This window comes from Kytococcus aerolatus (assembly GCF_900187395.1).
Taxonomy (GTDB): domain Bacteria; phylum Actinomycetota; class Actinomycetes; order Actinomycetales; family Dermatophilaceae; genus Kytococcus; species Kytococcus aerolatus.
Genome location: NZ_FYEZ01000002.1, coordinates 281,086 through 336,472 on the forward strand (window position 1 = coordinate 281,086; position 55,387 = coordinate 336,472).

The window sequence follows — 55,387 nt, forward strand, 5'->3', positions numbered from 1 at the left end:
GGCGGAGACCTGCAGGGCGTATCCCGCGTCGAAGCCGTCCAGGAAGGTGACCCGCACCTTCTCCAGCCTGGGCAAGGCGGAGACCCGGCGCTCCACCACGGCGCTGATCTCCGCGCGCTCGGCGTCGGAGTGCTGGCTGCATCCCGTGAGCAGCATGGCCACGGCCGCCGGGCCGGACAGGAGCAGGAGACGGCGGGAGGTCGGTGTCACGCCGGCCTCAGACGGCGCTGGTCAGCGGCAGCTTCAGCTGGTTCTTCCCCAGGCTGGCCACGTGGCCCTTGGCGCGCACGTTGTACCGGGCGTGCTCGATGACACCCTCCTCGTCGATGACGAAGGTGCTGCGGATGACGCCCTGCACGACCTTGCCGTAGTTCTTCTTCTCCCCGTACGCCCCGTAGGCCTTCAGGGTCTCCAGCTCCGGGTCGCTGAGCAGCGGGTAGCCCAGCTCGTGCTTCTCGGCGAACTTCGCGTTCTTCTCCACGGTGTCCTTGCTCAGACCCAGCACGGTGTACCCGGCCTCGGCCAGCGCGGCGGCGTTGTCACGGAAGTCACAGGCCTCCGTGGTGCAGCCTGGGGTGGAGGCGGCGGGGTACACGAAGAGCACCACCTTGCGTCCGCGCAGGTCGGACAGGGAGAGCTCCCCGCCCTCGCTGCTCGGGAGGGTGAACTCGGGGGCCTGGTCGCCGGTCTCGAGGCGGATGCTCATCGCTGCTCCTGTTCGTCGCGTCTGCGTTAGAGTTTCAGGGACTTCCCGAGGAAAGGCAATCACGTGGCCCAGAAGCAGAAGGACACCCGCTCCGTCGAGCAGATCACCCGCGACCTCGATTCGGCGCGCGTGCGTCTGGCCGGGGACGTGGACGAGCTCGTCTACCGCGCTCACCCGAAGGAGCTCACCAAGCGCGCCAAGGAGGACGCGCAGGTGAAGTTCACCGAGACCATGTACGACCACGAGGGAGAGCTCAAGGGCGACCTCATCGCCAAGGGTCTGGGTGGCGCTGGCGCCGCCCTCTTCACCCTCGGCCTGCTGCGCCGCCTGTTCTACAAGGGCTGATCTCCCCGGCCCCCGATGGGGGCACGCTCCGTCCGGACGGCCCAGCACCTCGGAATCGACCGTCCACGCGGAGCACCGACGCCGGAGGCCCACCCCCTCGATGGGGGTGGGCCTCCGGCGTCTGCTGTGCGCGGCGCGCCCGGTGCGGCCCGCGGACCGGCTCCCGCTCAGACCACGCGCAGGATGGTGAGGTCGTCGTGCGCCTTGCGACCTGCCGCGGTCATCTCGGCCGCGGTCTCCGTCTCGTGGGTCCGGATGGAGTGCGCCAGGGCCAAGGTGTCCTCCGCGGCCCGGCGGGCCCACTCGGCGGCGTCGTACTGGTGCCAGGTCTCCAGCGGCCGGGTGGCCCCGTCGCTGGCCAGCCAGGCCCGTCGCACGTCGGCCAGCGGGAAGGACCCGGTGCGGGCCTCCTCGGCCGCCCGCACGTCACCGCGCGCCGACCACCACCCGCCCGGCGCGTTCATGCTGGCGCCGGGGGCGTTCACACCGTCGAGCCGGTCGTCGATGACCTGCAGCACCTGGCCGTCGACGAACTCCACGATCAGGCTGGAGTCGCACAGGGCGAGGAATTCCAGCTCGTCACCGACCACGCGGGCCATCGTGAGCGTGGACCACGGGCCGGTGTCCGCGTCGCACTGCGGGTGGGCGGCCCGCACCGCCTCGATGCCGTGGGCCACCGCCTCGCGCAGACCCACCGGCTCCCCGACCACCGGCCCGAGCGCGTCGGCGGGGGAGAGGTGGTCGACCACGGCGTCGACGAGGCGCTGGCTGAACCAGTCCACCTCGTGCTCGCAGCCGGGGCGCGCCGCCGGCCCCACGCCGGCCCCGTCGGCCAGGGCGAGCACGCCGCCCCGCTGGGCGACGGCGTCCTGGCACGGGATCTGCGTGTGCGCCGCCCACCGGATCAGCTCACCGGGCTCCAGCGGGGCACCGGAGGAGGCACCCACCTCGGGGGAGGGGGCGCCGAGCATGCGCGGGTCGATGGCCACGGGTGGTCAGCCCCGGGCGGCGACGGCGTCGCGGGCGTCGGCGAAGGCCTGCACGCAGGTGCGGACGTCCTCCTCGGAGTGGGCGGCCGAGAGCTGGACGCGGATGCGCGCCTCGCCCTTGGGCACCACCGGGTAGGAGAAGGGCGTGACGTACACGCCGCGCTCGAGGAGCTCCTCGGCGATGAGGCCGGCCTGGCGGGCGCCGTCCTCGCCGGGGAACATCACCGGGATGATCGGGTGACTGCCCTCGAGCAGCTCGAAGCCGGCCTCGGTCATGAGCTCCCGGAAGAGCTGCGCGTTGGTCTGGAGCTGGCGGCGCAGGTCGTCGGACTGCTGCACGAGCTCCAGGGCCTTCAGCGAGCCGGCGGCGGTGCTGGGGGCCACGGCGTTGCTGAACAGGTACGGGCGGGAGCGCTGCTTGAGCATGGCCACGATCTCCTTCGGGCCGGCGACGAAGCCACCGGAGGCGCCGCCGAGGGCCTTGCCGAAGGTGCCGGTCACGACGTCCACGCGGTCGATGACGTCGAACTTCTCCGGGGTGCCGCGGCCCTTCTCACCGGTGAAGCCGGTGGCGTGCGAGTCGTCGACCACGACCAGGGCGCCGAACTCCTCGGCCAAGTCGCAGATCTCCGGCAGCGGGGCGTAGTAGCCGTCCATGGAGAACACGCCGTCGGTGACGACGACGGTGCGGCGGGCACCGGCCTCCTGGGCGGCCTGCAGCTGGGCGCGCAGGTCGTCCATGTCGCGGTTGGCGTAGCGGAAGCGCATCGCCTTGGAGAGGCGCACGCCGTCGATGATGCTGGCGTGGTTGAGGGCGTCGGAGACGATCGCGTCCTCCTTGCCGCAGAGGACCTCGAAGAAGCCGCCGTTGGCGTCGAAGCAGGAGGCGTAGAGGATCGCGTCCTCGCAGCCGACGTACTCGGCGATGCGCTGCTCCAGCTCGGTGTGAAGGGTCTGGGTGCCGCAGATGAAGCGGACCGAGGCCATGCCGAAGCCCCACTGGTCGAGGGCCTCCTTGCCGGCGGCGACCACCTCCGGGTGGTCGGCCAGGCCGAGGTAGTTGTTGGCGCAGAAGTTCAGCGCCTCGGCCTTCTTGGTGGTCACGTGGGCCGACTGCGGGGAGGTGAGCTCGCGCTCGGCCTTCCACAGTCCGGCGTCCTTGATCTCGGTGAGCTCGGAGTTCAGGTCGTCCTGGAACGCATACATGTCGGCCAGTGTGTCAGGTGTGGTGGGTGGTGAGTTGCCTGCATCGATGCGGCACAGATGGCTCGCCGAGGTGCTCGCGAACAGCCATCTGCGCCGCATCGGTGCGGGCCCGCCGGCGAGGCTGTGGTCACCCGGCGGTGACCTGCTCCAGCCACGGGTGGTCGGGGTGGGCCAGGGCCAACGCGTCGCGGAGCCACCTGCGCTGGGCGCCGCTCAGCCGGGGGAGGCAGGCGGCCAGGTCGGCGCGGTCCTTGGGCCGGTCGCCCGGGGCCTTGAGCAGCAGCTGTAGGTGGGGCTGCAGGTAGCGCACGCCATCGCGCTCCCACAGCGCGTCCGTCACCGGCACCCGAATCCGGTCGTCCCGCTTGTACACCCACTCCTCGGGTGTGCCGGGGGAGAGGAGCAGGTCGTACTCCCACGGGCTCTGGGCGTCCCTGCGCAGCCAGAGCTGTCCGCACCCTGCGGGCAGCACCTCGGGTCCGCTGTCGGGTGACGCCTCGGGCAGGAGCGGGTGCAGCGCACCGCCGACGGCGCACCACGCGTGGTAGCCCTGCGCGCTCAGGTGCCGGCGGAGCGCGGGGAGCTCCGCAGCCAGTGCGCTGGGGTCGATGTCGCCGTGCGCTCGCTCGACCCCGCTGAACGCCTGGATCGCCCAGCCGCCGGCCACCCACCAGGATCCGCCGTAGCCCTCGAACAGAGCGGCGATGTCCCGGGGTGCCCGACGAGTCCAGTCGCCGTACCAGGCGAGGAGCTCAGCTTCGTCCATGGGCAGAAAGTGCCTCGGCAAGACGATCCAGATGGTGCTCGACGATGTCTTCCACGAGATGGGGGTCGACGCGGAAGTACTCGTGGGTCACGACGTTCCGGAGGCCGGCGATGGAAGCCCAGGGAACCTCTGGGGCGGCGTCCTTGGATTCCTGCGGGAGTGCCCTGACGGCCTCGCCGATGACGGCTAGATTCCGGAGGATCGCATCACGTGCCATCGCCCCGAGGTCCTTGTCGCGGAGGTGTGGGGCGTAGGCGCGGCAGCGCTCGACGGCAGCGAGGATGTCGGCGAACCGCTCGTCCGGGCTCCTGCTCACAGCGGTCGGGCGTCGCGGAGCGCGGTGAGGGACACGTTCTCCCGCAGGAGGTCGGGAGTCACGACGTCCACCCGGTGACCCAGAGCCTCCGTCAGCTCCTCGCTCAGCCCAGCGACCCTGAACAGGGGGTTCCCGTGGCCCGGCAGGAGATCAACCATCAGATCGATGTCGCTGGCGGCCGTGGCATCCCCGCGCGAGACCGACCCGATGAGTCGCGGGTGCGTCGCGCCATAGCGGTGGAGGAGCTGGTCGATCACGAGACGGTGAGCGCGCAGGAGGTCCCGCAGGGCCTCGCTCTCAACCGTGACGACCGACATGTGGTCAGCGTACTCAGCCGAGCCACTCCCGGTGGCCGACCAGCGCCACGTGGGCCGCGCCGAGCTGCTCGGCCACCCGTGCGGTCGCGGTGCCGCCGACCCCGTCGCGGGAGTCGATCGACCCGGCCACGGAGAGCACCTCGCGCACCGCGGGGGTGAGCCGCTCGTCGATGCCGGCCAGGTCTGCGTCGGTCATCTCGTCCAGCTCGATGCCGCGCTCCTCGCAGAGCCGCACGCAGGCCCCGGCGATCTCGTGGGCCTCACGGAAGGGCACCTGCTGACGCACCAGCCACTCGGCCACGTCGGTGGCCAGCGAGAAGCCCTGCCCGGCCAGCTCGGCCATCCGCCCGGTGTCGAACTCCAGCGTGGCCACCTGCCCGGCGAAGGCCGGCAGCAGCACCTCCAGGGTGTCCACCGCGTCGAAGACCGGCTCCTTGTCCTCCTGCAGGTCCCGGTTGTAGGCCAGCGGCAACCCCTTGAGCGTGGTGAGCAGCCCGGTGAGGTCGCCCACCAGCCGCCCGGCCTTGCCGCGGGCCAGCTCGGCGATGTCCGGGTTCTTCTTCTGCGGCATGATGCTCGACCCGGTCGACCACGAGTCGTGCAGCCGCGCGATGCCGAACTCCTTGGTGGCCCACAGGATGATCTCCTCCGAGAGCCGCGAGAGGTCGACCCCGATCATCGCGGTGACGAAGGCGAGCTCGGCCGCGAAGTCCCGGCTCGCCGTGCCGTCGATCGAGTTGGCGCAGGTGGCCGTGAAGCCCAGCTCGGCGGCGATCGCCCCGGCGTCCAGCCCCAGCGAGGCCCCGGCCAGCGCACCGCCGCCGTAGGGGGAGAAGTCGGTCCGGGCGTCCCAGTCCCGCAGGCGTTCCACGTCCCGCAGCAGCGGCCAGGCGTGGGCCAGCAGGGCGTGGGAGAGCAGCACCGGCTGGGCCGACTGCAGGTGGGTGCGGCCCGGCATCGGGGCCCCCAGGTGCCGCTCGGCCTGGTCCAGGAGGGCCTCGACGAGGTCCAGCACCTGCCCGGCGATGACGCGGGCGTGCTCCCGGAGGAACATCCGGAAGAGCGTGGCCACCTGGTCGTTCCGGGAGCGCCCGGCCCGCAGGCGGCCACCCACCTCCGGGCCGACCTCCTCCAGCAGCAGCCTCTCCAGGGCGCCGTGCACGTCCTCGTCGGTCGGGTCCGGGTGCAGCTCCCCGGCGGCGAAGCGGGCTCCCAGCACGTCCAGTCCGCGCTGCAGCTCGGTGTGCGTGGCCTCGTCGAGCAGCCCGGCGGCGTGCAGGGCCCGGGCGTGGGCCCGGGAGCCGGCGAGGTCGTAGGGGACCAGCCGCCAGTCGAAGTGGGTGCTGCAGGAGAGTGCCTGCAGCTCCGGGCTGGGCCCGCTGGCGAAGCGCCCGCCCCACAGGGAGCCGGTGTTGGTGGCCTGCTTCTGCGTCATGGTGTCCTCGCTCATCAGTCGGCCCCGAACTCCATCGCGGCGGCGTCCAGGGCGTCGTCGATCTCGTCGACATCGCCCACGGCGGTGTTCCGGGAGATCTGCTCCCCGCCACCGGGCTCCAGGGTGCCCAGCAGGTTGCCCTGCTGCACCGCCACGTGGCCCTGGTCGTCGGGCTGCAGGGCGTACCGCTCCAGCACGGAGCGGGAGTCGGCGATGTCCAGGTTCCGCATCGTGAGCTGGCCGATCCGGTCCATCGGGCCGAAGGCGGCGTTCTCCGTGCGCTCCATGGAGAGCTTGTCCGGGTGGTACGAGAAGTTCTCGCCGCGGGTGTCGAGGATCGTGTAGTCCTCCCCGCGCCGCAGCCGGAGCGTCACCTCACCGGTCACCAGGGAGGCCACCCAGCGCTGCTGCGCCTCCCGGATCATGAGCGCCTGCGGGTCCAGCCAGCGCCCCTCGTACAGCAGGCGGCCCAGGCGCCGGCCGTCGGCGTGGTAGCTGGCGATGGTGTCCTCGTTGTGCACTGCGTTGAGCAGGCGCTCGTAGGCGGCGAAGAGCAGGGCCATGCCGGGGGCCTCGTAGATGCCGCGGGACTTGGCCTCGATGATCCGGTTCTCGATCTGGTCGCTCATGCCCAGCCCGTGGCGGCCGCCGATCTGGTTGGCCTCCAGCACCAGCTCCACCGGGGTCAGGCTCTGCCCGTTGATCGCGACCGGGCGGCCGGCCTCGAAGCGCACCGTGACGTCCTCGGTCTCGATCTCCACCTCCGGGTCCCAGAAGCGCACGCCCATGATCGGCTCCACCGTCTCCAGCGGGACGTCCAGGTGCTCCAGGCTCTTGGCCTCGTGGGTGGCGCCCCAGATGTTGGCGTCGGTGGAGTAGGCCTTCTCCTGGGAGTCCCGGTAGGGCAGGTCCCGGGCGGTGAGCCACTCGCTCATCTCGGCGCGGCCGCCCAGCTCCTCGACGAACTCCGCGTCCAGCCAGGGCTTGTAGATGCGCAGGTTCGGGTTGGTCATGAGCCCGTACCGGTAGAAGCGTTCGATGTCGTTGCCCTTGAAGGTGGAGCCGTCGCCCCAGATGTCGACACCGTCCTCCTGCATGGCCCGGACCAGCAGGGTGCCGGTCACGGCGCGGCCGATGGGGGTGGTGTTGAAGTAGGTGCGACCACCGGAGCGGATGTGGAAGGCCCCGCAGGCCAGCGCGGCGAAGCCCTCCTCCACGAGGGCGGCCCGGCAGTCCACCGAGCGGGCGATCTCCGCCCCGTACTGCTCGGCGCGGGCGGGCACGCCGGCGATGTCGTCCTCGTCGTACTGGCCGAGGTCCGCGGTGTAGGTGCAGGGCACGGCGCCCTTCTCGCGCATCCAGGCGACGGCGACGGAGGTGTCGAGGCCGCCGGAGAAGGCGATGCCGACGCGCTCGCCGGCCGGGAGGGTGGTCAGGACCTTGCTCATGCGTTGTGCTCCTTGCTCGTCGTGGTGATGGGGGCGGTGTTCGAGGTCGAGGTGGGGGAGTGCGGGAGGGTGCTGTCGCGTCGCCGGACCGGGACGCCGGGGCCCTCGCCGAGGGCCAGGCAGCGCTCGGCCAGGGCGGCGCCGCCCTCCGGGTCGCGGCTGATGAGCAGCACCGTGTCGTCCCCGGCGATGGTGCCGAGCACGTCCTCCAGGCCGGCCCGGTCGAAGGCGCTCGCGAGGTACTGGGCGGCGCCCGGGGGAGTGCGGAGCACCACTTGGTTGCCGCTGTGGTCGGCGCTCACGAGGAGCTCTCCGCACAGACGACGCAGCTGCGCCAGGGCGGCCTCGGTCTCCCGGGCCAGGGTGGGGGTGCGGTCACCCCCCTCGCCGGGCACCGCGTAGACCAGCGAACCGGAGGCGTGGCGCACCTTGTAGGCGTCCAGCTCCACGAGGTCGCGGGAGAGGGTGGCCTGGGTGACCTTGACGCCGTGGGTGGCCAGCAGCTCGGCGAGCTCGGTCTGCGAGTGCACGAGGTGCTGCTCTAGCACCTCCACGATCCGTCGCTGCCGGGCCTGCTTGGTCGGGGGAGTGGTGCTCACGCGCTCCTCCGCTCCCAGAGCCAGGCCAGCAGGGCCTTCTGCGCGTGGCGGCGGTTCTCGGCCTCGTCCCAGACCACGCTCTGCGGGCCGTCGATCACCTCGGCGGCGATCTCCAGGCCCCGGTAGGCCGGCAGGCAGTGCAGGACGATGGCGTCCGCGGCGTGGGCGAGCAGCTCGGGGGTGAGGGACCACGGGCCGAAGGTCGCCAGGCGCTCGGCCCGCTCCTCCTCCCGGCCCATCGACACCCAGGTGTCGGTGATGACGACGTCGGCGCCCTGCACGGCGGCCACCGGGTCGTCCACGAGCTCGACGCTGCCGCCGGTCGTCCCGGCGATCTCCCGGCCCCGGGCCAGGATCTCGGGGTCGACACCGTGCCCGGCCGGGCCGGAGAGGCGCAGGTGGACCCCGGCGGTGGCGCCGGCGAGCACCCAGGAGTGGCCCATGTTGCACCCGGCGTCGCCGAGGAAGGTCACGGTCAGGCCGGCCAGGGTCCCCTTGTGCTCGGCGATGGTCTGCAGGTCGGCGAGGAGCTGGCAGGGGTGGAAGTCGTCGGAGAGGGCGTTGACGACCGGGATGCCGGCGTGCTCGGCCATCTCCTCCAGGTCGGCCTGCTCCGGGGTGCGCCAGACGAGGATCCCGGCCTGGCGGCCCACCACGCGGGCGACGTCGGCGATCGACTCCCGGGTCCCGGCGGCGGCCAGGCCGGCGTCGATGGCGAACTCGTGCCCGCCGAGCTCGGCCACGCCGGCGGCGAAGGAGAGCTGGGTGCGCAGGGTGGGTCGGTCGTAGATGGTGGCCACGGTCACCGGGCCGGCCAGCGGGTGGTGCTCGTACGGGGCGGCCTTGTAGCGGGCGGCCAGGGCGAGGATCTCGGCCTGCTCGGCCGGCGAGAGGTCGTCATCGCGCAGGAGGTGGCGGGTCATGACGGGTGACCATACGCATCAATGCATGATCATGCAAAACAAGTGGGGTGGATCACGCGTCGACGGCCCGGCCCCCGTCGTGCGGGGCCGGGCCGTCGGGTGCCGCTGGGGTGGGAACGGCGGGCCGTGCCGTCCCGGGTGCGGAGGGGGGTCAGTCGACGGAGATCTCGCCCATCGGGCCCCAGCCGTCGGAGGCCACCTGCTCGGAGACGATCTGCGGCGTGGCGGCCAGGTACTGCGGGAACTTCTGCTGCATGGCCTTGAAGTGCTCGCTGTTCACGTGCGCCTCGGCGGCGTCGTCCTCGAAGGCCTCGATGAGCACGTACTGGTTCGGGTCCTCCACGCTGCGCGACCACTCGAACCACTTGCATCCGGGCTCGGCGCGGGTGGCCTCGGTGAAGGCGCGGGAGATCTCCGGCCAGTCGTCGGCGTGCTCGGGCTTCACAGGGAACTTCACGTTGATGAGGATCATGCGTCCAGCCTCGCAGACCCGCACGAGCCGTCCCGTCGTCGCCCGGGTGCCGGTAGGATCCGAGACGTCTGCGCAGTGCCGCGCACGTCATCACCGTCCCGTCCTCCGGTCGGGCGGTGGGCTGTGTCGAGGTGTCCGCGCAGAAATGCCCCATGGGCCCCGAGGCCCGCCGCTCCTGACGCGAAGGACGACATCGACGTGACCACCGCAGACGACCACCGCACCACCTGGCTCGCCCGCGAGGAGGCCGCTGAGGCCCTCGCGCCGCTGGCCGGCCGCCTCGCCCGCACCCGTGGCGTCGACGCCCGGATCTCCGGCCGTTCCCTGGCCCGCCTGGGCACCAACGAGATCCTGGCCCTCCACGCCGAGGGCCGCGGCGGCGAGTCCCTCGAGGTCGCCGACACCCTGACGCTCCTCCAGGCCGCCGAGGGGATCGAGTCCGGCCCGGTGACCCTGGACGTCGCCGCCCTGGCCGAGGCCGCCTCCGGCTCCTCCGACGTGGAGGCCTTCCTCCGCGAGCAGCTGGCCGGGGTCTCCGCCGAGGCCGGGAAGACCCAGGACGTCGTGCTCTACGGCTTCGGCCGCATCGGCCGCCTGCTGGCCCGCATCCTCGTCGGCCGCGACAACGGCCCCGCGGGCCTGAAGCTGCGCGCGATCGTGGTCCGCCCGGGCAAGGCCGCCAACGACCTCGTGAAGCGCGCCGACATCTTCCGCGACGACTCCGTGCACGGCGCCTTCGACGGCACCGTCACCGTCGACGAGGCCAACGAGACCATCACCCTCAACGGCACGGTCGTGAAGGTCATCTACTCCGGCAGCCCGACCGAGGTGGACTACACCGCGCACGGCATCCAGGACGCCGTCGTCATCGACAACACCGGTGCCTGGCGCGACGCCGAGGGCCTCTCGCAGCACCTGCAGGCCAAGGGCGTCAAGCGCGTCGTCCTCACCGCCCCGGGCAAGGGCGACATGGTCAACGTCGTGCACGGCGTGAACGACGAGATGATCGGCGACGCCGAGATCGTGTCGGCCGCGTCCTGCACCACCAACGCCATCACCCCGGTGCTCAAGGCGCTGAACGACGAGTACGGCATCGTCGGTGGCCACGTCGAGACGGTGCACGCGTACACCAACGACCAGAACCTCATGGACAACTACCACAAGTCCGACCGCCGTGGTCGGGCTGCGGCCATGAACATGGTCCTCACCGAGACCGGTGCCGCCAAGGCCGTGTCCAAGGCCCTGCCGGAACTGCAGGGCAAGCTCACCGGCAACGCCATCCGCGTCCCCACCCCGGACGTGTCCATGGCCGTGCTGAACCTGACCCTGGGGCGCGAGGTGGAGCGCGAGGAGCTCAACCGCCTGCTCGAGGACGCCGCCACCACCGGCCCGCTGGCCATGGCCATCGGCTACCAGGACCACCCGGAGCTGGTGTCCACCGACCTCGTCGGGGACACCCACGCCGGCACGGTCGATGGCCGCGCCACCATCACCTCCGGCGACCGCGCCGTGGTCTATGTCTGGTACGACAACGAGTTCGGCTACTCCTGCCAGGTCGTCCGCATGGTCGAGCTGATGACCGGCGTCCAGGCCCCGGTCGTCCCGCAGGCCTGATCCCGCGGCCGGCGAGGGTCGTTCCCGCCGGCTCACCCCGAAGGGGGCCCGCACCACCCGGTGCGGGCCCCCTTTCGCGTGTCAGCGCCGGCCCCCGCCGCAGACCCACGGCCCCCGCCCCAGGCCCACCGTTCTCTCCCAAACCCACTGCTCCTACCGCGAACCCACGGTTCTGCCTCAGAACCACGGTGAGGGAACGGTGGTTCTGGACGAGCGCGGTGAACCTGACTGGCCAGGGTGTGCCCAGCCCGACCCGGGCCTGCTCAGCCGCGCGGCCCTGACCCCTCAGATCTCGTAGTCCACGACCACCGGGGCATGGTCCGAGAGTCGTTCGGCCCGGCTCGGCTCCTTGTCCACCCCGGCCGCGGTCACCGAGCGCGCGAGCCCCGGCGTGGCCAGGTGGTAGTCGATCCGCCAGCCGGTGTCGCGCTCGAAGGCCTGTCCCATCCACGACCACCAGGCATAGGGTCCGTCGGTGTCCGGGTACTGGGCGCGCACCACGTCCACCAGGGTCCGGGGGGAGAGGATCGAGCTCACCCACTCGCGCTCCGGCGGCAGGAAGCCCTCGGAGTTCTTGTTGCCGCGCCAGTTCTTGATGTCCCGCTCGGTGTGGGCGATGTTGAAGTCACCCACCACCACGAACTCGCGCCCGGCCGCCGCGGCCGCCTTGCGGGAGCGGGTCAGCTGCTTGGCGAACCCGGCGAGGAAGCGCATCTTCCGCTCGAACTTCGCACCGCCGTCGGGCTTCTCCCGCATCCGGCCGGCCATCTTCTCCTGCAGGTCCGCCGGGAGCCCGCCCTTGGGCAGGTAGAGCGAGGCCACGGTCACCGGCACGTCGGCCAGGTCCACCTCCACGTAGCGGCCCTCGTCGGCGAACTCCTTGAGCTCCCGGGGCAGCGTGGGGCCGGGGTCGGGCTCCACCAGCTCGGTGTGCGTCTCCCCGGGGGCCCGCCGCAGCACCGGCGCCCCGAAGGTCCGCACCGCCACCGGCGCCTCCCGGGTCAGCAGCGCCACACCGTTGCGCCCCGCGGCCGTGCCCGGGTCGTAGGCGAGGTGGTGGTCGCCGAAGACACCCTCGGGCAGGGCGGCGACGGGGCAGCGCACCTCCTGCAGCCCGATGACGTCCGCCTCCCGGGCAGCCAACCAGCCCTCGAAGCCCCGCTTCTGGCAGGCCCGGATCCCGTTGACGTTGAAGCTCGCGACCCGCAGCGCCATGTCGATCAGCTCCAGTCCAGGAGGACCTTGCCGCACTGGCCGGAGCGGGCCACCTCGAAGGCCTCCTGCCAGTCCTCGGCGGCGAAGCGGTGGGTGATCACGCTGCGCACAGCGGTCACCAGCTGCTCGTTGTCCTGCAGCAGTTGGGTCATCTTGTACCAGGTCTCGAACATCTCCCGGCCGTAGATGCCCTGCAGGGTGAGCATGTGGGTGATGACCTTGCCCCAGTCGATCTCGTAGCCCTGGCCGGGCAGACCCAGCATCGCGATGCGGCCACCGTGGTTCATGACGTCGATCGCGCCTCGCACGGCCGGGCCGGCGCCGGACATCTCGAGGCAGACGTCGAAACCCTCCTTCATGCCCAGCTCGGAGAAGACCTCGCGGATCTCCTGCTCGCTCACGTTCACCACCCGGTCGGCGCCGGCGGCCTTCGCCAGCTCCAGGCGCTCGTCGGAGAGGTCGGTGGCCACCACGTAGCGGGCGCCCACGGCCTGTGCGACGGCCACGGCCATCACGCCGATCGGGCCGGCGCCGGTGACCAGCACGTCCTCGGCGGCCAGCGGGAACTTCAGCGTGGTGTGCACGGCGTTGCCCAGCGGGTCGAAGAGCGCGCCGAGGTCGGCGTCCACCCAGTCCGGCTGCACCCAGGCGTTCTCGGCGGGGATCACGACGTAGTCGGCGAACGCGCCGTCCCGGTTCACACCGACCCCGATGGTGTTGCGGCACAGGTGGCGGGCGCCGGCCCGGCAGTTGCGGCAGACGCCGCACACCACGTGCCCCTCGCCCGAGACCTTCTGGCCGACGGTCAGGTCACCGCGGCTCTCGACGCCCTCCCCGAGCTCGACGACCTCGCCGTAGAACTCGTGGCCGATGATCTGCGGCAGGTTCATGGCGCCCTCGGCCCACTCGTCCCAGCCCTCCAGGTGGAGGTCGGTGCCGCACAGGCCGGCCCGCTCCACCCGGATCTTCACCTCGCCGGGGCCGGGGGTGGGCTCGGGGGCGTCGATCAGCTCCAGCCCGGGGCCGGGCTTGGTCTTGGCCAGTGCGCGCATGGGATTCCTTCGGGGTCGGCGTGGGCGGACGGCCCCATCCCACCACGGGGAGGAGGCCGTCCGGGGGAGCGGCGGGTGGTCCGGGGTCAGTCGCCGAGCGCCCAGGCACGGACGGCCTCGGCGTCGGCGTCGAGGGCCGGGGGGGCGGTGTGCTCGGTGCGGGTGGTCTCGGTCTGGGTGCCGCCCTCCACGTCGAAGAAGCGCAGCGGGGCGCCGGGCAGCTCGACCTCACCGAGCACGGGGTGGTCGACGGTCGCCACGAGGCCCTGCGAGCGGGTCTGGTCCCAGGCGTAGACCTCGTCGAGGGTGCGCACCTTGCCGGAGGGGATGCCGGCCGCCCCCAGACGCTCCAGCAGCTCGGCCGCGGGCACGTCCCCGAAGGCGGCCTCGACGGCGGCGATGACGGCCTCCCGGTTGCCGGAGCGCTCGGCGTTCGTGGCCATGCCCTCGGCGACCGGGTCGAGCCCGAACTCGGCGCAGAGCTTCTGCCAGAGGCGCTCGTTGCCGCAGGAGATCTGCACCGCCCCGTCGGCGCAGCGGAAGAGGCCGTAGGGGGTGATGGTCGGGTGGTGGTTCCCCTGGGCGGCGGGCACCTGGCCGGCCACCGTCCAGCGGGTGCCCTGGAAGGCGTGCACGCCCACGATGCTGGCCAGCAGCGAGGTGCGCACCACCTGGCCGCGGCCGGTCCGCTCCCGCTCGAAGAGGGCGGTCATGACGCCGTAGGCACCGTGGATGCCGGCCAGCAGGTCGCCGATCGGGGTGCCGACGCGCTGCGGGTCCTCCGGGCCGGAGCCGGTGAGGCTCATGAGGCCGGCCTCGCCCTGGGCGATCTGGTCGTAGCCGGGCCGGTCGCCCTCGGGGCCGTCGTGGCCGAAGCCGGAGATGCTCAGCACCACCAGACGGGGGTTGAGCTCCAGCAGGCGCTCCATCGAGAAGCCGAGGCGGTCCATCACCCCGGTGCGGAAGTTCTCCATGAGTACGTCGGCCTTGCGGACCATGCCCTCGAGGACCGCCTTGTCGTCCTCGTCCTTGAGGTTCAGGGCGATGGACTCCTTGTTGCGATTGCACGACAGGTAGTACGTGCTGATCGGGTCCTCGTCCTCGCCGACGAAGGGCGGGCCCCAGGAACGGGTGTCGTCGCCCGTGCCGGGCGCCTCCACCTTGATGACGCGAGCGCCCTGGTCGCCGAGCATCTGGGCCGCGTGGGGGCCGGCCAGGGCCCGGGTCAGGTCGATCACGGTGATGCCCTGCAGAGCGCCGCTCATGGGTTCCTCCTGGGAGTGGGACGGGTGGGAAGGGCCTATTGTGTCGCCTCTCACAGTACGTCCCGCCGTCCGGCCTGGTGCCGGGCGTCCTCTCACACACCCTCACTTTCTGGAGATCCCCCATGCTCGGACTCATCGGAGTGGTGCTGTCCCTGGCGCTGCTCATCTACCTCGCCTTCCGCGGCTGGAGCCTGGTGCTGCTGGCACCGCTCACCGCCCTGGTGGCCGCCACCTTCGCCGGGGTGCCCCTGTTGGGCACCTACACCGAGGTGTTCATGCCCGCCATGGGCGGCTTCGTCGTGAAGTACTTCCCGCTCTTCCTGCTCGGTGCGCTCTTCGGCAAGCTCATGAACGACTCCGGCTCGGCCTACTCCATCGCCCGCTGGATCGTCGACAAGGTGGGCGCGCGGCACGCGATCCTCGCCGTGGTGGCGGCCTGCGGCATCCTCGCCTACGGCGGGGTGACGGCCTTCGTCGTCGTCTTCGCCATCTGGCCGATCGCCCGCGAGCTCTTCACCGAGGCGGGCATCCCGAAGCGCTTCGCGCCGGCGGCCATCTCGATGGGTGCCTTCTCGTTCGCCACCGGTGCCCTGCCGGGCACCCCGCAGATCCAGAACGCCGTCCCGGCGCCGTACTTCAAGACCGACGCCTTCGCGGCCCCCGGTCTCGGCCTGCTGGCCGCCGCCATCATCTTCGCCGGGGGTGTGGCCTACCTGAACTGGTGCGTGCGCCAGTCCCAGGCTCGCGGTGAGGGCTATGACAACGGGCCGCTCATGCAGGGCGAGCAGGTGCGGGGCCTGGGCGAGGACGAGGAGGTCACCGTCCCCCGGGACACCCCCTTCTGGACGGCGATCCTGCCGATCATCGTGGTCATCTCGCTCAACCTGCTGCTCGTGCGGGTGGTCTTCCCGGCGATGGACTTCGGGTACCTGGCCGAGGAGCGCTTCGGCGGCACGTCGATCGACAAGGTGGGCGGCAACTGGGCGATCATCCTGTCGCTCATCGTGGCCTGCCTGCTGGTGATGGTCCTCAACTGGAAGCGCCTCGCTGAGCGCCAGAAGCTGCTCAACGCCGGGGCCACGAGCGCCTTCCTGCCGATCATGAACACCGCCTCCGAGGTGGGTTACGGCGCGGTGATCGCGGCCCTGCCGGCCTTTGCGGTCATCCGTGACGCGGTCTTCGGGGTGTCCTCCAACCCGGCGATCTCGATGGCGGTCTCCACGAACATCGTCGCCGGCATCACCGGCTCGGCCTCCGGGGGTCTGGCCATCGCGATGGAGGCCTTCGGTGCCGACTACATGCAGCGCGCCCTGGACGCCGGGATCGACCCGGAGTTCATGCACCGCGTGTCCACCCTGGCCGCCGGTGGTTTCGACGCCCTGCCCCACAACGGGGCGGTCATCACGGTGCTGGCTGTCACCGGGCTGACCCACCGGCAGGCGTACAAGCACATCGGCATGACCTGCGTGGTGATCCCGCTGTGCGCGTTGGTCGTGGTGCTGTCGGTCGGCAGCGCCGTCGGTTCCTTCTGAGCCACCAACTACCCTCGAAACCAGATCACACCCCACCAGGAGGCACGGATGACCCTGCAGGACCTGTCCACCATCGAGGCCACGGACTACAAGATGCTCATCGGCGGCCAGTGGGTCGACGCGGCGGACGGCCAGCGCCTGGACGTCATCACGCCCATCGACCGGAACGTCGTCATCGCGACCACCCCGCGGGCCGGTCAGGCCGATGCGGACCGTGCGGTGGAGGCCGCCCGCAAGGCCTTCCCGTCCTGGGCCGCCCTGCCCTTCGCAGACCGTGCGAACGCCCTGCGCCAGTGCGCGGACGCGCTGGAGGCTGCCAGCGAGGAGCTCGCCCAGCTCACCGCGCTGGACACCGGCAACGCGATCCGCACCCAGGCGCGCCCGGAGGCCGGCACCCTGGTGGCGCTCTTCCGCTACTTCGCCGGTGTCGCCGGTGAGGTGAAGGGTGTGACCCTGCCCGGCGGGGACGGCTCGCTGCAGTACACGCGCCGGGAGCCGCTGGGTGTGGTGGCCGGCATCCTGCCGTGGAACTCGCCGCTGCTCATCGCCGGCTTCAAGACCCCGGCCGCCCTGGCCGCGGGCAACACCATCGTGCTCAAGGCCGCCGAGGACGCCCCGCTGACGATCCTGCGCTTCGCGGAGATCTGCTCGGAGTTCCTGCCGGACGGTGTGCTCAACGTGGTGACCGGCTACGGCGCGGAGATCGGTGACGCCCTGGTGAAGCACCCGGGCGTGGACAAGCTCTCCTTCACCGGTTCCTCGCAGATCGGCAAGATGGTCGGTGGGACGGCCACCGAGCGGATGGCGCACGTCTCCCTGGAGCTCGGCGGCAAGAGCCCGTGCATCGTGTTCCCGGACGCCTGCACCGACGAGGTGGTGGACCAGGTCATGCTGGCCACCCGCTTCGCCCGCCAGAGCCAGTCCTGCACCACCGGTTCGCGCGTGTTCCTCCACGAGGACATCGCCGAGGAGTTCCTCGCCAAGATGGTCGAGCGCGCCCGCGGCATGAAGGTCGGCGACCCGCGCGACGAGGCCTCCGACATCGGCTGCATCATCAACGCCAAGCAGTACGACCGTGTGCAGGGCTTCATCGACGAGGCGCTCGCCGAGGACGGCGTGAAGGTGGAGTACGACGGCCGCGAGGACCTCCAGGTCGGCGAGCCGGGCTTCTTCCACGCCCCGATCATCATCTCCCAGGTCGACCCGTCCTGGCGGGTGGCGCGGGAGGAGGTCTTCGGACCGCTGCTCTCGGTCATCACCTGGAAGGACGTCGACGAGGTCGTCGAGCTGGCCAACGACTCGCACTACGGCCTGGCCGCGTACGTCTTCACCAAGGACCTCGACGCCGCGCTGAGCACCGCCCACCGCATCGACTCCGGCTGGGTGCAGGTCAACCAGGGTGGCGGCCAGATCCCGGGCCAGTCCTACGGGGGCATGAAGGAGTCCGGCGTGGGCCGCGAGGCCTCGCTGGAGGGCATGCTCGAGGGCTTCACCCAGATCAAGCAGATCAACGTCAAGCTCGGCTGACGCAGAGCCCCTTCGTCGAGGCGCCCCGGACCGACCCGGTCCGGGGCGCCTCGACGTGTGTGTGGCCGGCGCGCGGCGACGAGCGAGGGGTGTTACACCGATCCTGTCAGAGCTACACTCACCGCATGCCCACGACCCGCCCGCGCCACCTGGTGACCGAGTCCGACGAGCTCGCGGCAGCCCTCGACCGGGCGCACGAGCAGTGGCCCGAGCTCTCCCGTTCCCGGCTCGTGGTGCGTCTCGCCCTGGAGGGTGAGCAGCACCTGCAGCAGCAGAGGGGCGCTGAGGCAGCACGCCGTCGGGCCCTCCTTGCGGCCGCGGGGGAGAGGTTTGCCGGCGTCGGCTCCTCTGGGGCCGTCCGGGAGGCGCGGGACGGGGACTGGCCCGCGTGATCCTGGACGCCAACGTCATCATCGCCCTGCTCAACGGCACCGATGTCCACCATCAGGAAGCGGTGGAGATCATCGCGGAGGCGACCGGCGATCTGCTCGTTCCCGAGCTGACCCTTGCGGAAGCGCTCGTCCACCACGTCCGGGCCGGCACCGCCGAGGACGCCTTGGTCGTGCTTCGCGAGCTGGGGTTGGAGACCCTGAGCGGCCCGTCGCCGCTGGTTCTGGCCGAGCTGCGTGTCGAGACCCGGCTGCGCATGCCGGACTGCGTGGTGCTTGGTGCTGCGGAGCAGTCGGGCCAGCCGCTCGTCACGTTCGACGAGCAGCTGGCCCGGGCGGCCGAGGGGCGGGGCGTCAGAACCAGCCGAGACCCTGGGCGATGAGGGGCCAGGGCATCCGCGGTTGACCATGCGGAGCGTGCTGCCGATCCAGGTGCCGAACCAGCCCTCCTTCGTGGCGAGGGTGATGGTGGCCAGCATCGTCTTGTCGCCCAGCTCGGCCAGGCAACGAGGGGCTCGGGGCTCGGGCCGACGCGTCATCAGAGGTCTCTGGCGCCGATCATCATAGGTGCGGAGCAGGCATCCGAGAATCTCCCTCTTGGTGACCTGTCACTATTAGAAGTGTTATCAGATTGAGCAATACGCTCGTCTTCTGGCCCGTGAGTTTGGGTATAGGATCTTTTTCTGATGCGACAGCGTGCCGAACCACACTTCTTTCTTCGAGAGCTGGACCCAGGGAGCGGGCTGAAGGTAACCTCGCACGGCTTGGGGCCCGCTGGGTCGCACCCGGCCCGACTGGATATGACAACTGTCAGCGAGGGGTCTGTCCCTGATCTGGTTGGCAACTGGATGCGCATCATCGTGCATGAAGGCCTGAAGCAGGTGATCGAGTCGACCGGAGCCACAGGGATCCGCTTCCACGCCGCTCCCAAGTCGACTCCGGCGCTGCAGGAACTTCATCCCGGCGCCTGGTACTACCCAGAGGTGACGGGAAGGTCTCCGGGGGTGAGTCGTGGTTTCCATGACGATCATGTGTCCTTTGAGCGCGTGCCTGCCGGGACGTTGAGTCTTGTCTACCCGTGCTTGGATCCTTGCCCACAGGGATGGGACGGATCGGACGTCTACGTGCCGGACGGAACTGGATTCCTTGTCCTCACTGAACCGGTGGCGGTGGCGATCGAGGAGGCGGGATTCTCGGTAGAGATATTGGAGGCCGGCCGTGCTTTCACGCCGGGTGCGATGGACTTCATTATGGAGTTGTCAGACCGTCTCGGCGAGGAGGAGGCGAGTAGAATCCTTGAGGAGATGACGGTCGAAGACCTCTGGGAGCAGCGGACTGGGCGTGACCGCGAGACATGGGAGGGGCCGGGGTACTGCCCTGACGTGGTTCGCTGATCGGAGCGAGGCGTCGCTGGAGGGCATGCTCGAGGGCTTCGCCCAGATCAAGCAGATCAACGTCAAGCTCGGCTGACGCCGAGCCGCACCGCTCGCCCCTGCCTGAGCGGCCCTCACCGCGCCAGGTGCACTTCACCGCGTTGTCGCACGGGGAAGTGCACCTGGCGCGGCGTGTTGCGGCGATGCGGGGTGCGGCCACTACCGTCGGACCATGAGCCTGCTGCCGGAGGACTTCCAGACCGCTATCGACGCCTACCTGGAGGGCAGGGATGCCTCCCCGAGCTTCTTGGCGTGCGGAGCCCTGCTGAGCTTTGAGGGGATGGTCGACAACGGGGGGCTGATGGGGACGCTGGAGAACCTGCACGCCAGCGGGGATGACCAGGTGCTCGCCGATGCCGTGGCAGCCCTGCGCGCCCACGGGCTGGACGACCTGGCCGACCTGACGCAGCGCGCGGACACCGAGTACCAGCGGATGCGACCGCACCCGGACGCCGAGCTCTCCGAGGCCGATGAGTTGCTGTGGGAGCAGCTGGACGACCAGTGGTACGCGATGGCGGAGGGCCGGATCACCCAGGCCGTGTCGGGGGCCTGACCGTCAGGCGGTTGGATGTGGGCGAGGCGCGCCAGTCCCCTCTCAGAACCAGCCGAGACCCTGGGCGATGAGGATGAGCCCGAAGATCGCGAACAGGGCCGCGGCACCGTAGGTGATGACCTTCTCGGGGAGCTTCCGACCCAGGATGGCGCCGACGATGATCGCCAGCGCATCGGCGGCGACCATGCCGAGCGTGCTGCCGATCCAGGTGCCGAACCAGCCCTCCTTCGTGGCCAGGGTGATGGTGGCCAGCATCGTCTTGTCGCCCAGCTCGGCCAGGAAGAAGGCCATACCCACGGCCAGGATGGCGGCGCCGGTGGCGTTCTTGGCCTTGGACGCCTCCTCCTCGGTGAGCTCGTCGCCGCGGAGGGTCCACAGGGCGAAGCCGAGGAAGGCGATACCGGCCGCCACGTTGATCCAGTGCTGGTAGTCGGCGAAGGAGTCGCCGATCCACCAGCCGATGCCGACGCTGGCCAGGTGGACGATGGCGGTGGCCGCGGTGATGCCGATGAGGACGTCGCGGACCTTGTAGCGGGTGGCGAAGGTCATGGCCATGAGCTGGCTCTTGTCGCCGAGCTCCGCGATGAAGATGATCGCGGTGCTGAGGAGGAAGGCTTCCATCAGGGGGTCTCTTTCCGCCCGGTGTCAGGCGGGGACCCAGGTCCGTGGACGCCTTCGACCGGGCACACGTGGTGGCCCCTCGCGGGGAGGTCGGTGTGCATCTCGGTCGAAAGTCTCGTCCGCCACCGGAGGTGGCCTCCTGCGCCGGGCCGATCCTGCTGGCCAGTGTGTCGACACAGGTGTTGGGGACTACTCCCTTTCGGTGGCCCAAGGGTACCAACCGGCGGGGCCGGGGCGCATCGCGCGGGCCGGGCTCGGGGGGGGGGGGGGGGGGGGGGGGGGGGGGGGGGGGGGGGGGGGGGGGGGGCTCAGCCCGCGCGACGGAAGACCGGCTCGTCGGCGGTGGAGACCTCCGGGGCGTGGGCGTAGCCAGCGGCGTCGAAGCGGGTGAGGGCCTTCACGCTGCGCACCCGCTGCTGCACCATCCAGGCGGCCATCTCGCCCCGGGCGCGCTTGGCGTGGAAGGAGATGACCTTCCACTCGCCCCGGGGGGAGCGGTCTTCGAAGCGCGGGGTCACCATGCGTGCGCCGAGCCGCTGGAAGTCCACGGCCTGGGAGTACTCGGTCGAGGCCAGGTTGACGATCACGTCGGGGCCGGGGGAGTCGGCCAGGTCGGCGGCCACCTGGTCGGTGATGGTCCGGCCCCACCACTGCACGAGGTTCTTCCCGCGCTCGGTGGCCAGTCGGGTGCCCATCTCGAGGCGGTAGGGCTGCATGAGGTCCAGCGGGCGCAGCACGCCGTAGAGCCCGGAGAGGATCCGGAGGGTCTTCTGCGCCTCGGTGAGGTCGCGGGTGTCGAAGCGGCTGGCGTCCAGCCCCTGGTAGACGTCCCCGGCGAAGGTGAACAGCGCCGGGCGGGCGTTCTCCGGGGTGAACGGGGTCTGGAAGTCCGCGTAGCGCTCGGCGTTGAGGCGCCCCAGCTCGGGGGAGATCCCCATGAGGGCCGAGAGGTCCTCGGGGGACTTCGCCCGCATCACCTCCACCAGCTGCTCGGCCTGCTCCAGCAGGCGCGGCTGGGTGTGCGTGCGGGTGGGCAGGGGGGAGTCGAGATCGAGGGACTTCGCAGGCGAGAGGAGCGTCAGCACGCCCGGGACGCTATCTCAGTCCGATCCGGGCGGGGCGGGTTGGGCGGGGATTCAGTCCCACCCACGACGACGGACGATGAGGACCAGCCCGACCACGTAGACCACCGCGAAGCTGACGCAGAACCAGAGGAAGCCCAGGTGCTTCAGCGGGCCGATGAAGAGGAAGAGCCACAGGGCGAGCAGCCCGAGGGTCCACCACCACGGCGGGGAGGGTGGGCGTCCGCCGGGGTCGCTGCCGGTGAGGGCCGTGTTCTCGTCGTGCAGCCCGGTGCGGCTGAAGGGCTCGTTCACTGGGCGCTCCAGCCACCGTCGATGACGAGGTTGGCCCCGGTCATCGAGGACGAGTGCGGACCGCAGCAGAACAGCACCGCCTGGGCGATGGCCTCGACGCTCGCGAACTGCTTGAGCGCCTGCTTCTTGAGCATCACCTGCTCGGCCACCTCCTCCTCGCTCATGCCGTGGGTGGCGGCTTGGTCCTTGAGCTGCTGCTCCACCAGCGGGGTCCACACGTAGCCGGGGTTGATGCAGTTGCTCGTCACGCCGTGCGGCGCGCCCTCCAGGGCGGTGACCTTGCTCAGGCCCTCCAGGCCGTGCTTGGCGGAGACGTAGGCGCTCTTGTACTCGCTCGCCCGTAGGCCGTGGGCGCTGGAGATGTTGATGATGCGGCCCCAGCCGGACGCGTACATGTGGGGCAGGGCGGCGCGGGTGAGCAGGAAGGGCGCGGTGAGCATGAGCTGCTGGATGAGCTGCCACTTCGCCACGTCGAACTCGTGCAGTGGCTGGACGTGCTGGATGCCGGCGTTGTTGACCAGGATGTCGACCTCCAGGCGCAGGTCGGCCAGAGCCGCGGTGTCGGAGAGGTCCACCGGCCACGCCTCGGCCGAGCCGCCGGCCTCGGTGATCTCGCCGACGACACGCTCCAGCCCGGCCTCGTCGACGTCGGCCAGCACCACGTGCCCGCCTGCCGCAGCCACGGCCTTGCCGATGCCGGAGCCCAGCCCGCCGGCGCCCCCGGTGACCAGGGCGCGGCGGCCGGCGAGCGCTCCTGCGGGGGTGGGGATCTCGGGGATTCTCTGCGCGCTGGAGGGGGTCATGTGTCGAGCCTAGGGTGGCCGGCTCCGTCGCGACACGTGAACGCCCGGTGAACATTTGGACAGGGAGCGGTCATTTCTGGGGAGGGGAGACCTTGACCGTCGGCTGCGCCCGTGATCGAAACGACCCGGATCTCCCGCCTGTGAGGGGGTGGTCTAACCCATGGGCCGGCTGGGTGGGTGAACAGGAGGTCTCAAGTCGTCCCGGGCTCGGCAAAGGAGTGGGAACTGCCCTGTGGATAACGCAGCGCACTCATGTGACGTCAGTCATTACCTTCCGGTGAGGAGACCCGAGGAGGTGACGATGCCCGTGACGACCAGTCCAGCCGTGCCCAACCGTGGGGAGACGGCATCTCTCACCGTGCCGACGTCCCTGCGCGATGTCGAGGCGGCTCTCGAGGAGCAGGCGCGCGCCATCGTGCGCCGGCGGCAGGTCGACCCGACCGTGGACGTCGAGGCCGTGCGGGAGGTGGCCACAGAGGTCGTGGCGGACCACCAGGCCGTCGCTGCCGCAGGCCGGGGCACCCTCCTGCCGGACGAGGAGGAGGCAGTCCGCCGCATCACCGATGCCGTGGCCGGGTTCGGTGCGCTGCAGGTCTATCTGGACGACCCCGAGGTCGAGGAGATCTGGCTCAACGGGCCGGAGCACGTCTTCGTGGCCCGAGGCGGGCGCACCGAGCTCACCCCTGTGCTCCTCACCGAGCAGGCCGTCCAGGACCTCGTCGAGCGGATGCTGCGCACCAGCGGCCGACGGATCGACCTCAGCTCACCCTTCGTGGACGCCTCGCTGCCCGGGGGAGAGCGACTCCACGTCGCGATCCCCGACATCACGCGCCGCCACTGGGTCGTGAATCTGAGAAAGTTCGTCTCCCGCGCCCACCGGCTGGACGATCTCGTCGCCCTGGGCAGCCTCACGGCTCCCGCGGCACGCTTCCTCGAGGCAGCCGTCGAGGCCGGTCTGAACGTGCTCGTCTCCGGGGGTACCCAGGCGGGGAAGACCACGATGCTCAACTGCCTCGCCGCGGCCATCCCTCCCAACGAGCGGGTGGTCACCTGCGAGGAGGTCTTCGAGATGGACGTCCCGCTACGGGACGTCGCCGCCATGCAGTGCCGCCAGCCCAGCCTCGAGGGGACCGGCGAGATCACCCTGCGTCGGCTGGTCAAGGAAGCGCTGCGCATGCGCCCCTCGCGCATCCTCGTCGGAGAGGTGCGGCAGGAGGAGGCCCTCGACCTCCTCATCAGCCTGAACTCCGGGCTTCCCGGGATGGCGACGATCCACGCCAACGGGGCGCGGGAGGCGGTGCTCAAGATGTGCACCCTGCCGCTCCTGGCCGGGCCGAACGTCTCCAGCTCTTTCGTCGTTCCCACCGTGGCGAGCGCGGTCGACCTCGTTGTCCACTGCCGACTCGAGCGCGACGGCCGACGGCAGGTGCAGCAGATCGTGGCGCTCCCCGGCCGGACCGAGGGGGAGGTCGTCGAGATCGCCGAGATCTTCACCCGGGTGGACGGCGAGCTGCGCCGCGCGGACGGCTTTCCACCCCATGCCGAGCGCTTCGCGGCGGCCGGTCACGACCTGCGCACCCTGCTGGGGGTCCGATGACCGGGATGGGCCCGATGGAGGGAATGCTGCTCGGCGCCCTGACCGGTCTGGGGCTGGCCCTGGTCTGGGACTCCTGCTGGCCACGTGCTCCGCGTGCGCCGCGGTTGCGCCCGAGCTGGAGCGATCGGGTCCGGGACGACCTCGCCGTGGCGCGATGGGCTGGCCTCACCCCGTGGGGTCTGGTGGCCATGACCGCCGGGCTCGGCCTCGTGGTGCTCGTCCTCACCGTCGGGGTGACCGGGGTGCTCCCGGTCGGGCTCTGCTTCGGTCTCATCGCCGCGGTGCTTCCCTGGGCGGCCCTGTCGCAGACCGCCGCCCGCCGGCGCTCCCGGCTGCGGGACGCCTGGCCGGACTGCGTCGATCACGTCGCCTCGGCCGTCCGCGCCGGGATGGCCCTGCCGGAGGCCCTCGCCCAGCTGGCGGTCCGCGGCCCGGAGGAGCTCCGCCCGGCCTTCGCCGGCTTCGCCCACGACTACCGGGCCACCGGGCGCTTCCACGTCAGCCTCGACGCCCTGCGTGACCGGTTGGCGGACCCGGTGGCCGACCGGCTCGTGGAGTCGCTCCGCATCGCCCGCGAGGTGGGCGGCTCGGACCTGGGCGTGGTCCTGCGCACCCTGAGTGCCTTCCTCCGGGAGGAGGCCCAGACCCGGGCCGAGATCGAGGCGCGGCAGAGCTGGACCGTCAATGCTGCCCGGCTCGGCCTGGCAGCCCCGTGGATCGTGCTGGCGATGCTGGCCACCCGGGGGGACTCCCTGACCGCCTACGGCACCCCGACCGGAGCGGCCGTCCTGCTGGGCGGTGGCGTCATCTCCGTGGGGGCCTACCTGCTCATGCTGCGCCTGGGGCGCCTGCCGCGCCCGGAGAGGGTGCTGCGATGACGGCGTGGTCCTGGCCGGGGGCCGCCCTGGGGCTCGTGGTGGGTCTGGGGCTCCTGCTGGTCCTCTGGGGGATCCCCACCTGGAGGACCCCGACGCTGGCGATGCGGGTGGACCCGTACGTGCGCGACGAACCCACCCCGGCTCGCCCCTTCGGCCTGCTCCCGCACGAGCAGCTGCGCGTCCACCACCTCGTCGACCCGCTCACCCGCGGGCTGGGACGGCGCTTCGCCGACCTTCTCGGTGGTGAGGAGGTCCTGCGCGGCCGGCTGCTGCGGGCGGGCCTGGCCCCGGACGTCGAGGGCTACCGGGCGCAGCAGCTGGTCCTGGCGGTCCTGCTGGCGGCCGGAGGCGCCGGGCTCGGGGCGGCGCTGTGGTCCGCCGGTCGAGCCTCGGCGCTCGCGGCGCCGGCGCTGGCCGTCGTGGGTGCGGGCGCCGGGATGATGCTGCGCGACCAGCTGCTGTCCCGGTCCGTCGCCGCCCGGGAGCAGCGCATCATCACCGAGTTCCCGACCATCGCCGAGCTGCTCGCCCTGGCCGTCGCGGCCGGGGAGTCACCGGTCGCGGCGCTGGACCGGGTGGCACGACTCAGCCGGGGCGAGCTCTCCCGGGAGCTGGAGCGGGCGCTCGCGGAGGCGCGGACCGGGGCCTCCCTGCCCACGGCCCTGGAGGGGCTGGCCGAGCACACCGGCATCCCCTCGGTGGCCCGCTTTGTCGACGGCGTGATCATCGCCGTCGAGCGCGGCACCCCGCTGGCGGAGGTGCTCCGTGCCCAGGCGATGGACGCCCGGGAGGCCGCGCGTCAGCAGATCCTCGCCGAGGGCGGGCGCCGGGAGATCCTCATGATGATCCCGGTGGTCTTCTTCGTCCTGCCGGTGACGATCGTCTTCGCGATGTTCCCCGGCCTGGCCTCTCTGCAGGTGAGCCTCTGATGGCCATGCCCGCCGCCCCGCAGGGGCCCACGATCCCGGCCGCACCCGTGGCCGTGCGGGGCGACGCCCCGGAAGTCCCCGGCTCCCGGGGCCGTCACGAGGAGCCCCTCGCGGCGACCGCGCAGTACCGAACGGAAGAGGAAGAGCATGACCACCCTGCAGTCGATCCACGCCCGTCTCCTGACCGTCTGGGCCTCCCTGGTGGAGGACAACGAGCGGGGCGACGTGCCCGGCTGGGTCCTCATCACGATGATGACCGCCGGCATCGTCACCGCCCTGTGGGCGCTGGCCGGTCCGATGCTGAACAACATGTTCCAGTCCGCCATGAACGGCGTGACCGGTCCCTGAGCCGGGGGGAGGTCGGCGCCGTGACCGCCGAGTTCGTGCTCACCAGCACGGTCGCGGTGTTCACGGTGCTGGCCCTCCTCCAGCTGGCTTTCGCCCTGCACGTGCGCAACTCCCTGACCGCCTACGCCGTGGAGGGTGCCCGGTACGGGGCCCGGGAGGGGGCCGCCCCGCAGGCCGGGGTGACACGTGCCCAGGAGCTCACCCGGGGCGCCGTGGCCGGGCGGGCGGTGGACGAGGTGACCGAGCACCGGGCGGCGGCTGCGGGCCGCGAGGTGGTCGTCGTGGAGATCACCGCCGACCTGCCGCTGCTCGGCCCCTGGGGCCCGGTGGACGCCCTGACCATCCAGGGCCGGGCGATGGTGGAGGGACCGTGAGCCCGGCGGAGCGTCGTGACGACCGGGGCTCGGCGATGATCGAGTACGTCGTCGTGGTCGGTGCCGTGGTCGCCCCCTTGGTCTACCTGATCGTGCTGCTGGCCGACGTCCAGGCCGCGGCCTTCGCCTCCACCTCGGCGGCCCGGGAGGCCGGCCGGGTCGCGGTGGCCGAGCAGTCCACCGGTGATGGTGCGCCCGAGCCGGCAGGACAGGCTGCAGCCGACCTGGTGCTGCAGGACTTCGGCATCGAGCACGGAACCACGCAGGTCCTGTGCACCGGCTGCGACGCCCCCGAGGGGCAGGTCACCGCCATCACCACCGTGGAGGTGCCGTTGCCGGGGCTCGCCCGCCTCGGGGTCACCGGCCCCAGCGTGGTGACCCTCACCGCCGAGCACACCGAGCCCCTCGACCTCCACCGGGAGCTGCCGTGACCGAGCACCACCAGACACCGCCCCCGGCGGAGATCCCGCCCCGGGGGCCGGGTGCCGACCCGTTGCGCGATGACCCCGCGGGGGAGCGTGGATCGCTCGCCGTCCTGCTTCTGGGTTTCGTCGCCATCGTCCTCGGCCTGCTGCTCGTCGGCGTCGACGCCACGGCCGGGCAGCTGGCCCGCCTGGAGACGCTGAACGCCGCCGACGCGGCAGCGCGCGACGCGGCGGACGAGCTCTCCGAGGAGTCCTACTACGGCACCGGACCCCACCGCCTCGACCCGGCCGTGGCCGACACCCGGGCCCGGGGCTCCCTGGCCCGCCAGGTGCCGAGCTCCCGGGTGCGTTCCTGGCAGGTGGACCGGACCACCGTGGAGGCCGACGGGGTGACCGCGACCGTCCACCTCTCGGCGCGCATCGACTTCCCGGTCACCGGCTTCGTCCGCGCCCACCTGCTCGGGGACCCGGTCATCCGGGTCACCTCCTCGGCGCGTGGCACGCAGGGCTGACCCGGGCCCGGCGCCGGGTACCGGCCGGGCTTAGCCTGCGGGGGTGACGACCCCCGCAGGCAGCCCCCCGATGTCCACGGCGCGCCGGTGGGCGGCCCTGGCCGTGCTCGTCCTGCCGGTCCTGCTCATCTCCATCGACATGTCGGTGCTGAGCATCGCCGTGCCGGCGCTGGCGGCCGACCTGGACCCCACCGCCAACGAGCTGCTGTGGATCATCGACCTCTACTCGTTCCTGCTGGCCGGCCTGCTCATCGCCATGGGCTCGCTGGGGGATCGGATCGGCCGCCGCCGGATCCTGCTGATCGGGGCACCCGTCTTCGGGGTGGCCTCGCTGGTGTGCGCCTTCGCCACGACCCCGACGATGCTGCTGGCCGGCCGGGCCCTGCTGGGCATTGGCGGGGCCACGCTCATGCCCTCCACGCTGGGTCTGATCCGCACGATCTTCCCCGACCGGGACGAGCGCCGGACCGCGATCGCCGTGTGGGCCATGGCCTTCGCCGGGGGAGCCGCCCTCGGCCCGCTGGTCGGTGGCCTGCTGCTGGAGCACTACTGGTGGGGCTCGGTCTTCCTGCTCAACGTGCCGGTCATCCTGCTCTTCCTCGTCACGGCGCCCCTCCTCCTCCCGGAGGCCCGCGACCCCCACCCCGGGCCGCTCGACCTGCCCTCGGTCGCCCTGTCCATCCTCGGCATGATCGGGGTGGTCTACGCCCTCAAGGTGGGGGTCAAGGGCGTCGACGCCACGGTGCTGCTGTCCTGCGCGCTCGGGGCGGCGGCCCTGGCCTGGTTCGTGGTGCGGCAGCGGCGCAGTGCCGACCCGATGCTCGACCTCTCCCTCTTCGGCAACCCGGCCTTCAGCACGGCCCTGCTGGTCAACGTGACCGCCATCTTCGCGTTCATGGGCCTGATGTTCTTTCTGCCCCAGTACCTCATGCTCGTGCGGGGCATGGGGGCTGCCCAGGCCGGCCTGTGGATGCTGCCGCTGGCGGCGGCCAGCACCTTGGGCACCGTCCTGGCGCCGGTCGTGGCGCGGTGGCTGTCGGTGCGCACGGTCGTCCTGGTCGGTCTGGCGCTCATGAGCCTCGGGCTGGCCACCGGCACCCAGCTGGGGGACGGCCTGCTCGTGTTCGTCCTGCTCTCGGCCTGCTTCGGGATCGGCTCGGGGCTGGCCGAGACCCTCACCAACGACGTGATCCTGGCCGCCGCGCCGAGCGACCGGGCCGGGGCGGCGGCGGCGATCTCCGAGACCGCCTACGAGGTCGGGGGAGCGATGGGCACCGCGGTGCTCGGCACGGTGGGGCTGGCGCTCTACTCCACCCGGGTGCAGCAGGGTGCGCCCGCTGGGCTGGGGGAGGGGGCCACCGAGACCGCCGCGCAGACGCTGGCCGCTGCCCACGAGGTCGCCGCCGAGACGCCGGGGGCGGGTCCCGAGCTGGTGGCCCTGGCCGATGCGGCCTTCCTCGCCGGGGTGCATCTCGTCGTCCTGGTGGGGATGACGGTCGGCCTGGGCACGCTCGTCCTGGCCTGGCGCGGGCTGCGCTCGGAGGCCGGGCGCGCCTCCGTCTGACCCCCGGGGAGGTGCTCGGACGCCCTGCGGCCCCGGTGGTCGCAGCCGCCCGACGGGGTCTCCATAGACTCGGGGGAAAGTCGACCCGGAGGTTCTCATGGTTCACCAGTGGCGTGGCGTCATCGCCGAGTACGCAGACCGTCTCCCCGCCGAGCTGAGCCAGCAGGTGGTGACCCTCCGCGAGGGCGGCACCCCGCTCATCCCGGCCGAGCACCTCTCGGAGCTGACCGGTGCCCAGGTGCACCTGAAGTACGAGGGCCTGAACCCCACCGGCTCCTTCAAGGACCGGGGGATGACCGCAGCCATCTCGGCCGCCGCCGCGCGTGGGGCGAAGGCGGTGCTGTGCGCCTCGACCGGCAACACCTCTGCCAGTGCCGCTGCCTACGCGGCCAAGGCGGGCATGACCTGCGGCGTGCTGGTGCCGGACGGGCACATCGCGATGGGCAAGCTCTCCCAGGCCGTCGCCCACGGGGCCACGCTGCTGCAGGTGGCGGGCAACTTCGACCAGTGCCTGGTGGTGGCCCGCGAGCTCTCCGAGAAGTACCCGATCGAGCTGGTGAACTCGGTGAACCCGGCGCGCATCGAGGGGCAGAAGACCGCTTCCTTCGAGGTCGTCGACGCGCTCGGGGACGCCCCGGACATCCACTGCCTCCCGGTGGGCAACGCCGGCAACATCACCGCCTACTGGCAGGGCTACCGGGAGTACGCCGACCCTGCCGCCCCCGGGGCGAACGGGCAGGCCGCGGCCACCGGCACCCCGGCGATGTGGGGCTTCCAGGCCGCCGGCGCCGCCCCCATCGTGCTGGGCCACCCGGTGGAGGAGCCGGACACGATCGCCACCGCCATCCGCATCGGCAACCCGGCCTCCTGGCAGCGGGCCGAGGCGGCCCGGGACGAGTCCGGCGGCCTGATCGACATGGTCACCGACGAGGAGATCCTCGACGCCCACCGCCTCCTCTCCAGCCGTGAGGGGGTCTTCGTCGAGCCGGCCTCGGCGGCCTCGGTGGCGGGCCTGCTGAAGATGCACGCCGCGGGCAGGGTCCCGGCCGGGGCCACGATCGTCTGCACGGTCACCGGGCACGGGCTCAAGGACACCCAGTGGGCCCTCAAGGGCGCCGACGGCGACGACGTCGAGCCCACCCGCGTGCCGGTGGACCCCGACGGGATCGCTGCCGCCCTCGGGCTCGCCTGATGGCGGGTCCGGCCCCCGGGCTCGCGCTCACCGTCCGTGTCCCGGGCAGCTCGGCGAACCTGGGCCCCGGCTTCGACGCCGTGGGGCTCGCCCTCGGTGTGTACGACGAGTACGAGGTCGAGGTGCTGCCGCGGCCCGGGCTGGTGGTGCGCCTGGAGGGGGAGGGGCGGCGCCGGCTCCCGGCGAACGAGAAGCACCTGGTGGCCGCGCAGCTGCGGGCCGGGCTCGAGGCCCGGGGCATCGGCTGGCTGGACGGGTACGGCCTGCGCCTGACCTGCCGCAACACGCTGCCCATGGCGGCCGGGATGGGTTCCTCCGCCGCGGGGATCGTCGCCGGGAGGGCGCTCGCCGCAGGGCTGACCGCGCCGGACGCGCTCACTCCGCCGGATGGTCTCGGTGCGTCCGAGCTGGACCGGATCAACGGCGAGGCGGCCGCGGTCGAGGGGCACCCGGACAACACCTCGGCCTCGGTGCACGGAGGGCTCACCCTCTCGTGGGCCGACCGGGAGGGTGGGACCTGCACGGTGCGTCCCTCCCTGCACCCGGAGGTGACGGCTGTGGTCCTCCGACCGGTCGCCGAGTCGGTGTCCACCGCCGCGGCCCGGGCCGCGCTCGGGCCGTGCGTCCCGCGGGCGGACGCCGTCGAGCAGGCCACCCGCTCCGCCCTGCTGCTGCACGCCCTCACCGCTGACCCCGGTCTGCTGTGGGAGGCGACCGCTGACCGCCTGCACCAGGAGGCCCGGCGCAGCGTCTACCCGGTGAGCATGGCGGCGGTCGACGTGCTGCGGGAGGCCGGGCACGCCGGGGCGGTCTCTGGCGCGGGCCCCACCGTGCTCTGCCTGACCACCGCCGACCGGGTGTCGGAGGTGCTCGCCCTGGCCGAGCAGTGGCCGGCGGAGTGGGACGTCCGCGCCCCGGGGATCGACACCCAGGGGCTGGAGGTCACGATCCGGGAACGGTGATGGCGCCGTGCGACCACCGTCGATAGGTTTGGTCACGCCGGCAGCGGTCGTGGCCGCTCCGGGGAGCACCCACTCGTTTACTGCTAGGAGGGCACTCATGACCACCGATCTCTCGCGCCGTTCCTTCTCCGCCCTGACCGCAGCCGGTGCCACCTCGGCCGCGCTGGCTGGGGCGGCGGGGACCGCGGCCCATGCCGTCGGCCCGAGCGCCAATCTCGCCAGCACGCCGGGGGCGGACGCCCTCCAGTCCTCGATGGACGCCATGAACGGAAACCCTCTCCACGGATCGATGGTGTCCGTGCGTGGCTCCTACGGCTTCGTCGACCTCGCGTCGGGCCAGCAGTCCCGCGCCTTCCGGAACGCCATCCGCGTGAACTTCCGGGCCCGGATCTCCTCGATCACCAAGCCGATGGTGGCCACCGTGGTGATGCAGGAGGTGGAGCGCGGCACCTGGACGCTGGACTCCACCCTCGACCAGTTCCTCCCCGGGCTGTGGCCCGGGCGTGGCAAGGTCACCATCGGCCAGCTGCTCAACCACACCTCGGGCATGCCCTGCCACCTCAACGACTTCATGACGGCGGCCAACCCCACCGGTCAGGTCATCAAGGCGGTCACCGACAACCGGTACACCCACGCCGACCACGTCGCCCAGGCCCAGCGCTACGAGTGGAAGTTCGAGCCGGGTGAGGGATGGGCCTACTCCAACACGGGCTACGTGGTCCTCTCGATGCTCCTGGAGAAGGTGACCGGTACGGAGATCGGTGCCCTGCTGCGCCAGCGCATCTTCGACAAGGGGCTCAACCAGACCCGGCTGTACAACTCGCGTCGCGTCGACTTCGAGGAGATCGAGGACTACCACCTCGAGGGGGACCAGGAGGTCCGCCTGAACGACCTCGACATGTCGATCTTCTCCGGCTCCGGCGGCGCCACCGCCACTGCCGCTGACCTGACGGACTTCCATCACCTGCTCATGAAGGGCCACCTGGTCTCGCAGGACACGGTGGACCAGATGCTCACCCCGGTGGGCGCAGCCGTCGAGGCCGGTTACGGCTACGGGGTCTTCTGGATCGACGACGTCTGGTCGGGCAGCGGGAAGCTCTTCGGCCACGACGGCGGCGGGTTCGGCTCCACGGCGCTCTCGCTCACGAGCCGTGACGGCCGTCGCCGGGTCTCGCTGACCTTCGCCGGCCGCGCCTTCGACGAGGACGGCTTCACGGCCACCCAGGAGGGGATGGCGAAGGTCCTGGCGAACGCCTTCGCCATCTCCAACGGCACCGCAGCGGGACGCGTCCGGGTCCTCTCGAGTGCCGGCGCCACCTCCCGCGCCTTCCACGCCGACGCCCGCACCCGCATCGGCTGACACAGCCTGCTCGACCCGCTGGGCCCGGCACGCCTCGAGCGAGCCGGGCCCAGCGGCCGTCCCGGTGCCGCCTCGCGAGCAACGTAGACTGACCTGCTGTGGCTGTTGACTTCGCGCAAGAGATCAAGAACCTCCGCACGACCATGGAGTCGGTGCGGGAGGTCATCGACCTGTCCACGCTGAAGGAGCGGCTGGCCGACCTGGAGAAGCAGTCCAGCGCGCCGGACCTCTGGGACGACCCCGAGCAGGGCCAGAAGGTCTCCTCCGCGATGTCCGCCGTGCGCAGCGACGTCGAGCGCGTGGAGAACATGGACGCGCGCATCGACGACCTCGAGGTCCTCGTCGAGATGGCCGAGGAGGAGTCCGACGCCGAGACCCGTGCCGAGGCCGAGAAGGAGCTCGAGGCGATCCAGAAGGACGTCGAGAAGCTCGAGGTCCGCACGCTCATGTCGGGGGAGTACGACGAGCGCGAGGCCGTCATCACCATCCGCGCCGGCGCCGGTGGTGTCGACGCCGCGGACTTCGCCGAGATGCTCATGCGCATGTACCTGCGCTGGGCCGAGCGCCACGAGTACCCGACCAAGGTGCTGGACACCTCCTACGCCGAGGAGGCCGGCCTGAAGTCGGTCACCTTCGAGGTCAACGTGCCCTACGCCTACGGCCACCTCGTCGTCGAGGGCGGCACCCACCGTCTGGTGCGCATCTCGCCCTATGACAACCAGGGCCGCCGCCAGACCTCCTTCGCCGCCGTCGAGGTGGTGCCGGTCATCGAGTCGACCGACTCCATCGAGATCCCGGAGAACGAGATCAAGGTCGACGTCTTCCGCTCCTCGGGCCCCGGCGGCCAGTCGGTGAACACCACCGACTCCGCCGTGCGCATGACGCACATCCCCACCGGCATCGTCGTCTCGATGCAGAACGAGAAGTCGCAGATCCAGAACCGTGCCGCCGCGCTGCGCGTGCTCCAGTCGCGCCTGCTGCTGCAGCGCAAGGCCGAGGAGGCCGCCGAGCGCAAGGAGCTGGCCGGCGACATCAAGGCCAGCTGGGGCGACCAGATGCGCTCCTACGTGCTGCACCCGTACCAGATGGTCAAGGACCTGCGCACCGGCCACGAGGTCGGCAACACCCAGAACGTCTTCGACGGCGACATCGACGCGTTCATCGAGGCCGGCATCCGCTGGCAGCGTGGCCAGGACCGCGACGCCAGCTGACGCCGCACGCTGCGGGGCGCATCCGGGAATCCGGGTGCGCCCCGCAGCGTTGGACAGGTACTGTGCACCGTCCCGACCGGGGGCACCGGGCCACGTGACACGAGCGGAAGGAGGAGCGATGGCCAGCAAGAAGAAGGCGAAGGACGACCCGCGCAACAAGGTCATCGCCACCAACCGCAAGGCGCGGCACGACTACGTCATCGAGGACACCTACGAGGCGGGCATCTCGCTGATGGGCACCGAGGTGAAGTCGCTGCGCATGGGCCGGGCCTCCCTGGTGGAGGGTTTCGTCTCCGACCAGTACGGCGAGCTGTACCTGGAGAACGTGCACATCCCGGAGTACCTCAACGGTTCCTGGACCAACCACGCCGCCCGGCGCCGCCGCAAGCTGTTGCTGCACCGCCACGAGATCGAGCGACTCATCAGCAAGTCCAGCGAGGTCGGGCACACGATCGTGCCGCTCAAGCTGTACTTCAAGGACGGCCGGGTCAAGGTCGAGATCGCCCTGGCCAAGGGCAAGAAGATGTACGACAAGCGCCACGCCCTGCGGGAGAAGCAGGACGAGCGGGAGAAGCAGGCGCAGATGTCCCTGCGTTACCGGATGCAACAGGCGCGCTGAGCCCCGAGCCACCGGTCCTCCTGGCCGGGAATGCCTTGGCAGCACCCGGTGTTGACCAGTACGATGAACCACTCACCCCTCGGGTGAGCTGTTACTTCACAACCGCACAGCGATGACGTGACCCCACGGGGATGATCGGTTTCGACGTCGATCATGGTTCCAGGGGAAGCGGGCCGAGAAGGCAAGGTCATCTCGTAAACGTTCCTTGCAAACCCATAGGTGCCAATTCCAAGCGCACCGACTTCGCCCTCGCCGCCTGAGCGAGCCCGAAGTCTGTCAGCCTGAGCTAGTTCCCGACTCAGTGCCTGGCATCATCTAGGGGACTTGCTGCACGGCATCGCCGAGGTGTCGTGCGGGACTCTCACTCGGCTGGGCCTGTCAGGAGACGTGTGCGTGCGAGTCCTGGGGCCGAGAAAATCCACAGCGCACTGCGCCCGGAGAAGCCCTGGTTGTGTGACGACGGACGCGGGTTCGATTCCCGCCATCTCCACCACCAGTGTCACGTCATCGCGAACGGTTCGTGAACACGGAAGGCCGCCCTCGGATCCGGGGGCGGCCTTCCGTGCGTCTGCCGTCAGTCGATGCCGTACAGCCGCGCCTGGTTCTGGCGCAGCGTGTCGGCGGACTCCCGCCCCCTCAGCCCGACCAGGGCATCCCGGAGCCCACCCAGTGCCGTGGCCAGCTCGTCGGCGTGCGCGGCGCCGAGTACCCGCGCATCGCACTCCGGGGTGACCGGCCCGGCCGGCAGGTCGCTCTCCAGCAGGAGCCGCTCGGAAGGTACCTGCCGGACGTAGGCACGGCCCCGCTTGCCGGTGATCATGGCCGGGTCCACCGAGACGTACCCGCCCGCGTGGACCAGCCGGGTCAGCTCGTCGCTGGTGCCGGTGAACCAGTGCACGACGGGCACGACGTGGTGGGTGACCAGGTCGAGTTCCTCGACCAGGTCCAGCACCGCCGACACCGCGCGCACCGCGTGGAGCGAGACCACCACCGGCTCCGAGGGCTCGCGGGCGGCGGCCGCCTCGCGGGCTGCCCGCAGGATCTCCTCCAGGACCCGCACCTGCCGGGTGGCAGGCACCGTGGCCAGGCGTCGGGGGCGTGGTCCAGCCCCGCCTCGCCCACGAAGCGCGGCCGCGTCAGGGCCGACGGCACGAGCGCCAGCTCGGCCTCGGTGCGCGCCAGGTCGTCGAGCTCCCAGGGATGCAGTCCGACGGAGAGCCGGGGAGCAGCCGCACCCCAGACCGTCGCCTCCCGGGCCAGCGCCAGGAAGTCCGAGGGCCGCAGCGTCTGCGCGACCACGGCGGCACCACGTCCGCCGAGCTCCTCGAGGAAGGCCTGCCGGGCTGCGCCCGGCGGCAGGAAGTCCAGGTGGTGGTGCGTGTCCAGCAGCACGGCTCAGTCCGGGGGCGAGAGCGACGGGGGCGCAGCCATCGGCTCCAGCCCGGCCAACCGCCGGATCGCCAGCCCCGCCAGCATCTGGCCCATGATCGGCGGCAGATAGCTCATCGACCCCAGCGTCTGCGCCTTGGTGCGGCCCTCACCGGCGATCTCCACCGGCCGCTCGTCCGCGAAGAGAACCTCGAGCCCGGAGAACCCGCGGTGGCGGCACTCCCGGCGGACCACCCGGCAGTCCGGGTTGATGTCGGAGATCATCTCCGCCATCACCTCGGCCTTGACCCGCCCCACCGTCGAGACGAAGGCCAGCGTCTGCCGGTTGATCTTGCTCGGCTCCACCACGTCCTCGTCGAGCACGACCAGCGAGCCCACCCCGCCGCGTGCCAGGGCCTCGGCGCAGCTGGAGCCCACGCCACCGAGACCCAGCACCAGCACGGTGGCCTCCTGCAGGCGTGCCAGTCCGGCGTCCCCGAGCACTAGGCGCAGCTAGGAGAGACCCTCGTTCGGCACCATCGCCTCAGCTCCTCTCGTCCGTCGAGCAGCCGGCACTGTAGACGGGCGCCCAGGGCGTCCCCGCGCTCCACCAGCGGAGCCGCGTGCCGCGCGCAGAGGAGCACGCAGGGAGCCACACGAGGGCCGCCCCCTTGTCAGGGGCGGCCCGTGGCGTCTGTGGGGGTGGAGGGTCAGTCGGCGCCGATGACGGTGGTGCCCTGCTCGGTGACCGCCTGGCGCATCTCCTCGATGTCGGCCTCGGCGAACAGGCGCACCAGCTGCTCGAGGTTCTCCGCCGTGTAGACGCCGGACTCGAGGTGCAGCAGCATGCCCTCGCGGAAGATCACGGTGGTCGGCCAGGTGGTCACCCCGCTGGAGGCGAAGACCTGGGGGGCGGACTGCGCGGTGACGTCGAAGAACGCGGCCTCGCCGTCCATGGTGTCGGCCACCTGCTGCAGGGCCCGGTGATACTCCTGGCAGGCGTCGCAGAACTCGTCAGTGATCACGACGACGGCGACGTCCGCTGCGGCGACCTCCGGCTCGAACGTCTCGTCAGTCAATGTGCGCACCTTCATGCCTTCACAGTAGCCAATGCTGCTGAATTCCGGCGCGAACCCCGCAGGGCTCCGACGAAGCGGGTGAGAGACCCGTCACGGGCCCCGATGGTCCACAATGGGCACATGAGTGCTGTGCCTTCGGCGTCCAACGCCTTGACCATCCGCCTGTCCGCCCCGGCGCGGGCCACCGCCATCAGCGAGCTGACCGCCGCCGTCGAGGCCGCCGGTGGTCTGACCAGCGCGTTGGACATCAGCGAGTCCACGGCCGACAACATGACGATCGACCTCACGGTCGCGGGTCGCAGCGTCGGGCACAACGAGCGGATCGTCGCCGCCATCAACGAGGTCGAGGGCGTGGAGATCGGCAAGATCTCCGACCGCACCTTCCTCGCCCACCTGGGCGGCAAGATCACCATCGAGCCGAAGCAGCCCATCCGGAACCGGGACGACCTCTCCCTGATCTACACCCCGGGTGTGGCGCGCGTCTGCCAGGCGATCGCGGACAACCCGGAGGACGCCCGCCGGCTCACGATCAAGCGCAACACCGTCGCCGTGGTGACCGACGGCACCGCCGTCCTGGGGCTGGGGAACATCGGTCCGCTGGCCGCGATGCCGGTGATGGAGGGCAAGGCGGCCCTGTTCAAGCGCTTCGCCGACGTCGACGCCTTCCCGATCTGCCTCGACGCCGGGGGAGTGGAGGACATCGTGGCGCACGTCAAGGCCATCGCCCCGACCTTCGCCGGGATCAACCTGGAGGACATCTCCGCGCCGCGCTGCTTCGAGATCGAGCGGCGCCTGCGCGAGGAGCTGGACATCCCGGTCTTCCACGACGACCAGCACGGCACCGCCATCGTGGCCGTCGCCGCGCTGACCAACGCCCTGCGGGTGGTGGAGAAGGACCTGGCCGAGGTGCGGATCGTCCTGTCCGGTGCCGGGGCCGCCGGGACGGCCATCATGCGTCTCCTGCACAAGGCGGGGGCCCGGAACGTCGTCGTCTCCGACATCAACGGCATCCTCCACCCGGAGCGCGAGGACATCCGCGACGGCGGGGACGAGCAGCTCCGCTGGATCGCGGAGAACACGAACCCCGAGGCGGTGCGCGGTTCCCTCAAGGAGGCCGTGCGCGGCGCCGACGTGTTCATCGGCGTCTCGGCGGGGAACATCCTCACCGGTGAGGACGTCGCCACCATGAACGAGGACGCGATCGTGTTCGCCATGGCCAACCCGACGCCCGAGGTGGACCCCAACGAGGCCGCCCAGCACGCCACGGTCGTGGCCACCGGACGCAGCGACTTCGCCAACCAGATCAACAACGTCCTGGTCTTCCCGGGTGTCTTCCGCGGTCTGCTGGACGCACGCAGCGAGGCCGTCACCGAGGACGTCATGCTCGCCGCGGCCCACGCTCTGGCCGACGTGGTGACCCCGGATGAGCTCAACCCGACCTACATCATCCCGAGCGTCTTCCACAAGGACGTCTCGAAGGTGGTGGCTCGAGCGGTGGTCGAGGCCGTCCGGGAGGACGAGGAGGCGGTCTCCGAGCCCCGCACCGAGGCGATCGCCCTGATGGACATCCCCGCCAAGCGCCCCTCGGGCAGCAAGCGGGTCGATGCCTGATGCCGAGCAACGGGAAGCACCGCACGGGCAAGAAGCAGCGCTGGACCGCCGCCGCGAAGTCGTCGGCGAAGAGTGCACGTCAGGCCAAGGACGAGGCGCGCGCCGCCAAGCGCTCCACGAAGAAGCGGGTCGAGCGCCGTCGGGCGGGGCGTGACGCGGAGGCCCAGGAGTGGCGTGAGTCGCGGGGCACGCGTCGCGAAGAGGGCGCCGAGCGTCCGCGTCGTGAGGACAGGTTCGGCAAGCGCCGCGACGAGCGGGCCGAGCGTCCGCACCGTGAGGAGGGCGCCGAGGGTCCCCGTCGTGAGGACAGGTTCGGCAAGCGCCGCGAGGACCGCCGACCGCCACGGGCCCGCAAGGACCAGCAGCGGGAGTCCCGCCCCCTGCGTCAGCAGCGCGAGCAGCGCGGCCCGGTGCGCGAGTTCCCGCCGGTCGTCGAGGAGGGCTCGCCCGTGGTGAGCACGTCGCGCCCGGAGCGTTCGCCGGCGCCGGGCGCCGGGGTGCCCTCCCAGGCCCCGGCGAGTGCCGAGCCGGCGACCGCGGCCGCCACCCCGGCGCCCGCCGCCGAGGCGCCCGGCCCGACCTTCGCCGAGCTCGGCCTGCCCGAGGTCCTCGTGGAACGTCTGGGGCGCGACGGGATCCGTCACGCCTTCCCGATCCAGGCCGCCACGCTGGCCGACGCGCTGGCCGGACGCGACCTGCTGGGCCGCGGCCGGACCGGTTCGGGCAAGACGCTCGCCTTCGGGCTGCCCACGATCGCGCGGCTGACCGGTGGTCGGGCACAGCGCAACAAGCCGCGGGCCGTCATCCTGACGCCCACCCGTGAGCTGGCGATGCAGGTCTCCGACGCCCTGCAGCCCTTCGCGCACGTCACCGGGCTGAAGCACAAGCTCGTGGCCGGTGGGCTGCCCTACCCGCCGCAGCTCGCCGCCCTGGAGCGTGGCCTCGACGTGCTCATCGCGACGCCGGGCCGCCTCATCGACCTCATCGAGCGGGGCGCCTGCGATCTCTCCGCGGTCGAGATCGCCGTGCTCGACGAGGCCGACCACATGGCCGAGATGGGTTTCCTGCCCGAGGTCACGCAGATCATGGACCTCATGCCCGCCGGTGGTCAGCGGATGCTCTTCAGCGCGACGCTGGACAACGGCATCGACCAGCTGGTGGAGAACTACCTGGTCGACCCGATCACCCACTCCACCGATGACGCGCAGGCCTCGGTGACCACCATGGAGCACCGCGTCTTCCTGGTGCAGCCGCAGCACAAGAAGCCGATCACCGCGCAGATCTGCGGTCGTGACGGGCGCACCGTGGTCTTCGTCCGCACCAAGCTCGGCGCCGACCGCGTGGCCGAGCAGCTCCGGGAGGCCGGCGTGTTCGCCGCCGCCCTGCACGGTGGTCTCAACCAGGCGCAGCGCAACCGTGTCCTGGCCGCCTTCAAGGACGGTGGCCTGCCCGTCCTGGTGGCCACCGACGTCGCCGCCCGCGGCATCCACGTGGACGACGTCTCGCTGGTGCTCCAGGCCGACCCGCCGGCGGACCACAAGGACTACCTGCACCGTGCCGGGCGCACCGCCCGGGCCGGCGGCAAGGGTGTCGTGGTGACCCTGGCCCTCCCGCACCAGCGCAAGATGGTGCAGCGGCTCATGGACCAGGCGGGTGTCGGCGCCAAGCCGGAGCCGATGGCGCCGGACACCGACGAGCTCGTGGCGGTCACCGGTGCGGACACCGGGCGCCGGGAGCCGGTCGAGGAGTCCCGCATCAAGCGGATGATGGCTCCTCCGCGTCCCCCGCACCGCGGTGGCCGTGGTGGTCCCCGACGGGGGCCCGGTGGCGGGCGTGACGGCGGCCGAGGTGGCTCCGGAGGTCGGGGCGGTCCCCGTCGCGACGGTTCGCGTCACGAGGGAGGGCACCGTTCCGGGGGTCCGCGACGCGACGGTGGCCGCTGACGGTGGTCGGATCTACGATGAGCGCCATGTTCTCGATCTCCGCGGCGCGTACCCCCCGTCCTGTCTCCATGAGCCAGCCGATGGACCCCGGGTCGCCGGAGGACCCGGGCCGGCTGTCCTCGCCGTCCACGGGTACGGACGTCCTGGAGCGCACGGACCCCGCCGTGCGCCCGGTGGAGCCGGGTGATCACGAGCGGTACAGCCACTACGTGCGCCAGGAGAAGATCCTGGAGAGCGCGATGTCCGGCGAGCCGGTGACCGCGCTCTGCGGCAAGATCTGGGTACCGGGGCGCAACCCGGAGAAGTACCCGGTCTGCCCGGTGTGCAAGGAGATCATGGAGACCCTCGGAGGCGGGGGCGACTCCGGTGACGGTGCGGGCTCCGGCTCCGACGACGCCCGCTGAGCCCGGCGTCGGATGAGCACCTCCGCCGCTGACCACCTCTCACCCGCATACCCCCGCCGCGCCGCCTGGGGCACCGCCCCCAAGCTGCGTGCCTGGCAGGCCGAGGCCCTGGAGCGCTACCAGGAGCGGGCCGCCGCCGGGGAGCGGGACTTCCTCGCCGTCGCCACGCCGGGGGCCGGCAAGACGACCTTCGCGCTGAAGGTCGCCGCCGACCTCCTCGCCGAGGGCGCGGTCCGCCAGATCACCGTGGTGGCGCCCACCGAGCACCTCAAGACCCAGTGGGCCGACGCCGCCGCACGCGTGGGCATCCACCTCGACCCGCGGTTCACGAACGCCCAGCGCGCGCACAGCGCCGACTACCACGGGGTGGCGATGACCTATGCCGGCATCGCCGCCGACCCGGAGCTGCACGAGCAGCGCACCCGCGAGGCGCCCACGCTGGTGATCCTCGACGAGATCCACCACGGCGGTGACGCCCGCAGCTGGGGCGACGCGATCCGGCAGGCCTTCACACCGGCCACCCGGCGGCTCTCGCTCACCGGTACCCCCTTCCGCTCCGACTCCAACCCCATCCCGTTCGTGCGCTACGAGGAGGGGGACGACGGCATCCGCCGCTCGGCGAGCGACTACTCCTACGGGTATCGCAACGCGCTGACCGACGGCGTGGTCCGCCCGGTGCTCTTCATGGCCTACGGCGGGGAGATGAAGTGGCGCACCAAGGCCGGGGACGAGATGGCCGCCCGGCTCGGCGAGCCGCTCACCAAGGACCTCACCGCCCAGGCCTGGCGGACCGCCCTGGACCCCTCCGGCGAGTGGGTGCCGGCCGTGCTCGCCGCCGCCGACAAGCGCCTCAGCGAGGTGCGGCGCCACGTGCCCGACGCCGGCGGGCTGGTCATCGCCTCCAACCAGAAGAACGCCCGGGCCTACGCACGGCACCTCGAGGGCATCACCGGCGAGAAGCCGACCGTCGTCCTCTCCGACGACGCCGGGGCCTCCGAGCGGATCGAGACCTTCAGCCAGGGCGACTCCCGCTGGCTGGTGGCCGTCCGCATGGTCTCCGAGGGGGTCGACGTGCCCCGCCTGTCCGTGGGCGTGTACGCCACCTCCACGCAGACCCCGCTCTTCTTCGCCCAGGCGGTCGGGCGCTTCGTGCGCACCCGCAAGCGGGGCGAGACCGCGAGCATCTTCCTGCCCTCGGTGACACCCGTGCTGGCCCTGGCGGCCGAGCTGGAGGCCGAGCGTGACCACGCCCTGGACCGTCCCGGCCCGACCGGGGAGGACGCCATCTGGTCGCCGGAGGAGGACGAGCTGGCCCGGGCCAACGAGTCCGAGCGGGTCCTGGACTCCCTGGAGCCCGGGTACGAGGCGTTGGAGTCCTCCGCGGAGTTCGACCACGTGCTCTTCGACGCCCAGCAGTGGGGCATGGGCTCGGAGGTGGCCAGCGAGGACGAGGCCGAGTACCTGGGGCTGCCCGGTCTCCTCGAGCCGGACCAGATGACCGAGCTCCTGCGCCAGCGCCAGGCCCAGCAGGTCTCGCGGAGCAAGCAGCGGACCGCACAGCCGCAGCAGGCGGGGCAGCCGATCGCGGCCCACCGTGCGCTGCAGGCCTCGCGCAAGGAGCTCAACAAGCTCGTGGCGGCCTACGCGCAGAAGAACAAGGTGCCGCACGCCACGGTGCACATGGACCTGCGCCGCAGCTGCGGGGGGCCGGCCCTGGACACCGCCACCCAGGAGCAGGTCACGGCCCGCATCGAGACGATCCGCCGCTGGTTCGTCGGCCGACGCTGAGGAGTCCCCCCGGAGGTGAGTCCTACGAGGGCCTCGGCCGCGCGCCGCGGACCGTGTCGGGACCACGCCGTAGCCTGAGGGCATGGACCTCGTCGTGGCGCCGCGCGCCGACGGGTACGCCGTCGCCGCGCTGGACGGCGGGGGAGAGCCGACCGAGACGCAGGAGTTGACACCGGCTGGCCTGGCAGACCTCGTCCGGCGGGGCGGGGACTCCCTCCGCCTCGTCTGGTCAGATGCCGCCTCGGTGTACCCACCTCTGCTGGCGGTCGGGGTGAGGGTTCGCCGGGCGGCGGACCTGGGGCTGCAGCGGGCGATCCTCCGCAACGCTGCGGCCGTGGCCCACACCCCCTACGCCCAGAACCCGGCCTCCGCCTGGGACGAGCGCCACGAGACCGCCCGCTGGGCCCCGGCGCCGACCGTGGACCGTGGGGCGACCCTCTTCGATCTCACCGGGGGAGGACCGGGTCTCGAGGAGTGCCTGGCCGAGCACCGCGCCCAGCGGGAGTGCCTGGCCGCCGCCCGCGACCGGGGCGGCCTGGCGCTGCTCTGCTACGCCGAGTCGGTCGGCGGGCTCATCGCCCAGGAGCTCAACCACACCGGGGTGCCCTTCAGCGAGGCCACCCACGACGCCCAGCTGCGGGCCCTGCTGGGGGAGCCCTCCGCGCACGGTGGCCGCCCGGCGCGCATGGCCCACCTGACTGCCCGGATCCAGGAGCTGCTCGAGGCCCCGCAGCTCAACCCGGACTCGGCGACCACCCTCGTGACCGCCCTGCGGCGGGCGGGACTGGATGTGCGCAGCACCCGCAAGTGGGAGCTCCGGACGCTCGACCACCCGGTCATCGAGCCACTGCTGGAGTACAAGGCGCTCAGCCGTCTTCACACCGCCAACGGGTGGGCGTGGATGCAGCACTGGGTGCGCGACGGTCGCTTCCTGCCGGACTGGGTGCCCGCCGGTGTGGTGACCGGCCGCTGGGCCAGCCGTGGGGGAGGGGCGCTGCAGCTGCCCAAGCAGATCCGGGCGGCCGTCCGGGCCGACCCGGGGTGGCGGCTCGTGGTGGCCGACGCCTCGCAGCTGGAACCGCGCGTCCTGGCCGCCATGGCCGGCGACGCTGCCATGGCCCGGGCAGCACGCGCCGGCGACCTCTACCAGGCACTGGTCGACCAGGGTGTCCTGAGCAGCCGGGAGCACGCGAAGATCGCGATGCTCGGGGCCATGTATGGCGCCACGAGCGGGGAGGCCGGGGAGTTGATGCCCCGTCTCCGTGCGGCCTACCCGCAGGCCATCGGGTGGGTCGATGCCGCTGCCCGGGCGGGAGAGCGGGGTGAACGGGTCTCCACCTGGCTGGGCCGCACCTCGCCGCGGCCGCCGGGGCACTGGTACGCGGCGCAGGAGGCCGCCCGCGCCCCCGGAGAGTCCGAGGAGGCAGGTCGCCGCGCCCGGTCGATGGCGCGCGAGTGGGGTCGATTCACCCGCAACTTCGTCGTCCAGGGGACGGCAGCCGAGTGGGCCCTGTGCTGGATGGGCCACCTGCGGCGCGCCCTCGACGACGCCCCGCAGACCGGGGCGGGTCGGCCGGAGCTCGTCTACTTCCTCCACGACGAGGTGATGGTCCACGTGCCGGCCGAGCAGGCCGAGGCGGTGGCCGAGCAGGTCCGGCGCACCGCCCGGGCCGCCGGAGAGCTGCTCTTCCCCGGTTCCGAGGTGGACTTCCCGGTCACCGTGGCCGTCGTCGACTCCTACGACCAGGCGGGGTGATCCGGCGGAGGAGCGGGCCGGTGCCCCTCACCGACCGGGCTGCAGCGGGGCAGTCCGGCGGGGCACCTGAGCGGCCAGGGAGATCACCGAGGCCGAGCGCACCACGTCGTCGTGGGCGGTCACCCGGTCCAGCACCTCCTGCAGGTGGACCGTGTCCCGCGCCACCACCCGCACCAGCAGGTCGCTGTCCCCGGTCACCGTGTGTGCCTCGAGGACCTGCGGGATCGCCGTGAGGTGCTCCGAGACCGGGCCGTGCCCGCTGGCCTGGCGGATCTGCAGTGTGAGGAAGGCGGTGATCCGGTAGCCCATGGCGGCCGGGTCGAGGGTGGGCGACCAGGAGGCGATGACGCCGGCCTCCTGCAACCGGTTCAGCCGGGACTGCACCGTCCCGCGAGCCACGCCCAGCTCCCGGGAGGCCCCGAGCACCCCGATGTGGGGATCGTCCGTGAACAGCCTGAGGATGCGGCGGTCGAGCTCGTCGAGAGTGGCCATGGTGCACAGCCTGACACGTGAAAACGGGTGTCGGCTGAGCACTGTGCACAACCCCGCGAGCGCCCATTGCCCATTCAGGCCATGTGATGCAGGTTACAGGCATGTCTGACACCACCCTCACCGCCCTGACCGACCAGGAGCAGGCCGAGAACCTCTCCGTGGACCAGCTCAAGCAGCTCGTCGGCCTCGTCGAGTACGACGGCTCGAAGGACCCCTTCCCGGTCACCGGCTGGGACGCCATCGTGTTCGTCGTCGGCAACGCCACCCAGGCTGCGCACTTCTACCAGTCCGCCTTCGGCATGGAGCTCATCGCCTACTCCGGCCCGGAGAACGGGAACCGCGACCACAAGGCCTTCGTCCTGAAGTCGGGCAACATCAAGTTCGTGCTGAAGGGCGCGGTGGACCCCCAGTCCCCGCTGCTGGACCACCACCGCGCGCACGGTGACGGCGTGGTGGACATCTCCCTGGAGGTCCCGGACGTCGACCAGTGCATCGAGCACGCCCGGTCCGTCGGCGCCACCGTCCTGCAGGAGCCGACCGACCTCTCCGACGAGCACGGCACCGTGCGCGTCGGCGCCATCGCGACCTACGGGGAGACCCGGCACACCCTCGTTCAGCGGGAGGTCGACGGGACCCGCTACGCCGGTGCCTACCTGCCGGGCTACCAGCCGGCCGAGGGTTCCTACGTGAAGCGCGAGGGTGCTCCCAAGCGTCTCTTCCAGGCCCTCGACCACATCGTCGGCAATGTCGAGCTCGGGAAGATGGACGAGTGGGTGGAGTTCTACCACCGCGTCATGGGCTTCACCGACATGGCCGAGTTCGTGGGCGACGACATCGCCACCGACTACTCGGCGCTCATGTCCAAGGTCGTGGCCAATGGCAACCACCGTGTGAAGTTCCCGCTCAACGAACCGGCGATCGCGAAGAAGAAGTCGCAGATCGACGAGTACCTGGAGTTCTACGGCTGTGCCGGCGCCCAGCACCTGGCCCTGGCGACGAACGACATCATCACCACCGTCGACCAGATGCGCGCCGAGGGCGTCGAGTTCCTCTCCACCCCGGACTCCTACTACAAGGACCCCGAGCTCCGTGGGCGCATCGGCAAGGTCCGGGTGCCGATCGAGGAGCTCCAGAAGCGCGGCATCCTCGTGGACCGTGACGAGGACGGCTACCTGCTGCAGATCTTCACCAAGCCGATCGGGGACCGCCCGACCGTGTTCTTCGAGCTCATCGAGCGCCACGGATCGCTGGGCTTCGGCATCGGCAACTTCAAGGCCCTCTTCGAGGCCATCGAGCGCGAGCAGGAGCGGCGCGGGAACTTCTGATCCCGGTCCTGTCCGCAGAGCGTCCGAGGGCGCCCTCCCCGGGGGGGAGGGCGCCCTCGGCGCGGTTCGGGTGGTGGTTCTCAGGCGCGGCGGCGGGATGCTGCGACCGTGGTGCCACCGGCACCGAGCAGGGCGGCGCCGGTGAGGGCGGCCAGGGGGGAGAGAGCCGAGTCGCCCGTCCACCCGGTGTCCACGATGGGGCCCTCGGCGTCGTCGTCCTCCTCCGGCACGTCGTCCTCGGGGGCGTCCTCGTCCGGCACGTCGACCAGCGGGTACTGCTCCACGGTGAAGGTCCCGTCGGCCTCCTCGGTGAGGTAGGCCTCGACCTCGATCCGGTGGGCCACGCCCTCGGTGTCGCAGTAGGCACCGAAGACCATGACCCGGTCGGTGTCGCCGGGCAGCATGATGGCGTCGAACACGCGGCTGGTGTCGTCGAGCACCGTGCTGGAGCGGGTCGGGCGGTCGGCCTCGCACTGCGGCGACTCGCTGGACCCCTCGGCCACGGTGATCGGCCAGGGGCTCTTGTGGGTGTTGTAGCCGTCCACGGCCCACTCGACCCACGGCCCCGTGTCCGTGGGCTCGGAGTGCTCCACGTCGAGGGTGACGGACCAGTGGAGGTTCGTGCTGCTCGGGTCGCGCTCTACGGAGATGCCGACCTCCGGCTGCTGCTGAGCGCTCGCACCTGCGGCGGTGCCCAGGGTGAGGGCCACCCCGGCTCCCAGCGCGGTCAGGGCCAGTCGGTGGGTACGTGCGATGCGCATGTCTCTCCAGTGGTCGGGCGGTGGAACGAACGTCGTCAGCCTGTCACATCAGCGGTGTGAGCGGTCTCCTCCTACGGGCTGGGTGGGGGAGCGTCGCCGGCGGAGGGGACGCCGCAGCGCGCCCCCTCCGGGGAGCGCCGGTGCGTCAGCGGCGGCGGGTGGCGCCCGCCAGGGTCACGCCGCCGGCGCCGAGGAGGCCCAGGCCCAGGGCGAGGGCCGGGAGGGTGGCGTCGTGGGTGGTGAGGCCGGTGTCGATGATCGGGTTCTCATCGTCGTCCTGACCGGCGGTCTCGCCGGTGATGAACCAGCGGTACTCCTCCGGCACGGTGCCATCGGCGATGACCTGGTCGGCCCACTCCTCGTCGGTGAGGCCCTCGGGGCGGTTCGTCCGGTAGTAGTCCTCCAGCCACTCCCAGCCCTCGGCGGGGTGGAAGAACTCCTCGTTGCCCTCGTGGAAGGTCGTCTTCATGGCCCGGGAGCCGATGTGCTCCCAGGCGCCGTCGGCGTCCGCGGACACGTAGTAGGCCGTGGTGAAGAGAAAGTCGATCTCCTCGGTCTCCGACGGGTCGCAGGTCGCGCTGCTCACCTCCACCAGGCGGTGCTCGGTGGTCAGGGCGTCGACCTCCACCGGCTTGAGGACGTCCTCGTCGGCGTCGTACCGGACGTGCTCGTCGTCCGAGTGCAGGGTGGCCGGACCGTCCACCGTCTCGGTGGAGGCCGGGCACTCCGGCAGGTAGAACTCCGGGACGAGGGACGGCATGGCGGTGTCCCGGTTGCCCAGGAGGCTCTCCTCGGCCGTCCAGTTCGTGAAGTCCGGGTGGTCCTGACCCTCGACGGACAGGAGACCCATCCCGTCCTCGGCGCCGTCGAGGGCGATCCGCTCGCCGTCCACGGTGATCTCCCAGGCACGCGGGCCGTCACCCTCCACCTGCTCCGGGGAGAAGGTCGTGTCCAGCGGGGTCTGCGGCTGGTCGGACGGTGCCGCCCAGACCGCCGGGCCCGTCAGGGTCATGCCCGCCAGGGCGAGAGTGGTCAGAGTGCGCTTCATCATGTTCCCCTCCATGTGTCGCGGCGGAGCCGAGCTGCCCCCCGGTGTTCGTGGCCGGACCCCCTGTCCGACCACGAACACGATAGCGATGAGGTGCGCCCCGGGGGAAGTGCTCAGCCCGGGTGGTTCGCCGGGGTGATCGTCCCGGTCACCTCGCCGAGCCCGATCCGGGTCCCGTCCGGGCCGGGTGCCCAGCCGGTGATCGTCACGGTGTCCCCGTCCTGGAGGAAGGAGCGCTCGCTGCCGTCGTCGAGCACCATCGGCTCCTGGCCGGACCACGAGAGCTCCAGGAAGGAGCCGCGCTCCTCGCGCGCGTTTCCCGAGACGGTGCCCGAGGCGAAGACGTCCCCGGCCGAGAGAGCGGCCCCGTTGACGGTCAGGTGGGCCAGCATCTGCGCCGGCGACCAGTACATCTCCCGGTAGGGCGGGCGCGCCACCACGGTGCCGTTGAGGCGGACCTCCATCCGGATGTCGAGGCCAAAGAGGCCCGAGCCGTCACCCCGGAGGTACTCCAGCGGCTGCGGGTCCTGCTCCGGCAGGTCGACCCGGGCCTCGCACAGGGCCGCCAAGGGCACCACCCAGGCGCTCACCGAGGAGGCGAAGGACTTGCCCAGGAAGGGGCCCAGCGGCACGTACTCCCAGGCCTGCAGGTCACGGGCCGACCAGTCGTTGAAGAGCATCACGCCGAAGAGGTGCTCCTCGGCCTCGTCGATGCCGACCGGTTGCCCCACGGCGGTGGGGCCACCCACGAGGAAGCCCAGCTCGGCCTCGATGTCCAGCCGCTGGGAGGGGCCGAAGGTGGGGATCTCGGCGTCCTTCGGCCTGCGCTGCCCGCTGGGGCGCACGACGTCCGTGCCCGAGACCACGATCGTCGAGCTGCGCCCGTGGTAGCCGATCGGCAGGTGCTTCCAGTTCGGGGTGAGCGGGGCCTGGTCGGGGCGGAAGATGCGGCCGACGTTCGTGGCGTGCTGCTCGGAGGCGTAGAAGTCGACGTAGTCGGCCGGACGGAAGGGCAGGACGAGCTCCACCTCGTCGAGCGGGTGGAGGTGACGGCGCACCGCGTCGTTCCGCTCCGGGTCCGCGAAGGTCTCCAGCAGCCAGGCGCGCGCTCCGGCCCAGGCGGTGTGGCCCAGCTCGAGGAATCGGTTGAGCGTGGGCTCCAGGAGGGCCCCGGCCCAGATCGAGGAGTCGGCGAGCCCGTCGGCCTGCAGGAGACCGGGGAGGTCCAGGACCTCGTCGCCGATGCGGACGCCGATGCGGGCCCGGGCCGCGTCACGGGTGAGGAAGGCACCGTAGGGCAGGTTCGTGGGGCCGAAGGGGTGGTCGGCGGGCAGGTCGGGCCAGCGGTCCATGTGTGCTCCTGGGGGAGGGAGGTGGTCAGGTGGTCGGTGCGGGGAGGGTCAGGCGGGGGGCCGGGTCAGGTCGGCCGGGTCGAGCAGGCCCAGCCCGGCGAGCTCGTCCAACGGGTCGGTCACACCGCAGCAGCCGAAGGACATCCACTGGACGCGGATGGCGGCTGCCGCGTCCTCGTCCAGCTGCCGGGCCGAGCTCGCGAGGGGCGCGCCGTCACGCTCGTCGAGCACCGCGGCGACCTCCTCGGGCCCGGCCCCCCGGACGGTGGCGAGGGTCGCCAGGGCCACGTTGAGCGCGCCGTGCATCTCCTCGGTGCCCTCCCCGGACTGGGCCGGGGCGGTCCGGGCGATGGCGTGGTGGAGTCCGCCGGTGAGCTTGAAGGGGACACGGGCCGCCCAGCAGGCCGTGAGGAAGCCGGCCAGCTCATCGGGGGTGGGGATGGGGCCGGCGGGGCTGCTCTGGGTGCGCCACTTGGCCACGACCTCCGCGCCCCGGGCACGGTGCCCGGCCAGCTCGGAGAGCTGTGTGGCGGCCTCCTCCGGATCGCGGGGCAGCTCGAGGGCCACCGGGAGGCCGATCTCCAGCAGACGCTCCCAGCTCTCCGTCGGGGCCAGCTCGACGGTGACGAGCTCGAGGCCGGCGGTCTCCTGCACCCTGTCGACGGCCTCCCGGAGGGTGTCCAAGGGGGTGCCGGGCCGGGCGACCACTCCGATCGGAAGGTCGGAGCTGGCCAGGAGCGAGGGATCGCCGATGAGCAGGTCACGGAGCTCGGTCACCGCGGGGGCGGAGAGCAGCAGCGGTCCCAGCCGGCGGCCGAGCGGGACCGAGCGCCACCGCTGGTGGTCCTCGACGGCCTGTCGCACCGGCGCCAGGCCCGGCGGGAAGATGGCGGCGTCGTCGACCAGGGAGCGGGTGAGGAGGTCCATCGCCGGTGAGGTGGGCATACCCAGCACGCTAGTGCACGGGACCGGAAGATGTGTGCGTTGGATCACATCCGTGCATAGGGTGGGGGTGACCGCGAACCACGGAGGAGCTCATGGCCCACTACCGCAGCACCGGCTTCGTCCCGCCCAAGCGGCACACGCAGCACCGCACCCCCGAGGGAGGTCTCTACTACGAGGAGCTCATGGGGGAGGAGGGGTTCTCCGCGGACTCCTCGCTGCTCTACCACCGCAACATCCCCTCGGCGCTCACGGCCGCCCGGGTGTGGGAGCTCCCGGACGCGACGCTCACCCCGAACCACCCTCTCCTGCCACGGCACCTGCGCCCCCACGAGCTCTTCGGCGGGGAGGAGCCGGCCGACGGCGTCGACGTGGTCACGGGCCGCCGTCTTCTGCTGGGCAACGCGGACGTGCGCCTCTCCTACGTGGTGGCCGACACCGTGAGTCCCTGGTACCGCAACGCCCTCGGCGACGAGTGCCTCTTCGTCGAGCGGGGGCACGCCCGGGTGGAGACGGTCATGGGCGCCTTCGAGGCGGGGCCGGGGGACTACCTCGTCCTCCCGCGGGCCACCACGCACCGCTGGATCCCGCGGGACGCCGGTGACGAGGGCTACGCCGAGCCGCTCCGGGTCTATGCCATCGAGGCCTCCAGCCACATCGGCCCGCCCCGGCGCTACCTCTCCCGGTACGGCCAGCTCCTGGAGCACGCGCCCTACTGCGAGCGCGACCTCCACGGCCCCGACGGCCCCCTGCTCGCCGAGGACGTCGGGGCCGATCCCTCCGAGGAGACCGAGGTGTACATCCGCCACCGCGCCAGCGGCGAGGGTGCGGCCGGTGGTCAGGGGGGCACCATCCACACCCTGCCCTTCCACCCGCTGGACGTCGTGGGCTGGGACGGCTGCCTCTACCCCTACCGCTTCCACATCTCGGACTTCGAGCCGATCACGGGACGCGTCCACCAGCCGCCCCCGGCCCACCAGGTCTTCGAGGGCCACAACTTCGTCGTCTGCAACTTCGTGCCGCGCAAGGTCGACTACCACCCATTGGCCGTGCCGGTGCCCTACTACCACTCGAACGTGGACTCCGACGAGGTGATGTTCTACGTCGACGGGGACTACGAGGCCCGCAAGGGCAGCGGCATCCAGCAGGGGTCGATCAGCCTCCACCCGGGTGGGCACGCCCACGGTCCGCAGCCCGGTGCGTACGAGAAGTCCCTCGGGGTGGAGTACTTCGACGAGACTGCCGTGATGGTCGACACCTTCCGCCCCCTCGACCTCGGGGAGGGGGGAATGGCCTGCGACGACGGGCGGTACGCCCTGAGCTGGCACCGCGGACCCGGCGCGTAGGGTGGATCACTGGCCCAGCGACCGAGGTTGCTGGGCCAGTGATCCGTGGGGTCGTGTCTCCACGGGTCCTCCCAGCACCCGTCGCGTCAGGAGAGTCGTGGGGAAGCAGAAGGTCTCCCAGGGAGGTCGGCGGACCGTCTCGTCCCGGAAGGAGCCCGTCGGGCGGCCGGTGGCCGAGCCCTTGGGGGGTGCGCCTGAGGAGCTCGACCCGGCGCGGCGCACGAAGCGCTATCTCACCGGTCTGGACGGGCTGCGGGCGATCGCCGTCGTCTCGGTGATGCTCTACCACTTCGACACCGGTCTCGTGGGCGGCTACCTGGGGGTGGACGTCTTCTTCGTGCTCTCCGGGTACCTGATCACCAGCCAGCTGCTGACACGCTGGGCGGACGGGGCGGTCGACCTCGTCTCCTTCTGGACCGGGCGCATCCGACGCCTGTTCCCCGCGGTGGCGGCCCTGATCATCGGGGTGTCGGTGGCGATGCTGGCCCTGGACAGGGCCGGGATCCGCACCTTCCTGGGCGACGTCGCCGCCGCGGCCACGTACACCTCGAACTGGTGGTACGTCCTCCACGAGCGCAGCTACTTCGAGGCCGCGGGGCGCCCGCCGGCCCTGCAGCACCTGTGGTCGCTGGCGGTCGAGGAGCAGTTCTACCTGCTGTGGCCGCTGGTGGTGGCCGGCCTGACCTTCGCCTTCACCACCCGCGGTCCACGCCGCTGGGCGCTCTTCGTCCTCTCCCTCGTCGGGGCGGTGCTCAGCGCCCTGTGGATGCACACCGGCACCGCGGCTGCCGACCTGCCGGCCACCGGGGACCCGAGCCGCTTCTACTTCGGGACGGACTCCCACGCGATGGGACTCCTGGCCGGGGCCGCCCTGGCCGCCTGGCGCAACGGGGCGGGCTTCTCCAGCAGCGTCCCCCCGCTCCGCCCGGCCGGGCTCGTGTGGACGGTGCTGGGCTTCACGGGTCTCGGCGGGCTGGCCTGGTTCTTCGTGACCCAGAGCGACCAGTCGGAGTGGATGTACCGCTACGGCTTCGCAGCCATGGCGGGCCTGGTGGTCGTCCTCGTCATCGCTGCGAGCCGTCCCGGCCCGACCGAGTGGCTGCTCAGCCTGCCCTTCATGCGCTACCTGGGCACCCGGAGCTACTCGCTCTACCTCTGGCACTGGCCGGTGGCCGTCTTCACCCGCCCCGGAGCGGACCTGGAGTGGTCCGAGCCCGCCGTCATGGCGCTGCGCTGGGGCCTCACGCTCGCCTTGGCCGAGGCGAGCTACCGGCTCGTGGAGAACCCCGTCCGCCGTCTGGGGATCCGCGACAGCTGGCGTCACCTGCGCACCCGCGGCTGGGGTCTGATCAACCCGGCCACCGGCCTCGTCGCCCTGGTCACGGGCCTTGCCGTGGCCCAGGGGGCCGTGGCCTGGACGACCGACCCGGAGGAGGTCCAGGAGCAGCAGGTCGCCGAGGTGCTCGGGGACGCCGAGGTCGGGGTGGCCACGGACGCGCCCTCGGGGACTTCTGGCGGCCCGGGGGAGAGCGCGCCCCCGTCCTCCGCGCACCCCACGGCGCGCCCCTCCGGCAGCGGGTCGCCCGACCCCTCGGCCTCCGGGTCCCCGACCTCCCCCGACGCCTCCGCCGAGCCGACCGAGAGCGGTCCCACGACGAGCCGGGGAGGCGCGTGCGACCCCACCCGCCTCACCGGGGACCGGGTCATGAACCCCGACGACGCCAAGTGGCTCGGCGAGTCCCAGCTGCCCGTGGACACTCTCCCGGTCCCCTCGGACGGCCTGCGCCTCGACGACGCCACGCAGTGCATGGACATCACGGTCTTCGGGGACTCGGTGCCCCTGTCCACCGGACCGATCATCTCGCGCGCCTTCGGGGTGCTCGACCTGCGCGCGAGCGTCGGCATCCAGTCCAAGCAGGTGCTCCAGCTCGCGCAGGAGGCCGTGGCCGCCGGCGAGGTGGACAGCCCGGTCGTCATGATCCACACCGGGAACAACGGCCCGATCCGCGGCGAGGACCTGGTGGACGCCGCGAACTCGCTCGCCGAGCAGAAGGGGGTGGAGCACGTGCTGCTCGTGCGGCCCTTCTCCACCGGCAGCTGGGACGCCCAGAACCAGAAGACCTTCGACGAGCTCGGCGACCGGGGGCTGGACGAGAAGGTCGAGATCGTGGACTGGCGGGCGGCGGCCGAGGGACAGGAGAACTGGTTCCTCGAGGACGGGGTGCATCCCGACTACATCGGGAAGATGCACTACGTCCACCTGCTCCAGGAGGCGATCACCCAGGACTGAGCCGGGCCGGGTTTGCCGGGGGTTCACCCGCGGTTCAGGCCCGGGACGTCCGACCGTGGTGCGATGTGTGAAACCCGTCATGCCCCTGAGGAGATCCCGTGCAGCGTCGCCGCACCGCCCTGGCCATCGCGTTCGCCACCACCGCCGCCCTGACCGTCCCCGCCCACGCAGCGGGTGAGCTGGAGCTCGAGGTCCTGTCCACGCACACCACCGGCTCCTTCGACGAGTCGGCCTCGGAGATCACCGCCTTCGACGCCACGACCAACCAGGTGGCCGTGGTGAACGCCGAGGCCGGTGCCCTTGACGTCATGACGCTCGACGAGTCCGGCCAGCTCTCGCCGACCGGGAGCTTCTCCGCCGCTGGGCTGGAGGCCGCCGACGGGTCGGTCGTCGACGAGGACGCAGAGGTCAACTCGGTCGACGTCCTCAACGGTCGCGTCGCAGTGGCCGTCGAGGCCGGCGACAAGGTCTCGCGCGGCTGGGTCGTGCTGGGCCGACTCAACGAGCCCGGTCAGGGCGAGGCCCTCGAGGTCGAGGCCGTCGTGCGGGTCGGGGCGCAGCCGGACATGGTGAAGATCGCCCCGGACGGCTCCACCGCGCTGACAGCGGACGAGGGGGAGCCGGACGACGACTTCACGGTGGACCCGGTGGGCAGCGTGAGCGTCATCGACCTGTCCGGCGAGGGTGCCGTGACGCAGGAGGACGTGCGCACCGCCGGCTTCGACGCCTTCGAGGGTGAGAACCTGCCCGAGGGCGTGCGCGTGTTCGGGCCGGACGTCCCGGCCCCGGACGGTCGGGGTGGCCGTGTGGCCCGCAACCTGGAGCCGGAGTACGTCGCGATCGACGCCGCCGGCGAGACCGCCATGGTGACCCTCCAGGAGGCCAACGCGGTGGCCGAGGTGGACATCGCCAGCGCCACCGTCACCGCGCTGCACGCCCTGCCGGTCAAGGACTGGAACGCCGGCGGCAACGTCCTGGACCCGACCAAGGACGACGACGCGATCGTCCT

Annotated in this window: 57 protein-coding genes, 1 other RNA gene and 2 pseudogenes (2 of these 60 running past the window's edge); 31 read left to right on the top strand and 29 right to left on the bottom strand. The window is 71.7% G+C overall.

The window, feature by feature from the left end; genetic code table 11:
* Both CFT82_RS08295 and bcp read right to left on the bottom strand, forming a co-directional pair.
* Positions 1–210, bottom strand: the 5' end (the start) of a protein-coding gene (locus tag CFT82_RS08295) for an LSm family protein (protein WP_015778992.1). The gene continues 237 nt to the left of window position 1, outside the view; only the first 210 of its 447 coding nucleotides appear in the window; it begins with the start codon at positions 208–210; its stop codon lies beyond the left edge, outside the window.
* A 7-nt stretch (positions 211–217) separates the two neighbouring features.
* Positions 218–706: a thioredoxin-dependent thiol peroxidase gene (bcp, locus tag CFT82_RS08300; RefSeq protein ID WP_088818601.1), complete on the bottom strand. Its 489-nt coding sequence runs from the start codon at positions 704–706 to the stop codon at positions 218–220.
* Between the two features lie 63 nt (positions 707–769).
* Here bcp and CFT82_RS08305 point away from each other — a divergent pair, with 63 nt between their 5' ends.
* On the top strand, positions 770–1,051 hold the full coding sequence (locus CFT82_RS08305) for a DUF3618 domain-containing protein (protein ID WP_088818602.1): 282 nt from the start codon (positions 770–772) through the stop codon (positions 1,049–1,051).
* A 167-nt stretch (positions 1,052–1,218) separates the two neighbouring features.
* On the opposite strand, the gene CFT82_RS08310 is transcribed toward CFT82_RS08305, so the two are convergent.
* From CFT82_RS08310 to CFT82_RS08355, 10 genes are all read right to left on the bottom strand, one after another.
* The gene (locus tag CFT82_RS08310) at positions 1,219–2,040 is read right to left on the bottom strand and encodes a protein phosphatase 2C domain-containing protein (protein ID WP_015778995.1); all 822 of its coding nucleotides are present in this window, start codon (positions 2,038–2,040) and stop codon (positions 1,219–1,221) included.
* A gap of 6 nt (positions 2,041–2,046) precedes the next feature.
* The gene (locus CFT82_RS08315) at positions 2,047–3,246 is read right to left on the bottom strand and encodes a glycine C-acetyltransferase (RefSeq protein WP_088818603.1); all 1,200 of its coding nucleotides are present in this window, start codon (positions 3,244–3,246) and stop codon (positions 2,047–2,049) included.
* 127 nt (positions 3,247–3,373) lie between these two features.
* On the bottom strand, positions 3,374–4,012 hold the full coding sequence (locus CFT82_RS08320) for a nucleotidyltransferase domain-containing protein (protein WP_088818604.1): 639 nt from the start codon (positions 4,010–4,012) through the stop codon (positions 3,374–3,376).
* Positions 3,999–4,328 carry a HepT-like ribonuclease domain-containing protein gene (locus CFT82_RS08325; protein ID WP_088818605.1) on the bottom strand — a complete coding sequence of 110 codons (330 nt, stop codon included), beginning with the start codon at positions 4,326–4,328 and terminating at the stop codon, positions 3,999–4,001. Before CFT82_RS08325 ends, CFT82_RS08320 begins: the two co-directional genes overlap by 14 nt.
* Positions 4,325–4,645 carry a nucleotidyltransferase family protein gene (locus tag CFT82_RS08330; RefSeq protein WP_088818606.1) on the bottom strand — a complete coding sequence of 107 codons (321 nt, stop codon included), beginning with the start codon at positions 4,643–4,645 and terminating at the stop codon, positions 4,325–4,327. Before CFT82_RS08330 ends, CFT82_RS08325 begins: the two co-directional genes overlap by 4 nt.
* A 13-nt stretch (positions 4,646–4,658) precedes the next feature.
* Positions 4,659–6,095, bottom strand: a complete 1,437-nt coding sequence (argH, locus tag CFT82_RS08335) for an argininosuccinate lyase (RefSeq protein ID WP_200815101.1) — start codon at positions 6,093–6,095, stop codon at positions 4,659–4,661.
* Positions 6,095–7,528: an argininosuccinate synthase gene (gene argG / locus CFT82_RS08340; protein WP_088818607.1), complete on the bottom strand. Its 1,434-nt coding sequence runs from the start codon at positions 7,526–7,528 to the stop codon at positions 6,095–6,097. Before argG ends, argH begins: the two co-directional genes overlap by 1 nt.
* Complete coding sequence (locus tag CFT82_RS08345; protein WP_088818608.1) at positions 7,525–8,127, bottom strand: arginine repressor; 603 nt, start codon at positions 8,125–8,127, stop codon at positions 7,525–7,527. The genes argG and CFT82_RS08345 overlap by 4 nt, the downstream gene beginning before the upstream one ends.
* Positions 8,124–9,050, bottom strand: coding sequence for an ornithine carbamoyltransferase (gene argF, locus CFT82_RS08350; protein ID WP_088818609.1), 927 nt, complete (start codon positions 9,048–9,050; stop codon positions 8,124–8,126). The genes CFT82_RS08345 and argF overlap by 4 nt, the downstream gene beginning before the upstream one ends.
* 151 nt (positions 9,051–9,201) lie before the next feature.
* A complete protein-coding gene (locus CFT82_RS08355) occupies positions 9,202–9,522 on the bottom strand; it encodes a putative quinol monooxygenase (protein ID WP_088818610.1) in 321 nt (106 codons plus the stop codon).
* A 198-nt stretch (positions 9,523–9,720) separates the two neighbouring features.
* Here CFT82_RS08355 and CFT82_RS08360 point away from each other — a divergent pair, with 198 nt between their 5' ends.
* Positions 9,721–11,136 (top strand): glyceraldehyde-3-phosphate dehydrogenase, encoded by a 1,416-nt coding sequence (locus tag CFT82_RS08360; RefSeq protein WP_088818611.1) that lies wholly within the window; start codon positions 9,721–9,723, stop codon positions 11,134–11,136.
* A 285-nt stretch (positions 11,137–11,421) separates the two neighbouring features.
* Here CFT82_RS08360 and CFT82_RS08365 read toward each other — a convergent pair whose 3' ends face one another.
* The 3 genes from CFT82_RS08365 to CFT82_RS08375 all read right to left on the bottom strand — a co-directional run bounded on the left by CFT82_RS08365 (position 11,422) and on the right by CFT82_RS08375 (position 14,668).
* Positions 11,422–12,351, bottom strand: coding sequence for an exodeoxyribonuclease III (locus CFT82_RS08365; protein WP_200815102.1), 930 nt, complete (start codon positions 12,349–12,351; stop codon positions 11,422–11,424).
* 5 nt (positions 12,352–12,356) lie between these two features.
* The gene (gene tdh / locus CFT82_RS08370; RefSeq protein ID WP_088818612.1) at positions 12,357–13,403 is read right to left on the bottom strand and encodes an L-threonine 3-dehydrogenase; all 1,047 of its coding nucleotides are present in this window, start codon (positions 13,401–13,403) and stop codon (positions 12,357–12,359) included.
* An 86-nt stretch (positions 13,404–13,489) separates the two neighbouring features.
* Positions 13,490–14,668, bottom strand: a complete 1,179-nt coding sequence (locus CFT82_RS08375; RefSeq protein ID WP_088818613.1) for a CaiB/BaiF CoA transferase family protein — start codon at positions 14,666–14,668, stop codon at positions 13,490–13,492.
* Between the two features lie 122 nt (positions 14,669–14,790).
* On the opposite strand from CFT82_RS08375, the gene CFT82_RS08380 reads away from it, so the two are divergent.
* From CFT82_RS08380 to CFT82_RS08395, 4 genes are all read left to right on the top strand, one after another.
* Positions 14,791–16,200: a GntP family permease gene (locus tag CFT82_RS08380; protein WP_088818614.1), complete on the top strand. Its 1,410-nt coding sequence runs from the start codon at positions 14,791–14,793 to the stop codon at positions 16,198–16,200.
* Between the two features lie 48 nt (positions 16,201–16,248).
* Positions 16,249–17,727, top strand: coding sequence for an aldehyde dehydrogenase family protein (locus CFT82_RS08385; protein WP_088818615.1), 1,479 nt, complete (start codon positions 16,249–16,251; stop codon positions 17,725–17,727).
* A gap of 125 nt (positions 17,728–17,852) precedes the next feature.
* Complete coding sequence (locus CFT82_RS11755) at positions 17,853–18,119, top strand: hypothetical protein (protein WP_088818616.1); 267 nt, start codon at positions 17,853–17,855, stop codon at positions 18,117–18,119.
* The gene (locus tag CFT82_RS08395; protein ID WP_159461895.1) at positions 18,116–18,499 is read left to right on the top strand and encodes a type II toxin-antitoxin system VapC family toxin; all 384 of its coding nucleotides are present in this window, start codon (positions 18,116–18,118) and stop codon (positions 18,497–18,499) included. The genes CFT82_RS11755 and CFT82_RS08395 overlap by 4 nt, the downstream gene beginning before the upstream one ends.
* Before the next feature lie 42 nt (positions 18,500–18,541).
* Here the strand turns inward: CFT82_RS08395 and CFT82_RS12215 are convergent.
* Positions 18,542–18,655, bottom strand: a pseudogene (locus tag CFT82_RS12215) (TMEM165/GDT1 family protein); the annotation flags it as partial.
* Positions 18,656–18,802: 147 nt separating this feature from the next.
* Between CFT82_RS12215 and CFT82_RS08405 the strand changes: the two are divergent.
* Both CFT82_RS08405 and CFT82_RS08410 read left to right on the top strand, forming a co-directional pair.
* Positions 18,803–19,510, top strand: a complete 708-nt coding sequence (locus tag CFT82_RS08405; RefSeq protein WP_143469572.1) for a hypothetical protein — start codon at positions 18,803–18,805, stop codon at positions 19,508–19,510.
* Positions 19,511–19,721: 211 nt separating this feature from the next.
* On the top strand, positions 19,722–20,102 hold the full coding sequence (locus CFT82_RS08410; RefSeq protein WP_088818619.1) for a DMP19 family protein: 381 nt from the start codon (positions 19,722–19,724) through the stop codon (positions 20,100–20,102).
* Between the two features lie 42 nt (positions 20,103–20,144).
* On the opposite strand, the gene CFT82_RS08415 is transcribed toward CFT82_RS08410, so the two are convergent.
* The 4 genes from CFT82_RS08415 to CFT82_RS08430 form a co-directional block, all read right to left on the bottom strand.
* Positions 20,145–20,723, bottom strand: coding sequence for a TMEM165/GDT1 family protein (locus CFT82_RS08415; protein ID WP_088818620.1), 579 nt, complete (start codon positions 20,721–20,723; stop codon positions 20,145–20,147).
* A 308-nt stretch (positions 20,724–21,031) separates the two neighbouring features.
* Positions 21,032–21,808, bottom strand: coding sequence for a peroxide stress protein YaaA (gene yaaA / locus CFT82_RS08420; protein ID WP_088818621.1), 777 nt, complete (start codon positions 21,806–21,808; stop codon positions 21,032–21,034).
* A 51-nt stretch (positions 21,809–21,859) separates the two neighbouring features.
* On the bottom strand, positions 21,860–22,099 hold the full coding sequence (locus tag CFT82_RS08425) for a hypothetical protein (protein WP_088818622.1): 240 nt from the start codon (positions 22,097–22,099) through the stop codon (positions 21,860–21,862).
* Positions 22,096–22,902: a 3-hydroxybutyrate dehydrogenase gene (locus tag CFT82_RS08430; RefSeq protein WP_088818623.1), complete on the bottom strand. Its 807-nt coding sequence runs from the start codon at positions 22,900–22,902 to the stop codon at positions 22,096–22,098. The genes CFT82_RS08425 and CFT82_RS08430 overlap by 4 nt, the downstream gene beginning before the upstream one ends.
* Before the next feature lie 301 nt (positions 22,903–23,203).
* Between CFT82_RS08430 and CFT82_RS08435 the strand changes: the two genes are divergently transcribed.
* From CFT82_RS08435 to ssrA, 14 genes are all read left to right on the top strand, one after another.
* Entirely contained in the window at positions 23,204–24,499 is a 1,296-nt protein-coding gene (locus CFT82_RS08435; protein ID WP_088818624.1) for a CpaF family protein, read from the top strand.
* A 14-nt stretch (positions 24,500–24,513) separates the two neighbouring features.
* Positions 24,514–25,377, top strand: coding sequence for a type II secretion system F family protein (locus tag CFT82_RS08440; RefSeq protein WP_088818625.1), 864 nt, complete (start codon positions 24,514–24,516; stop codon positions 25,375–25,377).
* Positions 25,374–26,306: a type II secretion system F family protein gene (locus tag CFT82_RS08445; protein WP_088818626.1), complete on the top strand. Its 933-nt coding sequence runs from the start codon at positions 25,374–25,376 to the stop codon at positions 26,304–26,306. Before CFT82_RS08440 ends, CFT82_RS08445 begins: the two co-directional genes overlap by 4 nt.
* A gap of 147 nt (positions 26,307–26,453) precedes the next feature.
* Complete coding sequence (locus CFT82_RS08450; RefSeq protein WP_088818627.1) at positions 26,454–26,654, top strand: hypothetical protein; 201 nt, start codon at positions 26,454–26,456, stop codon at positions 26,652–26,654.
* Positions 26,655–26,674: 20 nt separating this feature from the next.
* Positions 26,675–27,028 (top strand): TadE/TadG family type IV pilus assembly protein, encoded by a 354-nt coding sequence (locus CFT82_RS08455; RefSeq protein WP_088818628.1) that lies wholly within the window; start codon positions 26,675–26,677, stop codon positions 27,026–27,028.
* Complete coding sequence (locus tag CFT82_RS08460) at positions 27,025–27,459, top strand: hypothetical protein (RefSeq protein WP_088818629.1); 435 nt, start codon at positions 27,025–27,027, stop codon at positions 27,457–27,459. Before CFT82_RS08455 ends, CFT82_RS08460 begins: the two co-directional genes overlap by 4 nt.
* Positions 27,456–27,965 (top strand): pilus assembly protein TadG-related protein, encoded by a 510-nt coding sequence (locus tag CFT82_RS08465; protein ID WP_088818630.1) that lies wholly within the window; start codon positions 27,456–27,458, stop codon positions 27,963–27,965. Before CFT82_RS08460 ends, CFT82_RS08465 begins: the two co-directional genes overlap by 4 nt.
* Positions 27,966–28,008: 43 nt before the next feature.
* Positions 28,009–29,529 (top strand): MFS transporter, encoded by a 1,521-nt coding sequence (locus CFT82_RS08470; protein ID WP_234994362.1) that lies wholly within the window; start codon positions 28,009–28,011, stop codon positions 29,527–29,529.
* 97 nt (positions 29,530–29,626) lie between these two features.
* Positions 29,627–30,721 carry a threonine synthase gene (gene thrC / locus CFT82_RS08475; protein WP_088818632.1) on the top strand — a complete coding sequence of 365 codons (1,095 nt, stop codon included), beginning with the start codon at positions 29,627–29,629 and terminating at the stop codon, positions 30,719–30,721.
* Complete coding sequence (locus CFT82_RS08480; protein WP_088818633.1) at positions 30,721–31,683, top strand: homoserine kinase; 963 nt, start codon at positions 30,721–30,723, stop codon at positions 31,681–31,683. Before thrC ends, CFT82_RS08480 begins: the two co-directional genes overlap by 1 nt.
* A gap of 97 nt (positions 31,684–31,780) precedes the next feature.
* Positions 31,781–33,043: a serine hydrolase domain-containing protein gene (locus CFT82_RS08485; protein WP_088818634.1), complete on the top strand. Its 1,263-nt coding sequence runs from the start codon at positions 31,781–31,783 to the stop codon at positions 33,041–33,043.
* Positions 33,044–33,141: 98 nt separating this feature from the next.
* Positions 33,142–34,254 carry a peptide chain release factor 2 gene (gene prfB, locus CFT82_RS08490; protein ID WP_088818635.1) on the top strand — a complete coding sequence of 371 codons (1,113 nt, stop codon included), beginning with the start codon at positions 33,142–33,144 and terminating at the stop codon, positions 34,252–34,254.
* A 118-nt stretch (positions 34,255–34,372) separates the two neighbouring features.
* Positions 34,373–34,873: an SsrA-binding protein SmpB gene (gene smpB, locus CFT82_RS08495; RefSeq protein WP_088818636.1), complete on the top strand. Its 501-nt coding sequence runs from the start codon at positions 34,373–34,375 to the stop codon at positions 34,871–34,873.
* A gap of 127 nt (positions 34,874–35,000) precedes the next feature.
* Positions 35,001–35,366: a transfer-messenger RNA gene (ssrA, locus tag CFT82_RS08500) on the top strand.
* A gap of 81 nt (positions 35,367–35,447) precedes the next feature.
* Here ssrA and CFT82_RS12220 read toward each other — a convergent pair.
* The 4 genes and pseudogenes from CFT82_RS12220 to CFT82_RS08515 form a co-directional block, all read right to left on the bottom strand.
* The gene (locus CFT82_RS12220; RefSeq protein ID WP_268807422.1) at positions 35,448–35,951 is read right to left on the bottom strand and encodes a TatD family hydrolase; all 504 of its coding nucleotides are present in this window, start codon (positions 35,949–35,951) and stop codon (positions 35,448–35,450) included.
* A 74-nt stretch (positions 35,952–36,025) separates the two neighbouring features.
* Positions 36,026–36,265 (bottom strand): annotated as a pseudogene (locus CFT82_RS12360) (hypothetical protein); the annotation flags it as partial.
* 3 nt (positions 36,266–36,268) lie between these two features.
* The gene (locus tag CFT82_RS08510; RefSeq protein WP_200815103.1) at positions 36,269–36,745 is read right to left on the bottom strand and encodes a ThiF family adenylyltransferase; all 477 of its coding nucleotides are present in this window, start codon (positions 36,743–36,745) and stop codon (positions 36,269–36,271) included.
* A gap of 206 nt (positions 36,746–36,951) precedes the next feature.
* The gene (locus CFT82_RS08515) at positions 36,952–37,320 is read right to left on the bottom strand and encodes a thioredoxin domain-containing protein (RefSeq protein WP_159461896.1); all 369 of its coding nucleotides are present in this window, start codon (positions 37,318–37,320) and stop codon (positions 36,952–36,954) included.
* Between the two features lie 120 nt (positions 37,321–37,440).
* On the opposite strand from CFT82_RS08515, the gene CFT82_RS08520 reads away from it, so the two are divergent.
* From CFT82_RS08520 to CFT82_RS08540, 5 genes are all read left to right on the top strand, one after another.
* Positions 37,441–38,931 (top strand): NAD-dependent malic enzyme, encoded by a 1,491-nt coding sequence (locus tag CFT82_RS08520; protein ID WP_088818855.1) that lies wholly within the window; start codon positions 37,441–37,443, stop codon positions 38,929–38,931.
* On the top strand, positions 38,931–40,874 hold the full coding sequence (locus CFT82_RS08525; protein WP_088818639.1) for a DEAD/DEAH box helicase: 1,944 nt from the start codon (positions 38,931–38,933) through the stop codon (positions 40,872–40,874). Before CFT82_RS08520 ends, CFT82_RS08525 begins: the two co-directional genes overlap by 1 nt.
* 17 nt (positions 40,875–40,891) lie before the next feature.
* A complete protein-coding gene (locus tag CFT82_RS08530) occupies positions 40,892–41,278 on the top strand; it encodes a DUF3039 domain-containing protein (protein ID WP_407656031.1) in 387 nt (128 codons plus the stop codon).
* Between the two features lie 12 nt (positions 41,279–41,290).
* On the top strand, positions 41,291–43,066 hold the full coding sequence (locus CFT82_RS08535; protein WP_088818640.1) for a DEAD/DEAH box helicase: 1,776 nt from the start codon (positions 41,291–41,293) through the stop codon (positions 43,064–43,066).
* An 82-nt stretch (positions 43,067–43,148) separates the two neighbouring features.
* Positions 43,149–44,822 carry a bifunctional 3'-5' exonuclease/DNA polymerase gene (locus CFT82_RS08540; RefSeq protein WP_088818641.1) on the top strand — a complete coding sequence of 558 codons (1,674 nt, stop codon included), beginning with the start codon at positions 43,149–43,151 and terminating at the stop codon, positions 44,820–44,822.
* Positions 44,823–44,849: 27 nt separating this feature from the next.
* On the opposite strand, the gene CFT82_RS08545 is transcribed toward CFT82_RS08540, so the two are convergent.
* Positions 44,850–45,314, bottom strand: a complete 465-nt coding sequence (locus CFT82_RS08545) for an Lrp/AsnC family transcriptional regulator (RefSeq protein ID WP_088818642.1) — start codon at positions 45,312–45,314, stop codon at positions 44,850–44,852.
* A gap of 101 nt (positions 45,315–45,415) precedes the next feature.
* On the opposite strand from CFT82_RS08545, the gene hppD reads away from it, so the two are divergent.
* Complete coding sequence (gene hppD, locus CFT82_RS08550) at positions 45,416–46,639, top strand: 4-hydroxyphenylpyruvate dioxygenase (protein WP_088818643.1); 1,224 nt, start codon at positions 45,416–45,418, stop codon at positions 46,637–46,639.
* An 80-nt stretch (positions 46,640–46,719) separates the two neighbouring features.
* Here hppD and CFT82_RS08555 read toward each other — a convergent pair whose 3' ends face one another.
* From CFT82_RS08555 to CFT82_RS08570, 4 genes are all read right to left on the bottom strand, one after another.
* Positions 46,720–47,400 carry a hypothetical protein gene (locus CFT82_RS08555; protein WP_088818644.1) on the bottom strand — a complete coding sequence of 227 codons (681 nt, stop codon included), beginning with the start codon at positions 47,398–47,400 and terminating at the stop codon, positions 46,720–46,722.
* Positions 47,401–47,545: 145 nt separating this feature from the next.
* Positions 47,546–48,451 (bottom strand): hypothetical protein, encoded by a 906-nt coding sequence (locus CFT82_RS08560; RefSeq protein WP_088818645.1) that lies wholly within the window; start codon positions 48,449–48,451, stop codon positions 47,546–47,548.
* Between the two features lie 110 nt (positions 48,452–48,561).
* The gene (gene fahA / locus CFT82_RS08565; protein ID WP_088818646.1) at positions 48,562–49,800 is read right to left on the bottom strand and encodes a fumarylacetoacetase; all 1,239 of its coding nucleotides are present in this window, start codon (positions 49,798–49,800) and stop codon (positions 48,562–48,564) included.
* 48 nt (positions 49,801–49,848) lie between these two features.
* Positions 49,849–50,745: a hypothetical protein gene (locus tag CFT82_RS08570; RefSeq protein ID WP_088818647.1), complete on the bottom strand. Its 897-nt coding sequence runs from the start codon at positions 50,743–50,745 to the stop codon at positions 49,849–49,851.
* A gap of 92 nt (positions 50,746–50,837) precedes the next feature.
* Here CFT82_RS08570 and CFT82_RS08575 point away from each other — a divergent pair, with 92 nt between their 5' ends.
* From CFT82_RS08575 to CFT82_RS08585, 3 genes are all read left to right on the top strand, one after another.
* Positions 50,838–52,088, top strand: coding sequence for a homogentisate 1,2-dioxygenase (locus CFT82_RS08575; protein ID WP_088818648.1), 1,251 nt, complete (start codon positions 50,838–50,840; stop codon positions 52,086–52,088).
* 97 nt (positions 52,089–52,185) lie between these two features.
* Positions 52,186–54,378 carry an acyltransferase family protein gene (locus CFT82_RS08580; protein ID WP_088818649.1) on the top strand — a complete coding sequence of 731 codons (2,193 nt, stop codon included), beginning with the start codon at positions 52,186–52,188 and terminating at the stop codon, positions 54,376–54,378.
* Between the two features lie 98 nt (positions 54,379–54,476).
* Positions 54,477–55,387: the 5' portion of a choice-of-anchor I family protein gene (locus CFT82_RS08585; protein WP_234994364.1), read on the top strand. It continues 889 nt past the right edge of the window; the window shows 911 of its 1,800 coding nt (coding positions 1–911); its start codon is at positions 54,477–54,479; the stop codon falls past the right edge of the window.

Coding starts and splice junctions, on each gene's coding strand:
- CFT82_RS08320 (WP_088818604.1), bottom strand. CDS start 4,012: ATGGACGAAGCTGAGCTCCTCGCCTGGTACGGCGACTGGACTCGTCGG.
- CFT82_RS08375 (WP_088818613.1), bottom strand. CDS start 14,668: ATGAGCGGCGCTCTGCAGGGCATCACCGTGATCGACCTGACCCGGGCC.
- CFT82_RS08535 (WP_088818640.1), top strand. CDS start 41,291: ATGAGCACCTCCGCCGCTGACCACCTCTCACCCGCATACCCCCGCCGC.
- argH (WP_200815101.1), bottom strand. CDS start 6,095: ATGAGCGAGGACACCATGACGCAGAAGCAGGCCACCAACACCGGCTCC.
- CFT82_RS08575 (WP_088818648.1), top strand. CDS start 50,838: ATGGCCCACTACCGCAGCACCGGCTTCGTCCCGCCCAAGCGGCACACG.
- CFT82_RS08405 (WP_143469572.1), top strand. CDS start 18,803: ATGCGACAGCGTGCCGAACCACACTTCTTTCTTCGAGAGCTGGACCCA.
- hppD (WP_088818643.1), top strand. CDS start 45,416: ATGTCTGACACCACCCTCACCGCCCTGACCGACCAGGAGCAGGCCGAG.
- CFT82_RS08440 (WP_088818625.1), top strand. CDS start 24,514: ATGGAGGGAATGCTGCTCGGCGCCCTGACCGGTCTGGGGCTGGCCCTG.
- CFT82_RS08385 (WP_088818615.1), top strand. CDS start 16,249: ATGACCCTGCAGGACCTGTCCACCATCGAGGCCACGGACTACAAGATG.
- CFT82_RS08365 (WP_200815102.1), bottom strand. CDS start 12,351: ATGGCGCTGCGGGTCGCGAGCTTCAACGTCAACGGGATCCGGGCCTGC.
- CFT82_RS08410 (WP_088818619.1), top strand. CDS start 19,722: ATGAGCCTGCTGCCGGAGGACTTCCAGACCGCTATCGACGCCTACCTG.
- CFT82_RS08450 (WP_088818627.1), top strand. CDS start 26,454: ATGACCACCCTGCAGTCGATCCACGCCCGTCTCCTGACCGTCTGGGCC.
- CFT82_RS08330 (WP_088818606.1), bottom strand. CDS start 4,645: ATGTCGGTCGTCACGGTTGAGAGCGAGGCCCTGCGGGACCTCCTGCGC.
- CFT82_RS08380 (WP_088818614.1), top strand. CDS start 14,791: ATGCTCGGACTCATCGGAGTGGTGCTGTCCCTGGCGCTGCTCATCTAC.
- CFT82_RS08545 (WP_088818642.1), bottom strand. CDS start 45,314: ATGGCCACTCTCGACGAGCTCGACCGCCGCATCCTCAGGCTGTTCACG.
- CFT82_RS08570 (WP_088818647.1), bottom strand. CDS start 50,745: ATGCCCACCTCACCGGCGATGGACCTCCTCACCCGCTCCCTGGTCGAC.
- CFT82_RS08540 (WP_088818641.1), top strand. CDS start 43,149: ATGGACCTCGTCGTGGCGCCGCGCGCCGACGGGTACGCCGTCGCCGCG.
- CFT82_RS08530 (WP_407656031.1), top strand. CDS start 40,892: ATGAGCGCCATGTTCTCGATCTCCGCGGCGCGTACCCCCCGTCCTGTC.
- CFT82_RS11755 (WP_088818616.1), top strand. CDS start 17,853: ATGCCCACGACCCGCCCGCGCCACCTGGTGACCGAGTCCGACGAGCTC.
- CFT82_RS08555 (WP_088818644.1), bottom strand. CDS start 47,400: ATGCGCATCGCACGTACCCACCGACTGGCCCTGACCGCGCTGGGAGCC.
- fahA (WP_088818646.1), bottom strand. CDS start 49,800: ATGGACCGCTGGCCCGACCTGCCCGCCGACCACCCCTTCGGCCCCACG.
- CFT82_RS08435 (WP_088818624.1), top strand. CDS start 23,204: ATGCCCGTGACGACCAGTCCAGCCGTGCCCAACCGTGGGGAGACGGCA.
- CFT82_RS08445 (WP_088818626.1), top strand. CDS start 25,374: ATGACGGCGTGGTCCTGGCCGGGGGCCGCCCTGGGGCTCGTGGTGGGT.
- CFT82_RS08525 (WP_088818639.1), top strand. CDS start 38,931: ATGCCGAGCAACGGGAAGCACCGCACGGGCAAGAAGCAGCGCTGGACC.
- CFT82_RS08355 (WP_088818610.1), bottom strand. CDS start 9,522: ATGATCCTCATCAACGTGAAGTTCCCTGTGAAGCCCGAGCACGCCGAC.
- tdh (WP_088818612.1), bottom strand. CDS start 13,403: ATGCGCGCACTGGCCAAGACCAAGCCCGGCCCCGGGCTGGAGCTGATC.
- CFT82_RS08480 (WP_088818633.1), top strand. CDS start 30,721: ATGGCGGGTCCGGCCCCCGGGCTCGCGCTCACCGTCCGTGTCCCGGGC.
- CFT82_RS08560 (WP_088818645.1), bottom strand. CDS start 48,451: ATGATGAAGCGCACTCTGACCACTCTCGCCCTGGCGGGCATGACCCTG.
- argF (WP_088818609.1), bottom strand. CDS start 9,050: ATGACCCGCCACCTCCTGCGCGATGACGACCTCTCGCCGGCCGAGCAG.
- bcp (WP_088818601.1), bottom strand. CDS start 706: ATGAGCATCCGCCTCGAGACCGGCGACCAGGCCCCCGAGTTCACCCTC.
- CFT82_RS08430 (WP_088818623.1), bottom strand. CDS start 22,902: ATGACCCCCTCCAGCGCGCAGAGAATCCCCGAGATCCCCACCCCCGCA.
- CFT82_RS08415 (WP_088818620.1), bottom strand. CDS start 20,723: ATGGAAGCCTTCCTCCTCAGCACCGCGATCATCTTCATCGCGGAGCTC.
- CFT82_RS08485 (WP_088818634.1), top strand. CDS start 31,781: ATGACCACCGATCTCTCGCGCCGTTCCTTCTCCGCCCTGACCGCAGCC.
- CFT82_RS08520 (WP_088818855.1), top strand. CDS start 37,441: ATGAGTGCTGTGCCTTCGGCGTCCAACGCCTTGACCATCCGCCTGTCC.
- smpB (WP_088818636.1), top strand. CDS start 34,373: ATGGCCAGCAAGAAGAAGGCGAAGGACGACCCGCGCAACAAGGTCATC.
- argG (WP_088818607.1), bottom strand. CDS start 7,528: ATGAGCAAGGTCCTGACCACCCTCCCGGCCGGCGAGCGCGTCGGCATC.
- CFT82_RS08315 (WP_088818603.1), bottom strand. CDS start 3,246: ATGTATGCGTTCCAGGACGACCTGAACTCCGAGCTCACCGAGATCAAG.
- thrC (WP_088818632.1), top strand. CDS start 29,627: ATGGTTCACCAGTGGCGTGGCGTCATCGCCGAGTACGCAGACCGTCTC.